Origin of the sequence: Cupriavidus sp. D384, assembly GCF_001652915.1 — a bacterium.
Lineage (GTDB): Bacteria > Pseudomonadota > Gammaproteobacteria > Burkholderiales > Burkholderiaceae > Cupriavidus.
In genome coordinates this window covers 229,843-286,464 of the sequence record NZ_BBQI01000102.1, presented here as the reverse complement: position 1 = coordinate 286,464, position 56,622 = coordinate 229,843, and the positions used below count along the sequence as shown (strand labels likewise).

Below are 56,622 nucleotides of genomic sequence, written 5' to 3'. Positions count from 1 at the left end.
CCAAAGCCGCGCGCCGCACCAAGGCGCACGGCGTCGCTGGCGGACGTCCAGCCATCGCTGTTTGGCTAAAAGGAGATAGGTCGCGGACGCCGTTTGGTGCGGCGGCGCGCATAGACGCGTTGCCAGCCCTCGGCCAAGCAGCTAGCCTCCGACAGGCGGGATTGCACCCGCGAGATGGAGCCGCCATGCCTGCTTCGCCCCGACCTGCCGCCTGCCGCGCCTTGCTGCTGGCTGCCGGCGCCATCATCCTGGCCACCGCGTGCGCCAATATCGAGGCCGGCACCATGCAGCGCATCTTCGATTCGTGGAAAGGCGTACCGATCGACCAGGCCAAGGCACAGTGGGGACCGCCCCAGTCGGTGCAAGCCGTGCCGGGCGGCACGGCCTATGTCTGGACAGACGAAATGCCCGTCGCCCGCCCGCCGGGCAGCGGCCCGCGCGATGCAGGGCTGGAGCCCCCGGCCAGGGTAGCCCAGTGCCAGCGCAAGCTGGTGGCCGGCCCCGACGGCAACGTCAGCCGCGGCGAATGGAGCGGCAGCGCGTGCTGCACCCAGAGCCTGGTCGGCACCTGTGCCGGACTGGCCCGCAAGGCCACCGGCTGATTACCGGCTGCGGTCGGGGCGCCAACCGCCCCGCCATCCTTCGGCCCGGCGGAACGTCTATCACGCAACCCGCCGATCCGTCGCTCGATCCATCAATCGATCTTCGCGCCCGACACCTTGACGGCCTGCCCCCAGCGCTTCTGCTCGCTGACGATCGTTGCCGCAAAGGCCTCCGGCGATTGCCAGGCCGGTTCGGCGCCCTGTGCCTCCAGCTTGGCCTTGGTGTCCGGATCCGCCAGCACGGTGCGCAGCGCGCCAGACAGCTTGTCGACGATTTCCTTCGGCGTGCCTGCCGGCGCCAGCACGCCGTAGAAGCCCACCACCTCGAAGCCCTTGAGGCCCGATTCTTCCATGGTGGGCACATCGGGCAGCGCCGGCGAACGCTTGCCCGACGTCACCGCCAGCGCGCGCACCTTGCCGGCCTTGATATGCTGGGTGAACAGCGGAATCGAGTCGGCCATCATCTGGGCCTGTCCACCCATTACGTCGGTCAGCGCCGGCGCGCTGCCCTTGTAGGGGATGTGGACGATAAACGTGCCCGACGCCTGCTTGAACATCTCGGGCATCAGGTGCGAAATACCGCCATTGCCGCCCGATGCAAAGTTGAGCTTGCCGGGATTCGCCTTGGCATAGGCGATGAATTCCTTCAGGTTTCTGGCCGGCACGTTGTTGTTGACGACCATCACCAGCGGAATCAGCGCGGTACGTGCCACGGGCGCGAAATCCTTGGGCATGCCATACGGCAGCTTGGGATAGAGCGAGCCGTTGATCGCCATCTGGCCAGTATTGGCGATCAGCAGCGTATAGCCGTCGGGCGCGGCCTTGGCCACGTTGTCCGATCCGATATTGCCGGCGGCCCCGGCCTTGTAGTCGAGCACGACGGTCTGGCCCAGGATCGGCTGCAGCTTTTCCGACAGGATGCGTGCATGGGTATCGACCGGCCCGCCAGGCGGAAAGCCCACCACCATGCGAATCGGCTTGTCCGGCCAGGCGGCCTGCGCGGCGCCGGCGGCCAGTGCCAGCGGGGTAAGGACCATGGCGGCCAGGGCAAGCCGGGCGCGGCGGGTACTGAACAACGTCATTTCTCTCTCCGGATGCGGCCCCGCTCTATGCGGCAGGGACCGGTCCGGTATTGTGACGTTTTTATGACATTCTTGTGAAGCGCTTTTACCGCCGACTGAAAGCCCCTGTCCGGGGCGGCCCTATTCCAGCACGATGCCTCGCGCCTTGATCAGGGCGCCCCATTTTCTTACCTCGCCATCGATAAAGCCCGCAAAGTCCGCGCTGCTGCCCGGCGACGGCTGAAGACCCAGCGCCAGCAGCTTCTGGTTGATCTGCGGGTCGGCCAGTGCCTGGCTGGCATCGCGATTGATCTGCTGCACGATGGCCGGTGGCGTGCCGGCTGGCGCCACGATACCGAACCAGCCGTAGCCCACCACGCCGGGCACGCCCTGTTCGGCAAAGGTTGGCGCGTCGGCATGGACCGGCGTGCGCGCGTCGGCGGCCACCGCGATCACGCGCAGCTTGCCGGCCTGGATAAACGGCAGCGCCGTCGTGATTGCCGTCAGGGTGGCATCGACGCGGCCCGCCAGCAGTTCGGTATAGGCCGTGGCATCGCCCCGGTAATGGACGTTGAGCGCCTTGAACCCCGACTGCGCGGCAAACAACTCGGCAGTCAGATGCGGCCCCGAGCCGATGCCCGGCGATGCGAACGTGACGCCGTCGGGCTTCTGCTTCGCCATCTTCACAAAATCCGCCACGGTCCTGACCGGCGAACCGGCATTGACGATCAGGAACACCGGCCCCAGCACGCGCGGCCCCACGGCGACAAAATCCTTGTGGATATCGAACCGCTGCGACAGCCCTGCAGCCGTGTTGATGGCGAACGGCGCGGCGGCCCAGAGCAGCGTATAACCATCGGCCGTAGCGTGCGCCACGTTTTCGCTGGCCACGCGCGTGCCGGCGCCGGGCTTGTTCTCCACCACCACCTGCTGGCCGTACTTGCGGCTCAGCGCCTCGGCCAGCACGCGCGCCGACGTATCGTTCGATCCGCCGGGCCCGTAGGGCGACACCAGCCGCACCGGCTTGCCCGGCCACGTATTGCCGAAGGCGTGCGGCACCACGCCGGCCAGTGCCACCGCGCCCAGCAGGCGGCGGCGCGTCAGTTGCGATGGGGTCATGATGCCTCCCTCACCCGCTCGATGGCGGGATAGCGATAGGTGCGGTCAAGGTGTTCCGGCTGGGGCACGTACAGGCGCAGCGCCACATAGAATGCCCCGGCCGGCGCCGGCAGCCAGTTGCCATGCAGTGCACGATCCTTCGGCGGCTGTGCCGACAGGTACAGCGTCAGGCTGCCGTCAGCGCCACGGGCCAGCGTGGGCGACCGGTCGCCCAGCGAGTAGCGCGCCAGCGCGTTCGGCACCAGCATGCAGTCGCCCTTGTCGTACATGGTCAGCGACCAGAACGCGCCCACGCGCGGCAGGTTGTCGGCCGCAAAGTGCAGCCGGTAGGCATGGCCGCCTTCGAGCGGCGTGCCATCGGCACAGCGGTCGGCCATCACGTACATGGCCTCCTGCACGCCCAGCGCACCAATATAGTTGCGCGCCACCAGCGCGCGTTGCAGGTAGTGGGTGCCGAACGACTCGCGCACGTCCACCGACATCGCCCAGCCGCCGCCCATGTCGGACGCCTGCGGTTCGGCCAGGTCGGCCAGCACGCCCTGCAGCGCCTCGCCAAGCACCTCGAGCTGCAACGGCGTGGGCGCGAGTCCCTTGCCGATCCCGGCGTCGGCAAAGCGGGCCACCATGCCGGCTTCGGCGCGCGGCGGCGGGTTGTCCGCAAGCATCTGGTTGACTATCGCGGCAAAGCGCCGGGGATCGCCCAGATGCTCGCGCGGCTGCATGCCGACATCGAAGGCAAACGCGGCAGGTTCGCCATCGAGCCGCTTCAGTGCGATGGCGTCCTGCAACGCATGGCCGGCGGCCAGGTCGGCATCGCCGTCCACCAGCAGCCGACCGATCATCCACACGGCGTTGGTCGGACATGCGATGGCCTGCATGCCGGCCGGCACCTCGCCACGCCATTCGGGCCCGTGCAGCAGAAAGCGGCCCGCACCGGTGCCGGTGGTGCGGCTGCCCAGGTACCCAAACGGATTGGTATAGAAATCGAGCAGGCCCAGCACGTAGTAGCGGCCGGCAAAATCGGGCACTTCCAGCACCACGGGCTCGCGCGACAGGTCGAGCCAGGCATTGGTGTACAGCGTGTCGTTGTTGGGCGTGACCACCTGGCGATGCTGCGGCCCCAGCAGTTCGCGCGTGTGGATCAGGTGGTTGACCCAGCGCAGCGAGGAATCGGGGCCGTCGCCGGCAAACTGGCCGGCGCGGTTGCGGCGCGGGCAGGTGGCCGCGCGCATGCGGGCCATCTCGTAGAGCGGCAAGGTGTAGATTACGGCTTCGCGCGCCAGCTGCGGCAGGCTGGCGCTATCGGCGGTGCGGGTTTCGGACATGGGCGGGTGTCTCCTTTTCTCTTATATATAGGGATGCGTGTTCCGCGCCGGCCTCAGCCGATCCGGCGGACTGCGGGAATCGTGTACTGGCCGGCGATAAAACCGGCGGACGGGTGGTACAGCCGCAGGATCAGGTAGAACGGGCCGTCAGGCGCGGGCAGCCAGTTGGCATCGTCGGCCGGCCGGGCATGTCCGATGGGGATGACCAGCGTGCCGTCCGCCTCCATGCGCAGGCCGGGGGTGCGGTCGCCAACCGCATAGCGGCCGATCTCGTTGGCCGAAAAATAGCGATCCTGCCCATAGAGCGATACCGACCAGAACGCTTCGGCCGGCGGCAGCATGCCGGGCGGAAAGCGCAGTTCGTATCGGTGCTGGCCTTGCAGCGGCTCGCCATCGGCGTCGAAATCGGCCATTGCGTACACCGCCTCGTCCCCGCGCAGCGCGCCCAGCCCCTTCATGGCCGTGCAGGCGCGCAGCATCCAGTCGTCGCCATAGATTCCCAGTCGCATGCTGTAGCCCCAGGCCTTGTGTCCCTGGCTGCGGGTATGGGCTTCGATCAGCGCCATGCCCTGGGCGTAGGCGCTGCGCAGGCCATTGACGATCGACGGCCGCAGTGCCGCCACTTCCACGTCGTCCTCAAGCCGCATGCCCACCTTGCGCAGCAGCGTGAACAGGCCCTGTTCCTGTGCGCTGGGCGGGAAATCGCGCATCGCCCGGAACAGGTTCTGGAAGAAGTCCACGCCGGCATCGTCGGTGTCCTGCCACTGCGCCACGCTGGCCGGCCGGGCCGGGCCGGCGCTTTGCACAACCTGGAAGCCCTGCTCGAAGGCATTGGCACGTGCCAGGTCGTCGGGGTCGGTCACCAGCACGCGGCCAATCACCCAGACCAGCGCGGTGGGCGCCTGCACCACATGCACACCGCTGCCACGCTGGCCGGGCCCGACGATCTCGACGTTGGCGCCTTCGCGCGGCACGCTGCGCGGGCCCAGGTTGGCGAAGTTGTTGGTGTGGGCATCCAGCAGTTCCACCACGTAGTAGCGGTCGGCATCGGGCAGCGCGGGCACGCGGATCGTGGCCGGGCCGTCCGCCAGGTTGAGCCAGCCGCAGAAGTAGAGCAGGTCGTTGGCGGGCGTGACGATGTCGCGGTCTTCGTGGGTCCACTGGCGCGCGCTGGCGGACAGCATGTTCATCGGCGCACGGCCGTAACGCGTCGGGGCATCCACCGACGTCTGCAGGCGGCAGGTGCGCAAGGTCTCGATCAGCGGGTAGCCGTAGATCACCAGCGGCAGCGCGGCAGCAGCCACCAGGGCCTCCTGCGGGCTGGCGTGGACAGGCGAGGCAATGGCGGGATGAGCGGGAAAGGCAGGATGGTTCATGTCGATGATTCGGATGGATGGGGATATCGGGTTCATTCCAGCGCGGCGCCGCTCGATGTCACGAGCGCGGCCCACGCCCGCGCGTCGTCGCGCATCTGGCTTGTGAACTGCGTGCGCGACACGGGCTGGTAGCGCATGCCCATGGCCGCGATCTGCGCCTGCAGCGCGCTGTCCTGCATGGCAACGTGTACCGCGCCTTCCAGCCGGTCGACGATGGCCGGCGGCGTCCTGGCCGGGGCGAACAGCGCGTACCAGCTGTCGACGCGGAACGCGATGCCCGACTCGGCGAGCGTCGGCACATCGGGCAGCGCGGCCGATCGCTCGGACCCCGACACGGCCAGCGCACGCACCTTGCCACTGCGAATCAGCGGCAAGGTGCCGGCCAGATCGGACATGGCGATGGGCACCGTGCCGCCCATCACGTCGTTCAGCATCGGCGCCACACCCTTGTAGGGCACGTGCCGCAAATGGATGCCCGCGGACACGTTCAGGCTTTCCCCCGCCAGATGGCCGCCGGAGCCCTGGCCCCACGAGCCATAGGCCAGGTCCGCGCCGGGCTGCTTCGCCATCGCGATCAGCGCGCGCACGTCATGGGCCGGGAACGCCGGATTTGCCACCAGTACATTGCCGCCGTAAGCAATGCGGCCGATGGGCACGAAATCGCGCAGCGGGTCGTAGGTCAGCTTCGGGAAGATCGCCGGGGCAATGGCATGCGTGGCCGAGATGCCAAGTACGATCGTGTAGCCGTCGGGCGCGGCGCGAGCCACCTGTGCCGTGCCGATGGTGCCGGTGGCGCCTGCCACGTTTTCGACCACCACCGTGCCCTTGAGCACGGTCGACAGGCGCGCGGCCACCATGCGCCCCACCACATCGGTGCCGCCGCCGGGCGGAAACGGCACCACCAGCCGGATGGGCTTGCCGGGATATGCATCGGCGGCAACTGCCACGGGCAACGTCATTGCGCCTGCCACCCCTGCCGCCAGCCACAACGCCAGCGCGTGCCGCATCCTGCGAATCGTTGATCGCATGATCTGTCTCCGTATTGTCTGGATGGCCGCTGCGTCAGCGCAGCGTGATGACAGCGTCCGCCGCAACGAGCCCGCCGGGGCCAACGATGAACGGGTTGATTTCGAGCGTATCGAGCCGGTCGCCAATCGCTGCAGCGGCACGCGACACATTGACCAGTACGTCGGCCACGGCGTCGAGGTCGATGGCCGGATGACCACGGTGCCCGCTGCACAGCGCAGCGGCCCGGCTCTGCGTCAGCATTGCACGGGCGCGTTGCCGCGACAGCGGCGCCAGGCCAAAGGCCATCTGCCGGAAGATCTCCACGGCGGTGCCGCCGATGCCGGCCAGCGCCACCAGGCCGAACACCGGATCGCGCCGCACGCCCACCATGATCTCGCCCCAGCCGCGTGCCATGCCGGCGACGATGGCCCCTTCGAACGGCACGGCGTGGCCGCCGGCGTCGCAAGCGTGCGCAGCCGCCTGGCGCGCCGTTTCGAACGCGGCACGCACGGCATCGGCGTCGCGCAGGTTCAGCACCACGCCGCCGATATCGCTCTGGTGCAGGATATGGCGCGAGCAGATCTTGACGGCCACCGGGTAGCCGATCGATGCGGCAAGCGCCACGGCGGCATCGGCATCGCAGGCCACACCGTGCGGCACCACTGGTACGCCGGCTTGCGCCAGCAATGCCATGGCTTCGGCCTCCGACAGCGCGGAGGCGTCGGCAGGCATGACCTGCCGCAGGCCCGGCAACGCGGGCGCACCGTCATCGCCATGCGAAGTCGCCTCCAGGGCCGCAGCCTTTGCCAGCGCCGCCACGGCTTCCATCGTGTGTGCGGGTTCGCGGAACACCAGGCAGCCGCGCGCTTCGAGCCACGCGCGCTTGTCGTCGTCCATCACGCCCGAGATCAACAGCGGCGCGGCGTGCCGATCGGCCTCCAGCGCGGACACGGTGTCCTGCAGCACGGGCCACAGGCGCGGCGCATTGACGCCGCCGGCCAGGAATGCCGCCACCGCGCCATACTGGCCGCAGCGCGCCACATTCGCCAGCGCATCGACAAACACCTGCGGCTGCGCCACGACCTGACCGGTGACGTCGATGGGATTGGCAGTGCTGGCAAACGGAATGGCCGTGCGCAGCGCCCGGGCGGCGGCATCGGGCATCGGCGGCAATGGCAGACCCAGCGTCTCGGCGCTGTCCGCCATCATGATGCCCACGCCGCCCGACACCGTGACGATCGCCACCGGCGCCACAGCATCCGCGGCGAGGCCCGACGGCGACTGCCATTGTGCCGGCCGGCGTCCGCGCGCCAGCGTATAGCCCAGGCGGAAAAATGCTTCGAGCGTATGCGCGCGATGCACGCCATATTCGTCGAACACGGCCTGGTACACGGCGTCTTCGCCGGCCAGGCTGGCCGTATGCGATTGCGCGGCACTGGCGCCCGCTGCCGTGGTACCCACTTTGGCGATGACCACGGGCTTGCCGGCAGCGCGCGCGGCAGCCAGCGCGCGGCGCAGACGCACGCCGTCGCGCGCGCCTTCGATATAGGCCAGGATCACATGCGTCTGCGGATCGTTGGCTAGCCACTCGATCACGTCGGCCACCTGCAGCCCGGCCTCGTTACCCGTGGTCACCCAATGGCTCAGGCCCAGGCCTGCCTCGCGCGCCAGCGCAAACGCGTACGCGCCGAATGCACCGCTCTGGCTGACCAGCCCCACATGCCCGACCGGCGGCACGCCACCGAGCGGAATTGGCGAGAACGTGGCGAACATGCGCTCGCGCAGGTTCATCGCGCCCAGGCAGTTGGGGCCCAGCAGTTGCACGCCATGGGCGCGGGCTTGCGTGGCGAGTGCGTGCTGCAGGTCGCCGCCGCCGCTGACTTCGGCAAAGCCCGAGGTGAACACCACGGCGGCCCGCGTGCCGGCCTGGCCCAGTTGCGTCATCACGTCCGGGGCGGCGGGCGCCGGCACGGCCACGATGGCAAGATCCACGGGCTCGCCGATGTCGGCCACCGACGCGTAGGCGCGCAGCCCCTGCACGGTATCGGCGCCGGGATTGACCGGAAACACACGGCCGCCATAACCGAGTTCGCCAAGCAGGCGAAGCGGCACGCCGCCCACCTTTTCGGGCTGCGTCGATGCGCCGATCACCGCGATCGAGCGCGGGCACAACAAGGGCTGCAGGTCCTGCATGGTGTCTCCGTTGATGACGCCCCGGTACGTGCCAAGGCGTTCTGTCGTGCGGGCGATCCGGGCCCGCGCCCGGCGGCTAGCGTCCCACGCCGGCCATGTTCTCGATGGCGCGCACCATCTCGCGCAGCAGCGGCGCCACGCGCTTTTCCATCATCCCGCGCCTGACGCGCAGGCCCGGCAGCGCGCAGTTGAACAGCAGCGGCCGGTTCAGGTAGGTGATGCGCGAATAGACCCCCACGCCATGGATGTCTTCGCCGGCATCGCCTTCGTTGAGCGTGAAGCCGCGCTTGGGGTAGTGCGCCACGTTATGGCAGACGGTCTCGTAGCACACGGCAAATTCCTGCGGACGGTCGGTGCGCGCCAGCATCATCAGCTTCTCGAACTCGCTTTTCGACAGCGTGCAGAGGAACGCCCGCCCCATTGCCGTGGTCAGCACCGACCGCACCGCGCCCACGGCCGGCCGCGCGGACGTGCCCTCCATGTGCGTGCACGACTCCAGGTACGTCACGTCGAGCCGGTGCGCCACGCCCATCGACACGGCACCCTCCACCTGGTTGGCGAGCGTTTGCATCAGCGGTCGCGCCAGATGGCGCACCGGCAGCCCGGCCAGGTACGGATAGCCCAGCGCCAGCACCTGCGCGCCCACAAAGTACTTGTCGAGCTTCGGGTCCCAGTCGAGATAGCCCAGCTCGAACAGCGTGCGGCAGATGCGCGATACCGTGGCGCGCGGCAGTTGCAGCCGCTGCGACAGTTCGCCGTTGCCCAGCGGGCGCGGATCGTCGATGAAGCAGCGCAGCAGCGCAAACCCCTTGGCCAGCAGCCCGCCGAACGAGGGATCTTCGCGGCGGCGTTCGGCAATGAATTGTTCGACCGGGGTGTTCATGGGCATGTCGTCTCCTGGATTCCAGTGTGGGCGTCGATTCGGCATCATGTCAAAAAGCGGAACGAATTTCCATATATTGGAAATCCGGAGCGTAAACCCTGACTTGACGGTGCATCGGGCCGAATCGTAAGGTGCAAAACCGAATCCGAATTCGCATACGGAAAAGCCCATGCAAGCCCCTGCCACACGTACCGAAACCGCCACTCCCGCCACGGCGTTCCCGCGCGTGGACACGTCGTCAATCCTGCAGCCTCCGCGCCAGCGCCGCGCCAAGGAGACCGAGCAGGCCCTGCTGACGGCCGGGCGCCAGCTGCTGGCTGAACGCGATTTCGCGGCCGTGTCGGTGGCGCAGATCGCCGCGGCATGCCAGGTGTCCGTGGGTGCGTTCTACGGCCGGTTTCGCGACAAGATGGCGTTCTTCGATGCGCTGCGTGCGTCGGTGATGGAGGAATCCGATGCGTCGGTGGCGCGCTACATGGCCGAACATCGCTGGCAGGAAGCCCCGGCGGCCCAGATCATCGAGAAGACCATGCGCTTCATGGTCAATGGCTGCCGCACCAATCGCGGCGTGATTCGCGCTTCACTCAAACACGCCACAACCCACCCCGAGCAATGGCTGCCGCACCAGAAGAACGGCCAGGAGCTGATCGACCGGCTCGTGATCCTGCTGGTGCCGCGCCTGTCCGGCCCGGCCGCCGAAGCCGAACTGCGCGTGCGGTTCGCGATGCAGATGGTGTTCGGGATGCTGGTCAACGCCGTGCTGAACAACCCGGGGCCGCTGCATCTGGATGACGAACGCCTGCCCGTGGAAATGGCACGCATGCTCGGCCGCTATCTGGGCATTGACGTGGGCACCGACGCCTGACCACGCCAGGCCAGCCCAACCGCATTCCCTCGCTTCATTTGTCCAACCGCCCGCATCAGCCGCAGTCATAGCGGCATGTCTGGCATGCAGACCGGGCACAAAAAGAGGAGACACACCATGAAGCAAACCATGTTGCCGCGCCGGCGGTGGGCGACACGCGTTGCCTGCGCGGCGCTGGCGCTGCTGCCGCTGGCCGCGTTGGCGCAGGGCGACTATCCGACCAAGCCGATCCGCCTGGTGGTGCCCTATCCGGCCGGCGGGCTGACCGACACGCTGGCACGCCAGGTGGCCGACGGGCTGTCCAAACGGCTGGGCCAGCCGGTGGTGGTGGAAAACAAGAGCGGCGCGGGCGGCATTATCGGCACCGATTTCGTTGCCAAGTCGGCACCTGACGGCTACACGCTGCTGATGACGATCCCGGGTCCGATCACGGCCAACCTGGCGCTGTACAAGAAGCTGCCCTACGATCCGCGCACCGACCTGCGCCCGGTCTCGGACGTGGCGATGGCCCGCACGGTGCTGGCCGTCAACAGCGCCGTGCCGGTCAAGACCGTCAACGAGCTGATCACCTACGCGAAGAAAGAGCCGGGCAAGCTGCGCATGGGATCGTGGGGACCGGGCACGCAGCCGCACACCATCCAGGCCTATATGGACAAGACCTATGGCGTGGACATCCTGCATGTGCCGTATCGCGGCGAAGGGCCGATGGTCACCGATCTGCTGGCCGGGCAGGTCAACGTGACGATCGGTTCGGTCACCACGCTGCGCCAGCACATCGCCACCGGCAAGCTGCGCCCGCTGGCCGTGGCCGGCACCACCCGCGCCAGGGCCCTGCCCGACGTGCCGACGTTCGCCGAGGCTGGCTATGGCGATGCGGCCTACAAGATCGTGGGGCCGACCACGCTGCTGGTGCCGGCGAAGACACCTGACGCCATCGTCGAGCGGCTGGGCCATGAAGTGGCGTCACTGGTCAGGACCCCCGAGCTGCAGGCAAAGATCGACGAAATGGGCGCCGAGCCGATCGGCAACACCCCGCCCGAGGCCGAACGTGCGTACAAGGCCTATCTTCCGGTGGTGCTGAAGCTGACGGCCGATACCGGCGTGACGCTCGACTGACTTCGGTCCTTTGCCAGCGACGTGCCACCCGTGGCACGGCATGCAGCGAAACCATGGCCGTCATGAATTCCTGCGGGCCTTGCTGGGCCCGCAGGCATCGCCCGACTAGAATCGCGCCATATCCTCTTTGCAGATTTCCACATCATGGCCACGCTCTTCCTGGTCCGTCACGGCCAAGCCTCGTTTGGCGCCGCCAACTACGATTGCCTGTCGGATGTCGGCCGCCAGCAGGCCCGCTGGCTTGGCGAGTATTTCAAGGACCGGGGCGTCGAGTTCAAGCGCGTGGTGGCCGGTTCGCTGGTGCGCCAGCAGGACACCGCCACCGAAATCCTGAGCGGCATGGGCACCACGGACTTTGCGGTGGACACGCACAAGGGCCTGAACGAATACGACGGCGAAGCGCTTTACCGCAGCTTCACCAATGGCGCCGATCATCGCGCGCACCAGAACGGCGACTACCAGGATTACTGGCGCACGTTCCGCGCGGCATTCGCGGCGTGGACGCAGGACCAGCTCACCGGCATGCCCGAAAGCTGGGGCGAATTCGGCACGCGCATGCAGGCCGCGCTATCGACGGCCACCGAGGGCGCCGCACGCGAGGACGCCCTGCTCGTGGTCAGCTCTGGCGGCGCCATTGGCCGGGCCATCGCCGACCTGCTCGGTGCGCCCACGCAGACCGCCATCGAGCTGAACCTGCAGTTCCGCAACACCGGCTTCTGCGAACTGATCGTTGGCCGCGGCACGCAGCGCCTGCTGAGCTTCAACAACGTGCCGCACCTGGAACACCCCGAGCGGCGCCGCGCGATCACGTTCGCCTGACCGGCTCCGCCCTAGCGCTGCGACAGCGCCAGCTTGCCGGCCAGCGCCAGGAAAACCGTTCCCGCAAACCAGTTCACGGCGCGCTGCACGCGCGCCGAGCGCATCAGCACGCGGCCGAACAGGCCCGAGAACCACGCGATGGAGCCGAATACCAGCAGCGTGGCCACGATAAAGGCAAAGCCCAGCACCATGATCTGCAGCGCCACGTGACCCTGCTTCGCATTCACGAACTGCGGCAGGAACGCCAGGAAGAAGATCACCACCTTGGGATTGGTCAGGTTCATGACCACGCCGCGCAAGTACATGTTCTTGACTGGGCGCGCAGCGGCTTCATCCTTGCCGATTTCCCCCACCGGCGCGCGAAACGCCTGCCACGCCAGATAAACCAGGTATAGCGCGCCGACGATCTTCAGCACGGTGAACGCCACCGCTGAGGCCGCCAGCAGCGCGGCCAGGCCCACGGCCACCACTGCCGTATGGACTAGCAGGCCCGTACACAGACCCAGCACCACGGTCAGCCCCGCACGCGTGCCGTGCATCGCCGATTGCAGCAGCACGAAGATGTTGTCGGGCCCCGGCGCCAGGCTCAGCAGGACGGCGATTCCCAGGAAAGGCAGCAGTGTTTCAAGCGGCGGCATGTGGGCGCTCCAGGAAAGTGAGACGCCATGGTAGCCGATGGCTCCGCCACCCGCGTGCCGGCGCTTTTCTGCAGGATCGATGAATCCATTCAAACAATCAATTTATCAGCACAATCGCGGCGGCCTATATTCGAGTCGCCTCCCGCGCATGACGGGACGGCCATTCGAAAACAAAGACGAGGAGACATCGATGGAAGCACGTGCACATGGGCGGCACGCGGCGGCGCTCGCCCTTGCGGCAACGGTCACGCTGCTCGCGGCCTGCGGCGGCAGTGACGACAACGGCGGCAGCAGCAATGGTGGCAGTGCCGGCACTGGCGGCAACAATGGCAATGGCTCGACCCGCACGCCGGCCGTGACCCTGAAAATCACGGGCACACAGGATTTCGCGGGCACCTATGGCAGCGTCGGCCAGTACGAGCAGGTGACCGGCACCGTCAGCGGCGAAGTCGATCCGAAGGACCCCAAAAACGCCATCATCCAGGACCTGTCGCTGGCACCGGTCAACGCCAATGGCATGGTCGAATACTCGGCTGACTTCGTCATGCTCAAGCCGAAGGACATGAGCAAGGCCAGCGGCGTGCTGCGCTACGACGCGCCCAACCGCGGCAACATCCTGACGATGCCCAATCCATCCGCCGCGCCCAGCGACGCGGTGTACCTGGAGCGCGGCTACGTGCTGCTGTATTCGGCCTGGCAGGGCGACGTACCCAAGTCCACCGCCGCGCGCCTGACCGTGACGGTGCCCGTGGCGAAGAATGCCGACGGCACGTCCATCACCGGCACCTACCGCTCGGAACTGGTACCCACCGCCGCCTCTCCGATGATGTCGCTGCCCGGCGGCGTGTTCAACGGGACGATGCTGCCCTACGCGCCTGCCAGCCTCGACAACACGCAACCCGGCTATTCGCTGACCCGGCGCATCAACGAGACCGATCCGCGCGTGGCCATCCCCGCCAGCGACTGGAAATTCGCCAAATGCGATGGCGGCAACCCCTTCCCGGGTACCGCCGACCCCGCCAGCATCTGCCTGCGCGGCGGCTTCGATCCGCAGTACCTGTACGAACTGGTCTACGTGGCAAAGGACCCCAAGGTCATGGGCGTGGGGCTGGCCGCCTTGCGCGACACGGTCAGCTTCTTCCGCAACAAGGCTGCGGATAGCGCCGGCACGCCGAATCCGCTGGCGGGCCGCATCCGGTACGCGATTGGTCAGGGCACCTCGCAATCGGGCAATGCCATGAAGACGTTCCTGCACCTGGGCTTCAACCAGGCGCTGGACGGCTCGAAGGTGTTCGATGGCATCTACGCCCATGTGGCCGCGCGGCAGACCAATATCAACACGCGCTTTGCCGTGCCCGGCGGCGGCGGCGGCCTGCGCACCGACCACACGGCCTTCGGCCAGACCGCGCCGCGCGGGCTCGATACGAACTATGTGGACGACATCTCCGGCAAGACCGGCGGCGTGATGGCGCGCTGCTCGGCCAGCAGCACCTGCCCGAAGTTCTTCCTCGGATTGTCGGGCACCGAGTTCTGGCAATTGCAGGGCTCGCCGGTGCTGACCGACGCCAACGGCTTCCGCGACCTGAAGCAGCCCGACAACGTGCGCATCTATTACTACACGGGGACACAGCACGGCGGCGCGGGCGGCGCCAGCAGCATCGCGTTCGCCCCCACGCGCAATGTCTATCCGGCCGGCACGGTGATCCACCACAACGACACGTTCCGCGCGTTGTTCATCGATCTGGAGGACTGGGTGGTGAAGGGTACGACGCCGCCGGCAAGCCAGGTCCCGGCCCTGGCCGACGGCACGCTGGTGCGGCCTGCCAGCCTGACGCTGCCCGCGATGAAAGGCGTGAGCTGGCCGGTGTCTGGCGCGTCGACGCCGATTCCCGACTTCCAGTACCTGGCGCGCTACAACGGCTATCCGCTGCTCGACTTCGGCCCGCAGTACCGGCGCGAGGATGAATCCGGCATCGCCACGATCCTGCCCCCCGCCTATCTGAACCGCGACTACGCGATCCTGGTGCCGCAGACCGACGCATCGACCGGCATCCCGCGTGCGGGGATCCATAGCGTGGAAGCGCGGGCGCCGATCGGCACCAGCCTGGAGTTCAACTACGTGGCGACTGCGGGCATCGTCGACCTGTCCAACCTGACCGGATCGTTCATTCCGTTCCACAAGACCGAGGCCGCGCGGGCGGCTGCGGGCGACGGACGTCCGTCGCTGGAATCGCTCTATACCGACCAGGCCGGCTATGTGGCGGCCGTGACCGCGGCGGCCAACGACCTCGTGACGCAGCGTTTCCTGCTGCAACGCGATGCCGATGCGATCATCGCCCGCGCGGTGGCAAACCCGGTACTGCCCTGACGCGGCCCGGGCGGGGGATCGGGCGTCTACATCAGGCGCGCGATGGCCTCCGCCCGGATCGACTCGGCCTTGACCTTCAGGCGCAGCGCGATGTCGGCGCCGCGTTCGTTAGCGACGCGCTCGATAAAGGCGGAGCGGACCACGTCGTTCAGCGTGGCGACATGCGAGGCTTCGCAGAACATCTTCCATGCCATCGGCTGACCGCTGTATTCGTCGCGGCGGCGCAGCATCGCGGCGTCGATGGCAGCGACGATGGCTGCATCGATCTCGGCATCGCGCACGATCACGGCGTTGGGGTGAGCGGCAAGGGTCTGGAACATGATGGTCTCCTGGTCGGCTAGTCTGGCGCTGCGTTTCAAATCGTGTTCTCCGATCAGGTTCTGCAAACGACATGCCAATATCGGCAGGCCGGGGCCGTCTCCATACCCGCGTTTCAATCAACAGCCCGCCAGGGCGCGCCGCGCGGACATTCCGGGAACCGTTACCCCACTTCAGACGGGCGCCTGCGGGCCCTCGCAACGGCCGACGGCCGACGTTCCACAAACAAAAAAGGCGTTACGGGTTACGTAACGCCTTGCTCGTTTCGGGTAACAGCCATCATGCACGCGCGCCGTCCAGGTACGGGTCGAAGGTGCGGGCCGGGGCAGCGGAGACGCCCACGTTATCGAGCCCGGCGACGAAGCGCGCGCCATCGGTGTAGGGGTCGGCATTACGGGCGCCGTCCAGGTACGGGTCGGCGGTGCGTCCGGGGGCGGCCGAAACGCCAATCTTGTCGAGACCGGCTACCGTGCGGGCGCCGTCCGTGTACGGGTCGGCATTACGGGCGCCGTCCAGGTAAGGGTCGGCGGAGCGTCCCGGGGCGGCCGAAACGCCAATCTTGTCGAGACCGGCTACCGTGCGGGCGCCGTCCGTGAAGGTATCGGGCTTGCCGACGCGGGCGCCGTCGGTAAAGACGTCGTGCGTGCGGAATTCATAACCGTACTTGTCAGCCGCAACCGTGCTGCGGAACGTGTAGCCATACTTGTCTGCCGATACCGTTTCAGCCTGGGCGGCACCGAGGGCGGCCAGCGACAGAACCAGGGTCGAAGCGATCTTGAGGGCGGTGGTCTTGGTCATGATTTCTCTCCGTAAAAGATTTTGCAGATTTATTCAGTTTGTATGAATGGTCCCGGCGCGCTTCGTTGCTGCTGCTTTCTTGTTTGCGCTGTGTTGCGCGCCGTCCATGAACAGAACTATAGGCCTGCCGCCCGGGGCGAAAGTGATCCATTCGCGGACAAGTTGTTCAGTTTTTTTGAATTCAGGAAACTTCCCGCCAAGCGCCGGCAAACCGACGTGTTGGCGGCTGCCTGCTGCAATGCGCTACAGTGACGCGCATGCTGGCTACCTGATGGCGATCAACTCCGTCCGCATTTCCGACATGCACAGCTTGCGCCCCCGTCTTCCGGCCCTGGCATGGCTCCAGGCCATTCTGCTGATGCTGCTCCTGAGTGGCCCCGCCTTTGGCGCCGGTTCGCCGCTGCTGAATGCCATCAAGGCCCCCGCCGCCGACAAGCCCGCGTCGGCATCCGCCGCCAGCGACGCGCTGGCCAGTTCGCTCGACCAGGTCATCGGCACGCTGCAGAGCGACACCGAACGGCAGGCGCTGGTCACCCAACTGCAGACCTTGCGCCGGGGACTGGATGCCTCCGCCCCGGCCGCAGCCGCCAGCACGCCGGCACCCGGGCTGATCGGCGCGGTGGCACAGGCCCTGCAGGACATCGACAACACCTCGCACAGCAGCCGCGGCCCGTGGCAGTACTGGCGCTGGCGCATCCGCTTTGCCGGGGAGGAACTGCGCGAGGCGATCACGATTGGCGACACGCGCGGCGCGCTGGAATCGTGGCGCGAGTTCGGCATCGTGCTGGCCGGCTGGGCGCTCACCGGCTGGCTGCTGTTTGAACTTTCGCGCCGGCTGCACCGCAACCGGCTGCGTCCGGCGCGCTCCACCGAGTTGCCGCTGGTGCCGTCGTGGGTCGATGTCGGCATTTATTTCCTGCGCCGGATCGGGCCGTGGATCGTCGCCTTTGCGCTCACGGTGCTGCTGGCCTTCAAGGTTTTCGGCCGGACGCCGGCCAGCATGGGGGCGGTGCTGGTGGCCTATGCCATCGTGGCCGGCGCGCTGATGTCGGCGGTCTGCCAGGTCATCTTTGCGCTGTTCCAGTCCGGCCACCGCGCCCATGCGGTGCGCGACCTGCTCAGGCATTCGCCGATCCTGCTGTTCGTCACAGGCGCCCTGGCCGCGCTGGGCGAAGCCAATACCGATACCCGCGTGATCGCCGCGCTGGGCGTCAACCTGTCTGCGCTGGTAAGCACCTTCGCCAATATCCTGGCCGCCGTGCTGATTGGTGTCTTCACGGTGCGGTTCCGCCGGGCCATCGGGCAGCTGATCGCGTTCCGCCCGTTTGCGTTCCGGCAGGACCACCCGGCGCTGATGGAACTGCTGCGGATGGCGGGCCAGGCCTGGTATCTGCCCATGCTGGCAGTGGTGGGGGCGTCGGTCGTCGGCACGATCATGGCGACCGGGCGCGCCGACGAATTCCTGCGCCGCGCCGTGGTCACCGTGGCGCTGTTCGTGGGCGCCATGCTGCTCACGCTGGTGGCGGGCCGCTCGCCCAAGGCCGCAGTCCGGGCACCCCGGCTGCGCGACCGCCGGCGCTCGGCCTACCTGCGGCGCTTTGGCCGTTTCGGCGTGGCGCTCATGCGGGTGATCATCTGGCTGGCGTTCCTGGAACTGAACGCGCGCATCTGGGGCACGTCGCTCATGATGCTGGCCGACTCGACCGTGCTGGGGCGGCATATCACGCGCTCCGTGCTCAGCGTGATCGGCGTGGTGTTGCTGGCCTGGCTGGTATGGCTGCTGATCGACACGGCGATCACGCAATCGCTGTCACCCACCAACAACCGTGCGGCGCAGCCCAGCCTGCGCGCCAAGACCATCCTGCCCCTGGTGCGCAACGCATCGTTCGTGGCACTGCTGGTGGTGGCGATGATTGCCGTGCTCGCCAACCTTGGGGTCAATGTCACGCCGCTGCTGGCCGGCGCCGGCGTGGTGGGCCTGGCCATCGGCTTTGGCGCGCAGAGCCTGGTGCAGGATCTGATCACGGGGCTGTTCATCGTGATCGAGGATTCCATCGCGATTGGCGATTCCATCGAACTGCCCGACCACGCCGGCGTGGTCGAGGGCATGACGATCCGCACGCTGCGGTTGCGCGATGGCAAAGGCGCTCTGCATACGCTGCCCTACAGCCAGATCAAGGCGGTCAAGAACCTGTCGCGCGACTACGCCTTTGCGGTGTTCAGCGTTTCCATTGCCTACCAGAGCGACTTCGACCGCGCGCTCGAGATCATCCGCGAGACCGGGGCCGAAGTGGCCCGCGACCACCGCTACGCCCGCAACCTGATGTCCGGACTGGACATCCTGGGCCTGGACCGCTTCGATCCGAACGGCCAGGTGGTGCTTGCCCAGTTCAAGACGCGGCCGCTGACCCAGGCCGAAATCTCGCGTGCGTTCAACGTGCGCCTCAAGCGCAACTTCGATGCCGAAGGCATCCGGATGGCGGCACCTTACGTGACCGTTCAGGTCGACGGCGGCAACAGCGGGGCCGCCGCCGAAGCTGCCTTGACGGCCGCAGCCGGCGCAGGCGCCGAATTAGTCACCTCGGCAAAGGGCAAGGCCTGACGTTCGCCACGCAAATGTGAAGCGCCGGGCGCGCGACCGGGGCGTTGTCGCATTTGCGCCATGGCGCCAACCGAACTTGGCCCCGAATCGTTTGAAATACGGAGGTCACCGCATTACTATCTCGCGAACTCAGGCAATCCGCGGGGGCCATCGGCCGTCTGCCCCGGATGCCGGAAAGGCAGGCGTGGCGCCGGGAAGCGGCGTATCCCCCTCCCTTCGCGGGATATTCCCGTACCCTGTTTTTGCAGGATCATCGCTGTACACATTTTTGAGGCCACGCGCTCCCAGTAACACCGGCCCGACAGTGTGACCATACAAAGAATGACCGCGCCTCGATGCAGCGGTCTTGAGGAAAAGGCGTTTGCCACCGGGGAAAAAAGAAATGGGCGAACACTTGTCTGCCGACGACGTCTTCTATCGTCTGGTCGATAGCATCTATGAATCCGCCATGGACGTGGCGGCCATGCCGGCGGCCCTCGACCTGTTCTCCCGCTACACCTGTTCCGCCAGCCCAAGTTACCTGATCTGGGACAAGCTCGCGGGCCAGACTCGTCTGGGCGTCACGCCACACGGTTGCTTTACCAGCATGAGCACCATGCCCGAAAGCATGCGGGCGCTGCCGTCGCACGCTGCCGTGGCGGCCACCGCCGATGCCGGCATGCTGCCCGTGCCCGACCCGGACGGCCCCACACCCTTTGACTGCAACGGCCTGGCCAATGGCATCCGCCTCTTCGACACGCACGATGTCTGCGTCTGGATGAGTGCGACACCGGGTTGCGATACCTGCCGGCCATTCGATTGCAACCGGCGCGTGGCGCAGGTGATGCCGCACTGGGCGCGCGCTGCGCGCATGCAGCATCGCAATTTCGAGCTGAGCGGCCTGGCATCGATGGGGCTGGCCGGACTCGACACACTCGATTTCGGGGTGATGGTGCTGCAGGCCGACATGCGCGTGCGCTACGCCAACAGCTGGGCCGAGGCGCTGGTGCAGGCCGACTCCAACCTGGCGCTGGACAACGGCGTGCTGTGCGCGCATGCCGAATCAATGCAATCGGTACTGACCAGGCTGCTGGACAATGCCGTACACGGCGGGCGCCCTGGCGGCGCCGCGGCGGGCTCGTGGATGCACATCACCTCGGGCGGCCAGCCCGTGCCGATCATCGTCATGCCGCTGGTATCGCGCCAGCCGGTGGAAGGGCCGTGGCAGTTGCCGATGGCCATGATGCTGCTGGGCAATTCCGAATCCCGTTCGGTGCTTGACGCCGCCGTGCTGACTTCGCTGTTCGGGCTGTCGCGCAAGGAGAGCATCATCGCCATCCGCCTGGCGGCCGGCGAAACGCTCAACGAGATCGCCGAGCGCGAATTCCTGTCGCCGCACACGGTGCGCGTGCATATCCGCGACACGCTGCGCAAGACTGGCACGCACCGCCAGTCGGAACTGGTGCGCCTGCTGCACCTGCTGCCCGGCGTGGACCTGGAACGCGTGGGCGCGTGCTCGACGGCCCGGCCGCGCGGGCAGGGGCGTCCCCGGTAACATCACCTCCCGGATGCACCCCCGCCGGGCGGCGGGGGGCGCGCCAATGAAGCGCTAGGCTGCCTTGCGATGCAGATTGTGGCGGCGCTCCGGCTTGCACTCGTATTTGAGTTCGCGCCGGCCGTCCTCGTAGACCACTTCCAGACGCACCGTAAAACCCCACAACCGCGTGACGTGGCGGATCACCTCGTCGAAATTCTGCGCCAGCGGACGGCGGTCCTGCTGCAGATGGCGCAATGTGAGAGAACGGTCGCCGCCGATATCGACATTGGTCACCTGGATATTGGGCTCCATGTTCGACAGATCGTACTGGGTTGCCAGCAGGCGGCGGATCTCGCGATAGCCTTCGTCGTCGTGGATGGCCGTCACGCGCAGCTTGCCCTCGCGATCATCGTCCAGCACCGAGAACAGCTTCAGCTCGCGAATCACGCGCGGCGACAGGAATTGCAGCAGGAAGCTCTCGTCCTTGAAGTTGCGCATCGCAAAGTCGAGCGTCTGACGCCAGTCGCTGCCGGCAATCTCGGGCGCCCAGCGCCTGTCTTCCTCGGTCGGGTTCTCGCACATGCGGCGCAGGTCCTGGAACATCAGGAACCCCACCGTGTACGGATTCAGGCCACTGTAGTACGGGCTGTGGTAGGGCGGCTGGTAGATGACGTTGGTATGCGCCTGCAGCAGTTCCAGCATGAACGCATCGTTGACCAGCTTTTCCTCGTACAGCTGGTTGATGATGGTGTAGTGCCAGAACGTGGCCCAGCCCTCGTTCATGACCTTGGTCTGCCGCTGCGGATAGAAGTACTGGGCGATCTTGCGCACGATGCGCACGATCTCGCGCTGCCACGGCTGCAACTTCGGCGCGTTCTTCTCGATGAAGTACAGCAGGTTTTCCTGCGGCTCCGGCGGGAAGGTCACCTCGTACTCGGCGGTTTCCTCCTCCTCGCGCAGGGCATGGGGCCGGTGCTTCGGCAGCGTGCGCCACAGGTCGTTGACCTGCATCTGCAGGTAGTTCTCGCGTTCAGCCTGGCGCGCCTGCTCCTCGGTGATCGACAGCTTCTTGGGCCGCTTGTAGCGGTCCACCCCGTAGTTCTGCAGCGCGTGGCAGGAATCCAGCAGCATTTCGACTTCCTGCTCGCCATAGCGCTGTTCGCACTCGGCCACATAGTTCTTGGCGAACAGCAGGTAGTCGATGATCGCGTCCGCGTTGGTCCAGGTTCGGAACAGGTAGTTGCCCTTGAAGAACGAGTTATGGCCGTAGCAGGCATGCGCGATGGTCAGCGCCTGCATCGGCATCGTGTTCTCCTCCATCAGGTACGCGATGCAGGGATTGGAGTTGATCACGATCTCGTAGGCCAGCCCCATGTAGCCGCGCTGGTAGCCGCGTTCCGAAGCCAGGAAGTGCTTGCCGTACGACCAGTGGCTGTAGCCGACCGGCAGGCCCGCCGACGCATAAGCGTCGAGCATCTGCTCGGCCGTGATGATCTCGATCTGGTTCGGATAGGTGTCCAGCCCGAATTCGCCGGCAATGCGGGCAATTTCGCGGTCATAGCGCTGGATCAGCTCGAAGGTCCACTCCGAGCCCGTCGAAAGATAGGCCATAGACTTCCCCAGTGACATGCCGGCCCGCGCCACGCGCAGTACCGGTTTGCTGCCGAATGCCTTGCTACCTGTTGGCCGGCCAGGCCGCGCGCTTCTGGAACAGGTCGTGCAACACGGGATAGATCTCGTCCGCACCAATGATGCGCTGCATCGCAAAGTGCTCGAACTGGCTCTTTACCGTGAGGTACTCTTCCCACAGATTCTGCGGCTCTTCCGAGGCCACCTCCACATACGCGTAGTACTGCACCAGCGGCAGGATCGACTCGCGCAGCAGCCGGCCGCACAGCTCGGAATCACCGGCCCAGTTATCGCCATCCGACGCCTGGGCGCAATAGATGTTCCACTGGCTGGGCGGATAGCGGTCATGAATCACTTCCACCATCAGCTTCAGCGCGCTTGAAACCACGGTACCACCGGATTCCCGGGAATGGAAGAAATCCTCCTCTTCCACCTCCTTGGCAACCGTGTGATGCCGGATGAATACCACGTCGATGCGCTCGTAGTTGCGCTTCAGGAACAGGTACAGCAGCATGAAGAAGCGCTTTGCCAGGTCCTTGCGGCTTTCGTCCATCGAACCCGACACGTCCATCAGGCAGAACATCACGGCCTGCGCCTGCGGCCGCTTCTTCAGCACGCGGTTGTTGTAGCGCAGGTCCAGCTTCTCGATGAACGGCACGCGGTCCACCTGGGCGCGCAGATGGCGCATCTTTTCCATCAGCGCCTCGGCCTGTTCGGAGTACGGGCCTTCCTTCTCGAGCACCTCGTTGTACTCGATCTCCAGTTCGTGCAACCGCTTCATGTAGGGACTGGACAGCGCGATGCGCCGTCCGAGCGAACTGCGCATGGTGCGCAGGATCGACAGGTTCGATGGCGTGCCGTCGATCGAGAATCCGGCGCGCACCTTGCGCACCTCGGCTATCTTGGCAAGGTGGCGCTTCGCCAGGTCCGGCAGCGCCATGTCCTCGAAGAAGAAATTGAGAAAGTCCTCGCGCGACAGCGTGAAGACGAAATCGTCCTCGCCTTCGCCGCTGTCGCTGGCACGAGACCCGGTGCCACCGCTGCCCTGCTGCTGGCGGTCGAAGCTGTCACCCCTGACGAACTTCTTGTTGCCTGGGTGAATCCACTCCCGCTTGCCGCCCTGGCCGTGATGGAAGATCGGCTCGGAGATGTCCTTGACCGGAATGGACACCTGCCCGCTCTGCTCGATGTCCATGATCTTCCGGCCGGACACCGCCTTCGCCACCGCCTGCCGGATCTGCTCGCGGTAGCGCTTGATGAAGCGTTGCTTGTTGACGGCGCTCTTGTTGCCGCCGTTCTCGCGCCGATCGATGACCGTGCCCATATGCCGTCCGTCCGCCCTGGTAAGAGACGCCAAGAAAAGCGCGCCGTGGAAAAAGACCGCGTCCGGAACCGGTTACGAAGATTTCCTGACGCGCAGATACCACTCCACCAAAAGTCGAACCTGCTTGGGGGTATAGCCTTTCTCAACCATCCGGTTGACGAAGTTCTCGTGCTTTTCCTGATCCTCGCGCGACGACTTGGCATTGAACGAGATCACCGGCAGCAGATCTTCCGTGGTGGAGAACATGCGCTTTTCGATCACCATCCGCAGCTTCTCGTAGCTGGTCCAGACCGGATTCTTGCCCCCGTTGTTGGCACGGGCCCGCAGCACGAAGTTGACGATCTCGTTGCGGAAATCCTTCGGGTTCGAGATACCGGCCGGCTTTTCCACCTTCTCCAGTTCGTCGTTCAACGCATTGCGGTCCAGGATCTCGCCGGTATTCGGATCGCGATATTCCTGATCCTGGATCCACAGGTCGGCAAACACGACGTAGCGGTCGAAGATGTTCTGGCCATACTCGGAATACGACTCCAGATACGCGGTCTGGATCTCCTTGCCGATGAACTCCACATACGGCGTGGTCAAGTACTCCTTGATATACGACATCAACTTGGCTTCCTGCTCCGGCGGGAACTGCTCGCGCTCGATCTGCTGTTCGAGCACATAGAGCAGGTGCACCGGATTGGCCGCCACCTCGGTATTGTCGAAATTGAACACCTTCGACAGCACCTTGAACGCGAAACGTGTGGACAGGCCGTTCATGCCTTCGTCGATGCCGGCGTAGTCGCGGTACTCCTGGTACGACTTCGCCTTCGGGTCCACGTCCTTGAGGCTTTCGCCGTCGTAGACGCGCATCTTCGAGAAGATGTTCGAATTCTCGGGCTCCTTGATCCGCGTGAGCACCGCGAACTGCGCCATCATCTTCAGCGTGTTGGGCGCGTTGGGCGCCGCCGACAGCGAACTGCTGCGCAGCAGCTTGTCGTAGATCTTCACCTCGTCGGACACGCGCAGGCAGTAAGGCACCTTGACGATATAGATCCGGTCAAGGAATGCCTCGTTGTTCTTGTCGGCCTTGAACGTCTGCCACTCGGCCTCGTTCGAGTGCGCCAGGATGACGCCATCGAACGGAATCGCGCCAAAGCCCTCCGTGCCCTTGTAGTTGCCTTCCTGCGTGGCAGTCAGCAGCGGATGCAGCACCTTGATCGGCGCCTTGAACATTTCCACGAACTCGAGCAGGCCGCGGTTGGCCAGGCAGAGGCCGCCGGAATAGGAGTAGGCATCCGGATCGTCCTGCGGGAAATCTTCCAGCTTGCGGATGTCGACCTTGCCGACCAGCGACGAAATGTCCTGGTTGTTCTCGTCGCCGGGCTCCGTCTTGGAGATGGCAATCTGCGCCAGCACCGACGGGCGCAGCTTCACCACGCGGAACTTCGTGATGTCCCCATTGAACTCGTGCAGCCGCTTGACGGCCCAGGGCGAAGGAATGGTATTCAGGTAGCGCACCGGAATGCCATAGTCCTCCTCCATGATCTTGCCGTCCTCTTCCGGAGAGAAAAGGCCCAGCGGCGATTCATGGATGGGCGAACCCTTGAGCGCATAGATTGGAATCTCTTCCATCAGCGCCTTGAGCTTCTCGGCCAGCGACGACTTGCCGCCACCGGGAGGCCCAAGCAGATACAGGATCTGTTTGCGTTCTTCCAAGCCCTGCGCCGCGTGCTTGAAGAAGGAGACGATCTGCTCGATCGTGTCTTCCATCCCATAGAAGTCGCGGAACGCCGGATAGACCCGGATAACCTTGTTGAAGAACAGTCGGGACAGGCGCGGATCGTGGTGGGTATCCACCAGTTCAGGCTGTCCGATAGCGGCGAGCATGCGTTCGGCGGCGGTCGCGTAGGCAGCAGGATCCTTCTTGCAGATCTCCAGATACTCCTGGATGCTGTATTCCTCTTCCTTGCGAGCTTCGAAGCGCGTGGCGTAGTGGCCAAAAATGTCCATACCTCACTCCCGTCAGAGTCCCACGTCCGAGGCGAAGGTAGTTCTACTCCCCTAAGACTTCGCGGCAACTTTGCTGTTCCGCCACCCCGGCTTGGTGGAGTTGCCAAGTTGCGAAGTCTTTACTTCATCATAGTCAAATAACGGCGAAGGTGAATCCGGAGTTGACCGTGTGTTGCTGTCATTTCAGTCGCTGCAATGCACGCTCATGACATGCACAAACTGCGACTGGACACTCGTTTCATCACCCCGCTGCGACGGGCCATTGACCATGCTTGTGACACACATTACACCTTTCACGTGCGTCCTGCACAGCGTGTTGTGTAACGACCGATCAAATCCAGAAACATCTGACACGCACTGTCGGCCATGGTCCTACACCCATGTTTCCACTGTGAATGGACAACGTTGCGGCCGACATCGTGCAAATGCATGATTTGCACCGCTTTTCGCATATCGACCTGCGCAATTTCCGCCTGCCGATGCCGTGCGTTGCCCCACGCATCGATTCAGTCCGTTCCGTACAGACACCATGCGATGCCCCTGCGCCCGCCGTGGCGACATCGTCGCTGCGACCACTCGTCGCAGTTGGCACGCGTCAGCACTGTCAGGCCGAGAGTGCCAGCCGCTTGATGGAAGACCGCCTCCGGCACGTGCGTGCACCGCTTTAGCGTTGGAAGCCGCCCGTATCGCACAGTCCGGGTGCGTGAAGCCACCGCGAATGGGGGACGAGCAGAATGCGTGCCACGCGCGCATGAATTGCTGCAGTGCAGCGCGTGGCACAGGGTGAGGCGAGGGGCGAAGCGAGGAGAGACGCGCGGATAATACGGAAGGGGCGAACGCCCCTTGCCTCTGTCAGATCGGGTCCCAGTTGATCACGTCCGGCGAGCGATCCAGCTTGAAGAAGCTCGAACGCATGGCCGGCATGGCGATCTCGGCCACCGTCTCGGGGGTCCAGCCCTCGCTGGTATGCACCGAGCGCACCGGACGCGGCTGGCTCATCAGCATGATTTCATTGGCGCGCACGGCAAAGATCTGGCCGTTCACTTCGCTGGCGGCATCGCTTGCCAGGAACACCGCCACCGGCGCGATCTTGCCGGCCTCCATCTTCTGCAGGCGCTGCACGCGGGCCTTCTCCTCGGGTGTCTCGGCCGGGATCGAGCTGGTCATGCGGCTCCATGCGAACGGTGCGATGCAGTTCGACCGCACGTTGAAGCGCGCCATGTCCAGCGCAATGGATTTGGACAGCGCGGCGATGCCCAGCTTGGCGGCCGAGTAGTTGGCCTGGCCCAGGTTGCCGATCAGCCCCGACGTCGACGTCATGTGGACGAAGGCGCCGCTTTCCTGGTCCTTGAAATAGTTGGCCGCCGCACGGCTGACGAAGAACGTGCCATGCAGGTGCACGTCGATCACCGACCGCCATTCTTCCTCGTTCATCTTGAAGAACATGCGGTCACGCAGGTTGCCTGCGTTGTTGACCACGGCGTCGATGCGGCCGAAATTGTCGAGCGCGCACTGGACGATGGCGTTGGCGCCCGCCCAGCTGGACACGCTGTCGGTATTGGCCACGGCCTCGCCGCCAGCCGCCCGGATTTCCTCCACCACGCGTTGCGCCGGGCCGGCGTCGCCGCCTTCCCCGCTCATCGATACGCCCAGGTCGTTCGCCACCACGCGCGCACCGGCCGCAGCCATGCCAAGCGCGATCCCGCGCCCAATGCCACCGCCCGCGCCCGTTACCACCACGACCTTGCCTGCCATCATTCCACTCATCTTCGCCTCCTTGGGTGCGAGATTGCCGGGTTCCGGAACGTCACCCGTTCTATTGCCAAGGCGGATACGATAAATTGTCGGCGGAGTTTCTGGAATTCACGAATGACAAAAGTGGGCTTCACGCTCGCTGAACCCATGCACTACGACCTGACCGACCTGCGCCTCTTCCTTAACGTGGGCGAGACCGAAAACCTGACCCGCGCTGCAGAACGCAGCTTCCTGTCCCTGCCAGCCGCCAGTTCGCGCATCAAGCAGCTGGAAGAGTCCTTCCAGACCCAGTTGCTGATCCGCCAGGTCAAGGGCGTGCGGCTGACGCCCGCCGGCGACGAATTGCTGCGCCATGCCCGCGAGGTGTTCCGCCAGCTGGAATGCCTGCATGCGGACCTGCGCCCCTATGCCAAGGGTGTCAAGGGCCGCGTGCGGCTGCTGGCGAACACCACGGCCACCAACTCGTTCCTGGCAAATGGGCTGTCGCGCTTCCTGTCGGAAAACCCCGATGTCGACGTGGAACTGGAAGAACATCTGTCCGCTGATATCGTTTCGGCGGTTGGTACCGGTGCCGCCGACCTGGGCATCGTGGCGGGGGAAGTCGCCACGGCCGACCTGGACACCATGCAGCTCTGCAGTGACGAACTGATCGTGATCGCGCCGGTCAACCATCCGCTGCCAGCCTTCAAGGCGCTGCATTTTGCCGACCTGCTCGACACCTGCCGCTTCGTGGGCCTGAACCAGTCGTCAGCCATCCAGTCGTTCCTGGACCGCATTGCCAGCGGGATGGGCAAGCGCATCAGCCTGCGCATCCAGGTGGGCAGCTTCGACGCCGTGTGCCGCATGGTCGAGGCCGGCGCAGGCATCGCCATCGTGCCCAACAGCTGCGCGCGGCGCTACGCCAGCCGCAAGGTGCTGCGCTTCATCCGGCTTGAAGACGACTGGGCGCGGCGCGAACTGCGCCTGGTGCGCCGGCCCGGCCGCGAACTGCCGCAGTTCGCGGAAACCCTGATCCGCTACCTGGCCGACGCGGCGAGAGAGCCGGTCTGACCGCAAAAGGATAAGGGGGCCGGCGGCCCCCTCCCCTTGCCGCTCCGGCGTCAGACGCTGGATCGGCATTCAATCCCAGTCCGCACTCAGTCCGCACTCACCCCGGCGGCCTTGATGATCGGCGACCATTTGTCGATCTCCGATGCCAGCCAGCTGTGCAGCGCTTCCGGCGTCTGCTTGTCCGCCGGCACGATCACCGCGCCCAGATCCTTCATCCGCGCCACCACGGCCGGGTCCTTCAGCGCCGTGCGCAGCGCGCCATTGAGCTTGTCGATCACGGCCGGCGGCGTGTTCTTCGGCGCGTAGATGCCGTGCCATACCTTGACCTCGAAGCCCTTCAGACCGCCCTCGCGCAGGGTGGGCGCGTCCGGCAGCGCCGGGATGCGTTCGGCCGTGGTCACGCCGTACAGCTTGACCTTGCCAGACTTGATATGGGGCAGCGTCTGCGTGGTCTGGTCGCAGAGGACATCCACCTGGCCGCCCAGCAGTGCGGTCAGCGCCGGTGCCGTGCCCTGGTAGGGAATCGTCTGCAGGTCCACGCCGATCGCCTTCTGGAACAGCATGCCGCACAGCTGCGACACGGCGCCCAGGCCGGCGTTGGCCAGGTTCACCTTGGTCTGGTTCTGCTTGATATAGCTGACCAGTTCCGGCAGCGTGTTGGCCGGCAGGTCATGGCGGCCCAGCAGCGTCATCGGCACGTCGGCCACCTGCCCCACGAACGAGAAGTCGGTCAGCGGCTTGTATGGCAGCTTCGAATACAGCGCCGGGGCCGTTGCCATGCCATTATGGTGGATCAGGATCGTGTAGCCGTCGGGCGCGGACTTCGCCACGTAGGCGGCCGATACGGTGCCGCCGGCGCCGAGCCGGTTTTCCACCACCACGCTCTGGCCCAGCGATTTCGACATGGCCGCCGCCACCGAGCGCGCCACCACGTCGGTAGGTCCGCCAGCGGCAAACGGCACGACCATGGTGATGGGCCGCGAAGGATAGACGTCCGCCGCCCGCGCGACGCCAGGCGCCACAGCCACCAAAGCGGCCGCCGCCAGTGCGGCCCAGGTCACGGTTGCTGAAAGTTGCCGGTAGCACATCATTGACTGTCTCCTGTCTGCGCGTATGGCACGCGTCTGGTTGTCCTGGAATCGTGACCCGCAGGGTGCAAGCATTGGACGCTGCACACAATTCCGATTTGCCGAAGGGAGGACACGGCCCGGGAAAAGCCACGGGAATACCCTAAGCCGATCCCCGGGCCCATCCCTAAGCCGGACAGAAGCCGCGCTTCAGCAAATGCGAATGTTGCTGCCGCGGCGGCTCGGGAATAATGGCCTCACCCCCGACATAGACGGACATTGCCATGCACGCAGCACAGGACCAAGACCAGATTTACCCCGAAATCCGCGAGGCCGTACGCGACCTCTGCCTGCAGTTCGACTCCGCGTACTGGCAGCGCATCGAGGAACACAACGGTTTTCCTGAAGAATTCGTCCAGGCGCTGACCCAGGCCGGGTGGCTGTCGGCGCTGATTCCCGAGGCCTACGGCGGGTCGGGCCTGCCGCTGACCGCCGCGTCGGTCATCATGGAAGAGATCAACCGCAACGGTGGCAATTCCGGCGCCTGCCACGGCCAGATGTATGTGATGGGCTGCCTGCTGCGCCACGGTTCCGACGCGCAGAAGCAACGCTGGCTGCCCGGCATCGCCTCGGGCGAACTGCGCATGCAGTCGATGGCCGTGACCGAGCCCACCACCGGCACGGACACCACCAAGCTCAAGACCACGGCCGTACGCAAGGGCGACAAGTACGTGATAAACGGTCAGAAGGTGTGGATCTCGCGCGTACAGCACTCCGACCTGATGCTGCTGCTGGCGCGCACCACGCCGCTGGACCAGGTAAAGAAGAAGTCCGAAGGCCTGTCCGTGTTCGTGGTGGACCTGCGCGAAGCCATCGGCAACGGCCTGACGGTCCAGCCGATCCGCAATATGGTCAACCACGAGACCAACGAGCTGTTCTTCGACAACCTGGAAATCCCGGCCGAGAACCTGATCGGCGAGGAAGGTCGCGGCCTGAAGTACATCCTCGACGGACTGAACGCCGAACGCATCCTGATTGCCGCCGAATGCATCGGCGACGGCTACTGGTTCGTGGAGCGCGCCAGCGGGTATGCCCGCGAACGCATCGTGTTCGACCGCCCCATCGGCCAGAACCAGGGCGTGCAGTTCCCGATCGCGCGCTCCTACGTCAACGTGGAAGCCGCCAGCCTGATGCGCTACAAGGCCGCGCAACTGTTCGACGCCGGCAAGCCGTGCGGCAAGGAAGCCAACATGGCCAAGCTCCTGGCGGCCGATGCCTCGTGGGAAGCCGCCAACGTCTGCCTGCAGACGCATGGGGGCTTCGGCTTTGCCGCCGAATACGACATCGAGCGCAAGTTCCGCGAAACGCGCCTGTACCAGGTGGCGCCGATTTCCACGAACCTGATCCTGTCCTACGTGGCCGAGCACGTGCTCGAACTGCCGCGTTCGTTCTGACCGCCCGACGCCAACGCCGAACATGCCCAACGAAACCTACCCGACGCGCCAGCTCTGCGAGTTCCTGGCGCAACTGAAGCTCTCCGACGTCCCCGCGCCCGTGATCGAGCGCACCAAGGACCTGTTCCTCGACTGGATCGCCTCGGCCATTGCCGGCAAGGACGCACCGGCAATCCGCCGCATCCAGGAATTCGCTGCCGCCATGGGGCCGCAGTCCGGCGATGCCGAGGTCTTCGTCGACCGCCGCCGCACGTCGCCCTACTTTGCCGCGCTGATCAACGGCGCGTCGTCGCACGTGGTGGAACAGGACGACGTCCACAACGGATCGGTGCTGCATCCCGCTGCCGTGGTGTTCCCGGCCGTGGTGGCCGCCGCGCAGGCCGAAGGCAAGACCGGCGCCGAGGTGCTGCTGGCCTCCATCGCCGGCTACGAGGCCGGCATCCGCATCGGCGAATTCATGGGCCGCTCGCACTACCGCGTGTTCCATACCACCGGCACGGTCGGCACCCTGGCCGCCGCCGCCGCCGTTGCCAAGCTGTACGGGCTCGATGCCGACGGCATCAACCAGGCGCTGGGCTCCGCGGGCACGCAGGCAGCCGGCCTGTGGGAATTCCTGCGCGATGCGGCGGACTCCAAGCAACTGCATACCGCCAAGGCGGCCGCCGATGGCCTGCAGTCGGCCTGGCTGGCCCGCGCGGGCTTTACCGGCGCGAAGCAGATCCTGGAAGGCGCGCAAGGCATGGCGGCCGGCATGTCCAGCGACGCCAACCCCGCCGCCCTGACCGACGGGCTGGGCACACGCTGGGCCACCGCGGAAACGTCATTCAAGTTCTTTGCATCGTGCCGCCACACGCACCCGGCGGCCGATGCGCTGAAGGCGCTGATGCAGCGCGAAGGCCTGCAGGCCCAACAGGTCGACGCCGTGACCGCGCACGTGCACCAGGGCGCCATCGACGTGCTGGGTCCGGTGGTGAACCCGGTCACGATCCATCAGGCCAAGTTCTCGATGGGCACCGTGCTGGGCCTGGTGGCCGTGCATACGCATGCCGGCCTGGGCGAGTTCGAGCAGCATGCGTTGCAGGACCCGCGCATCGCGGCGTTCTGCAACAAGGTGACGATGGCGCTGGACGACGAGATCAACGCCGCCTATCCGCGCCAGTGGATCGGCCGCGTGACGGTACGCACCACCGACGGCCGCTCGCTGGAAGCGCGCGTCGACGTGCCCAAGGGCGATCCCGGCAACACGCTGTCGCGGCCGGAACTGGAAGCCAAGGCGATCCAGCTGGGCGCGTTCCGCCATGGCGCCACCGAAGCCGAGATGCGCACCATCATCGACCGCGTATGGCGCCTGGACCAGCAGGCCAACGTCAACGACTGGCTGCCCGCACCGCGCCAGACTGCCCGCTAACCGCCCACTGGTAACCGACCATCATCGCCATGACCACCCCTACGCTAGAACAACTGCGCGAATGGATCGGCCGTTCGGAATCGCGCACCGAAACGCTCGCCGCCGAGCCGGTCCAGGCGCTCGCGGCCACCTTCGATCTCGATGGCGCGGCCATCGCCAGCCAGCCGCTGCCGCCGCTGTGGCACTGGCTGTACTTCCTGCCGCGCGCCCCGCAGCACACGCTGGGACAGGACGGCCATCCCACGCTGGGTGGATTCCTGCCGCCCGTGCCGTTGCCGCGCCGCATGTGGGCGGGCAGCGAGCTGTCTTTTCACCGGGGGTTGCGCGTCGGTGAAACCGTCACGCGGACATCGACCATCACCGACGTCCAGCACAAGGCCGGCCGCACCGGCGAGCTGTATTTCGTGTCCGTGGACCACGTGTATACGGCTGGCGGCGAAACCGCGCTGACCGAACGTCACGACATCGTCTACCGCGCCATGCCGCCGAAGGGGCAGGCCCAGCCGCCGCGCCCGGCACTTGAGCAGGCCGCGCAGTTCGGCCGCACGCTGCAGGCCGACCCCGCGCTGCTGTTCCGCTTCTCTGCACTGACGTTCAACGCCCACCGCATCCACTATGACCTGGACTACGTGCGCGATGTGGAAGGTTATCCCGGCCTGATCGTGCATGGCCCGCTGCAGGCCATGCTGATGCTGGAACTGCTGCGCCACGAGCGGCCCGCCACCCGCGTGAAGCGCTTCGGCTTTCGCGGGCTGGCGCCGTTGTTCCACCAGGACACCGTGGCCGTGGGCGGCGCCGACGACGTCGGCACGCCGGGCCGGGTGCTGCTGTGGACCGGCGACAACGCCGGGGGCCAGGCCATGTCCGGCTGGGCGGAAACCGAAGACCGAGTCTAGTAGCTGAGCGGGTTCAGGGTCATCATCAGCTGAAGCGGCGGGTTGTCGCTGTCACGGCTGCCGAAGGTGTAGACACGGTCGCCGTTGCCGCGCAGGCAGAACGCGATGGTGTCCTTGCCTTCAGCGATAGCTTCGTTGATGGCCTTGCTGACCTTGAACGTGCGGTACTGAATCACGTTGTCCAGGTACATGTCCGCCATGGTGCCCTCGCAGGGCGGCGCATTGCTGGCCGTGATGGTGTCCTCCGTCCAGTCCGTCGACACGCGGTACACGCGGATGATGGCCGCCGTCTTGTCGGTGGTGTTGCCGCCGTAGACCCGCAACTGGTAGTCGGGCGTGAAGCGCGACGGCACGTTGATCGCGCCTTGCGGGATGCGGAACTTCATGTAGATCATCGACTCCGGCGAGGTGCCCCCGGGCCGCTGGGCGTACAGCGACAGGTCATTGCCGAAGTTCTTGTCCGCGGTGTCGCCGCCGCGCACGGTGGCGTCGCCAAGCGGCTCGCTGTACGCGTAGGGTATCTGCCTGTTGCAGAGCCGGCCGGCGTTCAGGCAATAGTCGGCCATGTAGCGCAGCGCCTCGTCACGCCATCCGTTGAAGAAGTCGGCATGCGCGGTATAGAGCGTGCCCCAGTTCTGCGCCACCACGCGGCCCTGCGCGTCGAGCGTGGGGTCCATCGACAGCCTGGCCTCGGTCAGGTCGGTCACCTGGCCGATCATGTAGGCCAGATTGAAGTTCACCTCCGGAATGTGAACCGGGTGGGTGGCCGGGCAGACGCCCTGCTTGTCCGGATACACGACGTTTTCGGTCACGCCCTTGACCGGCGCCAGGTTCCTGCCGTCCCAGCACGTCGGGAAGTAGATGCCGATATTCAACTGCGTGCCCTTCTCCGGATCGGGCACGCAGTTCGTGGGAATCGTGTTCGTATAGCCGCGCCCGGTGCAGAGGAACGAAATCTTCGGATTGGGCAGCGAGCCGTTGTGGTCGCCGGCCAGCATCCGCAGCCCTGCCGGCAGCGGCTCCACGCGCACGCGCCGCGACGCCGGGATGGCTTCGTTCGTGTAGTAGGTCTTCTGGTATTTCGGCGGCACGATCGTGCCATCGGGCAGCTTCAGCGCGGGCGCCCAGTACGCCGTGGTATCGGCCGCGTTCTCGCATGTCGTGCCATGTTCGGCACGCAGCGTCTCGGATGTGGACAAGGCGTTGGCCGTCGTGTTGCCGAGAAAGTCGTGGATCATGGCAATCCCGGGCTTGCCCGGATACACGATCGGATCGTCCGCCAGCGTGTGAGAGTACTCGCAGATGACGGTGGCGTCGGCGTTGGCCACCGTTTGCGCGGCCACGCCGCCCGTCATCGCCAGGCCGCAGCACAGTGCGGCCCAATGCATTCCCGAGTTCTTCATGATGTGCCCCCTTGGACGAAGTACGCAGGGTCATGCTGCTGCGCGTCCGTCACGGGGGCAATGGAACACCATGGAGCATCATGGGTCAGCTCCGGCCCATGCCGGGCCGGGCTGCGGTCGGGCGGGAAACCCGCTCAGATCACCAGTTCGATCAGGAACGGCCCCTTGCGCTGGTTGGCCGACTGGAACAGGTCATTGAACGCGTCCATGTTGTCGGCGCGTGCCGCTTCGACGCCCATGCCGTTAGCCATCTTGACCCAGTCGAGGTCCGGGTTGCCGATGTCCAGCATGTCCATGGCCGTCTTGCCCGGATTGGCACCCACACCGGCCAGTTCGCCCAGCAGGATGGCGTACTTGCGGTTGGCAAGCAGCACGATGGTGACGTCGAGCTTCTCGCGCGCCATGGTCCACAGCGATTGCAGCGTGTACATGCCCGATCCGTCGGCCTGCAGCGCCACCACGCGGCGATCCGGCGCGGCAATGGCGGCACCGGTTGCCAGCGGCAGCCCGGCACCGATCGCGCCGCCGGTCAGCTGCAGCCAGTCGTGCGGTGCGGCGTGGACGGTGCCCGGATAGAATGCGCGGCCAAAGCTCACGCTTTCCTCCACCACCACCGCATGCTCGGGCAGCAGCGCGGTCAGCGACTGGGCCACGGCTTCGGACGTGATGGCACCCTTGGCCGCTTCCACCGGCATGGCCGCAGCGGCAGGCAGCTGGGCATTGCGGGCGCCAAGTTCATCGGCCAGGCGCGCCAGCGCTTCGCCCAGGTCTTCCTCGGCGCGGGCCAGCACATGGATCGCCGCATCTTCCGGATACGGCCGCGGCGACTTGCCGGGATAGGCAAAGAACGTGACCGGGGTCGGCGCGCCCACCAGAATCACGTTGCGGATGCCGGCAAGCTTCTGACGGGCAGCGTCGCCCGAGTACGGAATCCGGTCGATTGCCAGCCGGCCGCGGCCGCGCGTCACGCGCGAGTTCGACATCGGCGTGATCAGGCGGGCATCGGTAGCTGCCGCGATGCGATGGGCATCGGCCAGCGCGCCTTCGCGCAGCGCACTGCCTGCCAGCACGATCAGCGTGGGCTGGCCGCTGCGCAGGATGCGCGCGGCGTTCTGCACGGCATCCGGCGACACCTTCGGCACGGCCAGCGGCGGCAGCGGCGCCGCCACCCGGCCGCCGTCATCCCAGCATACGTCGGACGGCAGGATCAGGCTGGCCACGCCACCGGGCGCGCCGCGCGCCGCCTGCACGGCCACCGCTGCATCGGCACCCACCGATGCGGCATGCGTGGCGGTGCGCGTCCACACCGAAACGGGCCGCGCCCAGCCTTCGGTATCGGCCGTCAGCGGCGCGTCGAGCGGGCGATGGTACGTGGCCTGGTCGCCAATGATGTTGACGATCGGCGTCTGCGCGCGGCGAGCGTTGTGCAGGTTCGCCAGGCCGTTCGCCAGGCCGGGCCCGCAATGCAGCAGCGTGGCGGCGGGCTTGTCGGCCATCCGCGCATAGCCATCGGCGGCGCCCGTCACCACGCCTTCGAACAGGCCCAGCACGCAGCGCATGCCGGGAATGCGGTCGAGGGCGGCCACGAAGTGCATCTCGCTCGTGCCGGGATTGGCAAAGCAGGTGTCCACGCCACAGGCCAGCAGCGTCTTCACCAGGCTTTCTGCGCCGTTCATCTTGTCTTGTGTCTCCATCTTGGGGTTCCGTGCGGGTTGGCGGTTGTCAGCAACGATTGGCGAGCAGGTCGAAATCCAGGCAGACGTACTCGGTGGGAAATTCGATACGGGCGTAATAGACGATCACATCGTCCACGCAGGCAAAGCGGCGCAGTTCGGCCACGGGCGCGCCCACGGCCAGTTCCAGCGCACCGGCGCACTCGGCACCGGCCGGCACGATGGACAGGCGCTGCCGGGCGGCATTGACCTTGAGTTCGGGAAAACGGTCGAGCACCGGGACCGAGGCGCCCTGGCGGAACGCCTCGGGCTCGCGCGCAAACACATCGGCGGCGATATAGACCTCTCCCACGGCAAAGGGGCGGCCTTCGAGCCGGTGCGCGCGGCGCAGGAAATGGTAGGCGTCGGCCCGCCGGCCGTCGCAAGGCATGCCCAGATCGTCGGGCAGGGCGACGTCGGCGGTGGATTCCACCATGGCTTCGGTGGATAGCTGATCGCCCACGGCCACGGCCTGGTCCCAGCTGATGGGCAACGCCAGCGGCCGGCGCGCACGGCCGGCGGCCTTGACGAAGGTGCCGCGGCCGCGCGAGCGCGCCACGAGCCCTTCGGCATCGAGCTGGGAAATGGCGTGATGCATCGTCATGCGCGCCACGCCGTACTGGCGGCACAGGGCATCGAGCGATGGCAGCTGCTCGCCCTGGCGCCACGCGCCGCTTTCGATCTGTCGGCGGAAAATCGTGGCGAGCTGCAGGTAGACGGGCTCGCGGCTGCGGGAAAGAAGGTCGGTGGCGTCCGGCATCGGGTGCGACATGGCGCGGCCGATGCCGGCGCATGACTGCACCGGCGCATCAGGCCGATACCGGACTCTATTAAAAGTCTAGCTGGCTAGACTACTAGGGTTTACGCCCCACCCGTTCCACCCTGCGGGCCGGGGGCGCCCCAGCCGCGGCAAGGACGCGACTCAGGCCGCCGGCACGGCAGCCAGCGCAAACCCGTCGTTGCTCGCCGCGTCGGCCTGCGGACGCAGGCCCAGGCCCACCGCCTGGCGGATCGATGCAGCCAGCGCCTGCTTGCGTCGCCAGGCCGAACGCTTTTTCGACGCCACTTCGGCAATGTCGCGCTCGGGCTGCTGCACCGGCACCTCGAAGTCGCCGTTGGGCAGTGCCGTGCCGTGGTATTCCATCCAGAAGCTTTCGTAGTCGGCCTGGATCTCGCGGGGCCGGTGCCGCTGGCGCCCCACGTGATTGGCGCGCGATACCGCCACGATCCGGCCTGCTCCAACCTGACCGGCCAGCGCCAGCAGCGCCTGCATGAGCGCGTCCTTGGGCCGAAGTCCTTCGCACGCCTTGGTGGCAGCGCGGATCCAGTCCAGGCTGGCGTGATTCATCGGCCCCTGCAACCCGCCTATATAGAGTTCCACGCCCTCGGCGGCGCGTCGCAGGTAAAAGCTGAGTTGCGCCAGGCTGGCTCCGGTTTCGTTATCGATCCAGTACAGCCCGAGTTCGCCTTCCTTGGGATTGGGCCCGGAGTCGGTCAACCGCAGCGTGTAGCGGCCGTCACCGAAGGTCCAGTCCAGCCCGCCGCTCAGGTAGATGCGGTCGCACACACACACCGGCAATGTCTCGTGCATGACGGCAAAGTGCTCCAGCACCAGCCGGGCACGCTCGCCGAAGCACAACCCATAGGCGCCAAGCGGCCGGAACGGCTTTTCAAGCACCAGCGGGCGCTCGGCGATCACGCGCTGCAGCAACGCGCACGACGACGCGGCGCGCAGCCACGGCTGGGTGGCGCTGCGGCTGACGGCCGAAAGCGCCACAAGCTTGATCCGGCGCGACAGCCATTTGCGGCTGCCGGTGGGATAGCAAAATGCTGAAATCGAAGCGACCGTGCCCAGATAGCGCACATAATCGCCCGGCAACAGGTAAAGGATTCCCCCTGCGTGGCTCTGAAGGCCCTGCAGATATGAGACTGGTCCATGCACGACTGACTGCTCCCCTGGTTGGCGTGCCGGCGATTCTATGAGACCTGGATCCAGCAGACCTTGATCTACGATACCTTTGGCACGCAATGACGACCCTCGCCGTCGCTGGCGAAATCCGGCGCGACGCGCGCCGACCTGCCCTTTATTGGAAGAATTCGTGGGGTGGCGGCCGGCTAGTAATAATCCGTAACGCGTTGAAATATTATGCGTTGACGCTGTTACAAATCTTCGACAATCGCGTCACAGTCTCAGTGGGTCGCGTGCAGGCATAAAAAAGGCGGAGCCCTGAGGCTCCGCCTTGTCTTCGTCACGCGTGTCCGCGCATGACGCGTGCCTGCGCCCTGAGGGCCGGGGCACGCCGGGTTACCAGCGTGCGTCCCGTTCCCAGGCCTTCATTTCTTCTTCCGCCCGTTCCTTGGTATAGCCGTAGCGTTCCTGGATCCGGCCGGCCAGCTGGTCACGCTTGCCGTTGATGACGGTGATGTCGTCGTCGGTCAGCTTGCCCCACTTTTCCTTGATCTTGCCCTTGGCCTGATCCCATTTACCTTCGATCTGGTCCCAGTTCATATCTGGCTCCTTCGTGTCAGTGGACTGTGGATCATCTGCGTTTCGGCGTCACGTACGTGCCGGTTCGCGCGTTGCCCGTGTCATGCGAGCAGTCTTACTTGGCGTACTTGGCCTTTACGTTGGCCTGGCACTTGTCCTTGGCATCGCCGGACATCGCATCGCACTTTTCCTTGTCAGCCTTGTAGGCGGCGTCGGTAGTGTCCTTGCGGGCATCGGCGCGAGCCTCGGCCACATCGGTGCTGGTGCCGGTGGCGGCGGCCTTGTCGACCTTGGCCTCGCCCAGGGCGCGTTCGTGCGATGCCTTGGCTTCCTTCACGCACACGTCCTTGTCGTTGCCCTTCTTGTCGTCGCACATTTCCTTGGCCACGTCATAGTCGCGGTCGGCCTTGGTCTTCATGGCCTTGGCGTGGGCCTTCTCCGTACCGTCGCGCTTGGCTTCGGCATTGGCCTTGGCAACGTCATGGTCGCGCTTGGCTTCGGCCTTGCAGACGTCCTTGGCATTGCCGGACATCCCGTCACATTTGGTCTTGGCCGTCTTGTAATCGGCATCGGCCTGCTTCACGGCGGCGTCATAGTCCGCTTTCGAGCCAGCCTGCGCATAGGCCATGCCCATCGGCGCGGCCACCATCAACGAACATACTGCTGCACTCAGCCACTTCTTTGCGATCATGTCGTGCTCCTTTCTCGAGGTGGATACCTGTCAGGCCCGGCAATCTCCGCGATGAAACCGCTGGATTGCGTTGTGGCCCTGCTGTAGTTGCAGGTTATGTTTTGCCACCCCGGCAAAGCAGAAGTCCGCTGCTGAAACATTCGTAAGACAATTCCCACAACATCACATTTGCTTAATGCAAGTGGCACCGCGTGCGTCGCGGTTCGAGACAGCCGGGCAATGAAAAAGGGCCGGCATGGACCGGCCCCGGGCAATGACTGAGGCGCATGCGCCTGGCCCTTAAAAGCGGTGTCGATGTCAGTGCGGCACGGAGTCGAGACCGGTTTCCTTCACCACGGGCTGTGCGGCAGGCGCCGCCAGGTATTCCAGCAGGGCCCTGGCCTCGGCCGGGTGGTCTGCCCTGACCGGCACGCCGCCGGCAAAACGCGTGACGGACTGCACCTCCTCGGGAATGCGGCCGGCAAACGTCACACCCGGCACGGGTAGCAGTTCGGCCACCTGCTGGAAGCCGATTTCGTACTGACCATTTGCCACCGTCGACGCCACGGGGATCTTTTCCACCTTCTTCGCCTTGGCCGCCAGCGACGGCTCGCCAAGCTTCGCGAACAGTTCACGCTCCACGTAGACACCGCTGGCGCTGTCCGAATACGCGATCGACCTGGCCTGCACCAGCGTCTGGCGCAGGGCTTCGACCGTGCGGATATCGGGCACTGTCGCGCCCTGGCGCACCACCATGCCGATGCGCGAATCCGCCAGTTCCACCCGCGACTGCGGATCGACCACACCCTTCTTGATCAGGTCGTCCAGCGCATAGCCAACCATGATGACCACGTCGGCATGTTCGCCACGCGCCAGCCGGTTCGGGATGGCTTCGGGAGACTTGCCCATCGACGGCCCGTGTTCGGTGTGGAGCCGGGCGCCGCGCTGCGCCGCGTAGTCTGGCGCCAGCTTCTGATAGGCAGCCGTAAATCCGCCAGAAATCATCACGCGCAGATCGGTCGACTGCGTGGTTGCCTGCGCATGGGCACCCGGCGCCAGCAGCATTGCCGAAGCGGCGCCCGCCGCCATCCAGATCTTGATCATGTTCTTGTGTCTCCCTGTGGGCCAAGCCGTGCATGGAACCGCAGGAATATAGAGACGGCAGGCCATCGCAGCCAAGTCACATTTCAAGAAGACCACTTCACGAATAGTGAAGACCTGCCCTGCCGCAACCGTGCAATGCGCCGCTTGCGTTTTGTAGCGATCGATCTATAATCGCTTCCACGGTTTCATACAGATCGATACAAAACGAGATCCACCATGGCACGACCCCGACAATTCGATGCGGACGCGGCGCTGTCCGCCGCCCAGGCGACGTTCTGGGCCAAGGGCTATCACGCCACGTCCACGCGTGAACTGACCCAGGCAATGGGCCTGACGCAGCCGAGCCTGTACAACGCGTTTGGCGACAAGCGGCAGTTGTTCATGCAGGCACTGGACGACTACCTGAACCGCACGCTGCGCGAGCGCATTGCCCGCATCGAAGCCAGCTATCCGCCCGCACAGGCGCTGGTGAAGTTCTTTGCCGAAAGCGTCGAGCGCGGTGCCACCGAACTGCCGCACCGTGGCTGCATGCTGATCAACACGGCGCTGGAAGCCTCGAACGAAGACCCCGAACTGAAGGCTGCAGTAGCGCTGGAACTGGCACTGCTGCGGGCCTTCTTCGAACGGGCCATTCGCGCCGCGCAGGCCGAAGGCACCATCGCAGCCAGCCATGCTCCCGGCGATGCGGCCGCCATGCTGCTGTCGCTGCAGGTGGGCATGCGCGTGCTGTCGCGCGTGATGCCGGATCGTGCCCTGCTGGAGGCTTCGGTGCGCCCCGCGCTGGCGTCACTGGGCCTGCAGGCAGCAGACAGCCCGCCGGCCTAGCACCCCAGCCCCGGCCCTCCCATTGATTCGCACGTACCCCGCGCGGCCTTCCGCCGCGTGGCGGAGACGTTCGCCCTCGACATTCGCGAAGGAAGATCCATGTCACAAGACGCCCCCGCCGCCCCGGTTCCGCGCCCCCTGCCCGACGCCCGGACGCTCGACACGCGCGCCCTCCATGCCGCGTTTGCCGGTTTGTCCGCCAGCCTGGTGGCGATCGGCCTGGCCCGCTTTGCCTATACGCCGCTGATCCCGTCGCTGATCCAGGCCCATTGGTTCAGCGCGGCAGATACGGTCACGCTGGGCGCCGCCAACTTTGCCGGCTACCTGGCTGGCGCACTGCTGGGGCGCCCGCTGGCCGCGCGCCTGTCCAACCGCCATGCATTGCGCTGGCTGATGGTGGCCGTCACGGCGGCATTCTTTGCCTGCGCGTTTCCGTTGTCGGTGGGCTGGTTCTTCGTCTGGCGCTTTCTCTCGGGCCTGTCGGGCGGCGCGATCATGGTGCTGGTTGCCACGGCCATCCTGCCGCATATCGCGCCGGCACGACGCGCCTTTGTCAGCGGCATGATCTTCCTCGGCCTGGGTCTCGGCATCGCCGCATCGGGCACGCTGGTGCCAGAGCTGCTCAGACTCGGGCTGCGCACCACGTGGTTCGGCCTCGGCGCCGTGGCGCTGTTGCTCACCGCACTGAGCTGGGCGGGCTGGCCCGCCACCGACGTGCCATCAGGCATGCCGGCAGCCACCCCGGCGGGCCACCATGCGGCCGACGGCGCGCTGGCCTCGCATCGGCGCACGTTGCGCGTGATCTACGTCCAGTACGCGGCCAATGCGCTGGGGCTGGTGCCGGCCATGATGTTGCTGGTCGATTACGTGGCACGCGGCCTGGGCCAGGGTGCGTCGGTGGGCGCCGGATACTGGGTGCTGTATGGCATCGCCGCGATTGCCGGCCCGGTGGTCAGCAGCTGGCTGGGCGGCCGGATCGGCTTCGGCCGTGGCTACCGGATCGCCATGGTGCTGCAGGGGCTGGCGGTGGGGCTGCTGGCGCTGTCGCACCAAACGGTGGCGCTGTGTGCGGCAACGATCGTGCTTGGCGCCTTCACCCCGGGCATCGTGCCGATGGTGCTGGGCCGCGTGCAGGAACTGCTGCCGCACGATCCCACGGCGCAACGCGCCGCCTGGAGCCGCGCGACGGCATCGTTTGCACTGTTCCAGGCCTTGGGCGGCTATGGCTACGCCTGGCTGTTCTCGCACACTCACGAGAACTACGCGTTGATCTTCGCGTGCGGCGCGGTAGCCATGGCCGTGGCATTCGTCGCGGACTTCACCGTCCGCCAGGCGGCTCCGGCGCGCGCCCAGGCATGAACCCGGACGGCGGCCTCAGCTGCCGTCCGCGAATTTCTGCAGCAGCCGCATGAACTCGTTCAACTCGCCCTCGGAGAAATTGCGCAGGCGATGATTCAGCACTTCCGGCGCAATATGGGGCAGCTGCGCCGCCACGTCCCTGCCCTTGTCGGTCAGGATCAGATGGATCACGCGCCGGTCCTCGTCGCTGCGCTGCCGTTGCAGCAGGCCCTTGTTTTCGAGCTTGTCCAGCATGCGCGTCATCAGGCCGGTGTCGATGCCCAGCAGCCGGCTCACCTCCAGCGGCGTGCTGGCCGCCCCGCGCATCAGCGACAGCAGGATGCCCATCTGCTGGGCGGTGATATCCAGCGGGCGCAGCGCGGCGTCCATCTCCATGAGCAGGCTGTTACGTGCCCGGTTCAGGTGAAAGCCGACACTTTGCGTTAGCTGGAAGTTTTCGCGTGTGTAGTGTTTCACGGCATTTCAGGCAAATCAGGAAATGCCAATGTATCTGAGGCGTCAGAAAAAGAAAAGGACGCAACAGGGCCTCTGCCCGGCTTCTGCCGCTGCCGATCGTTTCCAACCGTTTCAGATCGGACGATTCAGATACGTGCCGACGCGCCGCCCGCGCCATCAGCCCCGAGTCATTCGATATCACGCCGGCAGCGACACCACCACCTCCAGCCCGCCCCCTTCGCGTTCGCGGAATGACAGCGCACCGCCGTGCAGCCGCGCAATGCGGTCGACGATGGCAAGCCCCAGGCCCGTGCCACCCTCGCCATGCGTATTGCGGCCCCGGCTGAAGGGTGCGCGAAGCTGCTCCAGTTCGGCCGCTCCCAGCCCCGTGCCGCGGTCGCAGATCGCCACATGGGCCTGCCGGCCGTCCTGCCAGGTGCGCACGAAAAGGCCCGTCTTGCCGTACTTGATCGCGTTCTGCATCAGGTTCATCAGCATGCGCAACATGCTGGTTGGCCGATACACCACCGGGTGCAGCGGCCCCAGGTCAAGCTCGAATTCGTGCCCCAGCCCGGCGAAATCGGCCGCCAGCTGGCTAACCAGCGCATTGAGGTCGCCCGGCTGCGGCGCCTCTTTCTCGCCGCTGCCGGCGTAGTCCATGAACTGCTGCAGGATCATGTCGATGTGGTCCAGATACCCTTCCACCGATGCCACGAACGCATCGTCGGTGCCTCGCGGCAATGTCATCGCCATGGCCAGGCGCAGCTTGGTCAGAGGCGTGCGGATGTCGTGCGAGACACCCGCCAGCATCAGCGCGCGCGTCTTCTCGGCCTGGCGCAGCGCCTCGGTCATGTCGTTGAAGGCGCGACTGACCTCGGCGATTTCGGTGGGCCCATGGGTCGGCAGGTCATCGGGCATATCCCCCGCATGGATGTGGTTGGCCGCCTGCGCCAGATCCTGCAACGGCCGGTTGATATGGCGCTGGAGCAGGTAGCCGGTCAGCGCCGCCAGCAGCGCCAGCGCCGCCGACAGCGCAATGGCGGCCGTGATGCCGCTGGCCTGCGCATCGGCCGTCATCGGCAGCGCGATCCATGTGGGCGATCCGGCGGCGTGCACCTGGATCCAGAGCTTTTCGTCCTCGTCGCTGCCTTGCCAGCGCACATCGGTATCCCGTGACAGATCGCGCCGCAGCGCCCGCATGAACACATCGCGCTGCCAGGTGCGGAACAGGTGGGCGGCATCGGCGCCGGGCGTTTCGCCGGGCGGCGGCTCGCTCTGGCCGCCCATGCGTGCCACGGCCGCCTGGGCCTCGCCGGCCGGCATGGAGCCGAGCGCGCGGTCCATCAGCGTGACGTAGTGCGAGAACACGGCGGCGGCGCGCTCCACACGCGGACGCTGCACGTAGTGCAGCAGCACAAACAGCGAACAGGCCTGTGTCAGGAACACCAGGATCACCAGCAGGACGATATTGCGCGCCAGCAGCGAGCGCGGCAGCACGTGGCGCATCATGCGTCCACGCCAGCCACCAGCATGTAGCCGACGCCCCAGACGGTCTTGATGAAGCGTGGCTTGGACGGATCTTCCTCGACGATCTGGCGCAGCCGCAGGATCTGCACGTCGATGCTGCGGTCCAGCGCGTCATGGTCACGGCCGCGGGCCCGGGCCAGCAGGTTCTCGCGGCTGACCGCGCGATTGGGCGACGACCCCAGCGCATGCAGCAACAGCATCTGGGCCGAGTGCACCTCGACGGGTGCCCCGCCGCGTGTCAGCGTCTGCTTGCCGACATCGAAGCGGAATTCCCCGAAACTCAGGGTCTGGCTGGTCACCGTCGGGTCGCCCGCGGCAATCTTCTGGCGCCGCAACAGTGCGCGGATGCGGGCCACCAGTTCGTCGGGCAGGAACGGCTTGGCAAGGTAGTCGTCGGCGCCCGTATCCAGGCCCACCACGCGGTCGGCCGGGTCGCCCTTGGCCGTCAGCATCAGGATGGGCAGGGTCTGGCCTTCGGCCCTCAGCCGGCGGCAGATCGTGAGCCCGTCCTCGGGCTCCATCATCAGGTCGAGCACCAGCAGGTCGTAGGGCTCGCGCTGCAGGTAGCGGTTGAGTTGCTTGCCGTCGGCCACGGCCCGCACCTGGAAGCCATGGCCGGTCAGAAAGCGCTGCAGCATGTTGCGCAGCTCGGCCTCGTCGTCGAGCACGATGATGCGGTGTCCCTGCTCCATGGCGTCCCTCCGGTTCTTATGGTTCTGATGCTGGACTGACCCGCCGCCTGGCGTTGCCCCTTCACGGTTGCGCCATCAATGCGACCGCATGCGCTGGGCCATGAACGCCTCGATCTGCGGCAGCGTCAGGTAGCCCGCGTGGTGCGTATCCATCTCGTCGAAGTGCCGCGCCACCATCGGCATCCCCGCTTGCGCCTGTTCGCGCGTCAGCTTGCCGTCACGCGTGGTATTGGCGTGGACAAAGCGCGTCTGCAACTGCGACAGCACCTGCTCGGTACGTTCCATGCGGCTTTCTCCGCCACCGCCCGCCAGGCCCTGCGCGCTGGCCCCTGCAGAAACAATACACAAGATCATTACCGTGATCATCTTCTTCATGATGCGACTCCGTTGGTTTGCCGGCGCCTGGCGTTCTGCCCCTGGCCGGTGAGTAAAAAAATCGTGGGTGCGACCATGGCCCGGTCAGGCGTAGTGCGCCGGCACCCAGACGCGGCCCACCCAGTGGCCCGGTACCAGGACGGCCACCCGAACCGGCGCCACATAAACCGGCGGGGCCACCACGACGGGTGCCACGCGCACCGGCGGGGGCGGCGTCACCACCACAGGTGCGGGCACCACGACCGGCGGCGGAGGCGGCGGCAGCACGGCCGGTCCCGGGGCGACCACCGCCACGGGTACGGGCGGCGGCACCACCACCGGGGCCGGTGCCACCACGGTGACAGGCGGAAGCGGCGCCACATGGACCGGCGTCGCGCCCACCACCACGGTGCTGCCAGTGCTGACAGTCGATCCGTGGTAGACGGTGCTGCCGCCGCCCGTGGTCACCACGCCCGGGGCCACGCGGGTGGCGCTCCCGGCATGGGTGACGCTGCCGCCATCGCTGTTGCTGACGGTGCCGGACCGGTCGCATGTGTTGCCGGCGCAGTTCGTCGCCGCCGCGTGGTTCCAGCTGTTGCCATTGCCGCCCGTCACGGTGCCCGACGAGTTGTACTGTCCCGGGCCGTCGCGCGTCACGCTGCCATTGGTACTGGCCGTGCGGCCGTTCGAGCCGGTCATGTCGCCGCTATGGCTGCAGGTGCCGCCCGTGCAGCTGGTGCTGCCGTCGTGCTGCACCGAACGACCGTTCGGTCCTGCCGCCGTACCGGTGTTCGAGAACTGGCCCGGTGCAGTGCGCGTCACGGTGCCGGTGTTGGTGGCCGTCCTGCCCCACGGGCCAACGGCCCCGCCTGCATGCGAGCAGCTGCCGCCGCCGCAGGACATGGCATGGCCGCCGCTGAACTCGCCGCGCGGCGTATAGGCGTTGAAATGACCTCCGTTCCAGGCGAAGGCCGAGGCATTGGCAAGCAGCATCAGCGATCCGGCTGCGGCGATCAGGAGGCGGTTGGCCATGGTGTGTGTCCTCTCGGTTCGATTCGTTTGACGCGCGGTGCCGCGTCGACGGGGTGAACTCTAGGATGCCGACCGGCGGCTGTCGCCCTGCCATTCATGTCGGGATATGTCATGCCGGGCTGGTGACATCGGGCGAAATAATTGGCCGGCGCAAGCGTTCCGCCACGTGCCCCATGCACATCGCAGGGCCCCGGTGTGCGATCATCGTGGCCTGTCCTGACTTCCGTCCCGCCGCCCCCACGCCATGCCCGAACGCATCAGCGAAGACATCACGTTCCGCAAGCTCGAAGCGCTGCTCGCGTTCATGGACACGGGCAACCTTGCCAAGGCCGCCGAGATGCTGGAAGTCAGCACCGTCAGCGTGCACCGGGCCCTGCATTCGCTGGAGGAAGGGCTGCGCTGCGCCCTGTTCCGCCACGAGGGCCGCAATCTGCTGCCCACCGAGGCGGCCCACGTGCTGGCCGATGTGGCGCGCGACGTGCTCAAGACCATGGCCGACGGCGTGCGCGTGACGCGCGAGGCCGCCGGCTATTCGGCCGACCAGCTCAAGATCGGCTCGCTTTATTCGCTGACGATCCGTACCGTGCCGCAGGTGGTGATCGGTATCAAGATGCGCCGCCCCGAACTGCAGACCGAACTGGTGCTGGGCTCCAACGCGGATCTGCTCAACAAGCTGCGCCAGGGCACCATCGACGCCACGCTGATGGGGCTGCCCGAGCCCAGCGCCGAAATCGAGTCGATTCCGATGTTCGAGGACGACATCTTCTTTGCCACGCCGGCCGATTCGCACTACGCCAGGCTGGCCGCGGTGGACCTGCGCCAGTGCCGCGACGAGCCGTTCGTGTCGCTGGGCGACGGATTCGTGACATCGAGCGGCTTTGCCGAGGCGTTCCGCATTGCCGACTTCACGCCCAACGTGGTGATGAAGGTGGGCGACATCTTCTCGCTGATGAACCTTGTGGGCGGCGGCATCGGCTACTCGCTGCTGCCCGGCCGCGTGCGCGACGTGTTCGCGCGCAACGTGGCCTTCGTGCCGCTGACCGCCGACTACGGCATGAAGCAGACCATCGGGCTCAGTTTCCTGCGCCGCCGCGAGCGCGACCCCAACCTGCTGGCGCTGGCGGCGGTCTGCCGCATGCTGACGCAGGCCGGCGGCCGCGCGCCCTGCTGATCAGCCGGATCAACCGCCCACAATCGCCTTGGTCGCCAGGAACAGCACCGACGGCCCCAGCAGGCAGCCCAGTCCGGTGTGGAACGTGGCAACCAGCGCGCCATAGGGCACCAGCCTGCGATCCGTGGCGGCCAGTCCGGCCGATACGCCGCTGACCGTGCCCGCCAGCCCGCCGAACACCATGGCGGCGCGCGGATTGTTCAGGCCCAGGAAGCCCGCCGCGAACGGCGTGCCCACCATCACGATGATGGCCTTGATCAGCCCGGTGGCAATCGACAGCGCAATCACATCCGAACTGGCACCAAGCGCCGCGCCGGTCACAGGGCCGACGATATAGGTCACCGCGCCGGCGCCGATGGTCGTCATGCTGACCGCGTCGCTGTAGCCGAACGCCCGCGCCACCACCGCGCCGACGATGAACGGCACCACGGTACCCAGCAGCAGCGACACGGCCCCCACCATGCCCGCCTTGCGGGCCTCGCGCACCTGCACCTCGAAGGCCGTGGCAACGATCGCGAAGTCGCGCAGCATGGCGCCGCCCATCAGGCCGATGCCCGAGAACAGCGCGAAATCGGCCAGGCCCTTTTCCTTGCCGGTGACCACGCCCCCGTAATAGGCCAGCGCCAGGCCGATCATGATGGCGATGGCCGACGCGTGCAGGCGCCCCTTCGTCAGCCTTTTCGAAATCTGGGAAGACACCCACATCACAATGCCGACGGTGGCAAAGGCCGTCACCAGGCCGTTGTGGAGCAGGACGTTGTCGAACATCATGGCCGGAGCAGCAATCGTCATGGCGGTCTCCTGGCTTATTGCGAAACGGCTTCGGCCGGCAGCGGCGGCAGCGGCTCGTGGTCGCCGGTGCGGCTGAGCAGCGCAATCAGGCAGGCACAGGCCGCCACGGCCAGGATGGCCGCCAGCACGGCCACCGGGCCACCGCGCAGCGCAGCCACCACGTTCTGCTGGGCAGCCATCGCCACCACCACGGGGATATACATCGCACCCCAGAAGCCCACGCCTGCCTCGGTCTCCTTCGGCATCAGGCCACGGTCGTGCAGGTAGAGCCGGATGAATATCAGCAGCAGCATGGCGATGCCCACCCCGCCCACATTCGACTTGACGCCGATGGCGGCGCCGAGCAGGTCGCCCAGGTACAGGCCCACCAGGTGGCAGATGGCCAGTAGCGCGGTTCCGTAGATGATCATGGTTGTCTCCAGTTGGTGTTGTCGTCGCCGCTTCCCCGGTGGGGCGGACATTTGCAGACAACTCTAGGAACGGTGGCGCGCCGCATCAATCAACCAGTGGCGCAGGATCGTTACGGTCCGGTTAATCGTTTGGTTACCCTCCGCTCAAGCGTTTAGTTACGCCCGCCGTAACGGTCCGTCGCCGACGTTGATTGTTCGCCCGCCGCCTCGTGGCCTATCGTTGCCGTAACGACCGCAGCACACCGGAGACGTCATGCTGAATCCGATACCGGAACGACAATGGGACACGCGCCGCACCGAAAAACGGCGCCGCCAGGACCTGGGCGCGAAGATCGCCACGGGCAAGGTGGTGCCCACCGGCGACATCGTGCGCTTTCTGGAGACCATCACCGCCCCCGGCGACCGCGTGGTACTGGAGGGCAACAACCAGAAACAGGCCGATTTCCTGTCGCGCGCGCTGGCCGAGGCCGATCCGTCGCGCGTGCATGACCTGCACATGATCATCCCGAGCGTGAGCCGGGTGGAACACCTGGACCTGTTCGAGCGCGGCATCGCCCGCAAGCTGGACTTCGCCTACGCGGGCGCCCAGAGCGTGCGGATCTCGCAGTTCCTGGAAGACGGCCTGCTCGAAGTGGGCGCCATCCATACCTATATCGAGCTGTACTCGCGGCTCTATGTCGACCTGACGCCTCAGATCGTGCTGACGGCCGGCTACAAGGCCGACCGCGACGGCAACCTGTACACGGGCCCCAGCACCGAGGATTCGCCGGCGCTGGTGGAAGCCGCCGCGTTCCGCGACGGTATCGTGATCGCCCAGGTCAACGAGATCGTCGACGACCCCGCCGACCTGCCGCGCGTGGATATTCCGGGCTCCTGGATCGACTACGTGGTGCAGTCCGACAAGCCGTTCTTCTGCGAACCGCTGTTCACGCGCGACCCGCGCCTGATCAAGCCGGTACACATCCTGATGGCGATGATGGCAATCCGCGGCATCTACGAGCGCCACAACGTGCAGTCGCTGAACCATGGCATCGGCTTCAACACCGCCGCCATCGAACTGATCCTGCCCACCTACGGCGAGCAGCTGGGCCTGAAGGGCAAGATCTGCAAGTACTGGACGCTCAATCCGCACCCGACGCTGATTCCGGCCATCGAATCGGGCTGGGTGGAAAGCGTGCACAGCTTTGGCAGCGAACTGGGCATGGAAGACTACGTGGCCGCCCGGCCCGACGTGTTCTTCACGGGCCGCGACGGCAGCATGCGTTCGAACCGCGCGCTGTGCCAGCTGGCCGGCCAGTACGCAGTGGACCTGTTTATCGGCTCCACGCTGCAGATCGATGGCGACGGGCATTCGTCCACGGTCACGCGCGGCCGGCTGTCCGGCTTCGGCGGCGCACCGAACATGGGCCACAACCCCGGCGGCCGCCGCCACGCCACGCCTGCCTGGCTGGACCTGATCGAGACCGACGATCCGCTGGCGCGTGGCCGCAAGCTCGTGGTGCAGATGGTGGAAACGTTCCAGGCCGGCGGCAAGCCGACCTTCGTGGAATCGATGGATGCCGTGCAGGTTGCCAGGGACAGCGGCATGCCGCTGGCGCCGGTCATGATCTACGGCGACGACGTCACGCATGTGCTGACCGAGGAAGGCATCGCCTACCTCTACAAGGCGCGCTCGCTGGAAGAGCGGCGCCGCATGATTGCCGCCGTGGCCGGCGTCACGCCGATCGGCATGCGGCACGATCCGGCCACCACGCGCCAGATGCGCAGCGACGGCCTGATCGCGCTGCCCGAAGACCTTGGCGTGCATCGCGCGCAGGCCACGCGCTCGCTGCTGGCCGCGCGCAGCATGGCCGACCTGGTGGAATGGTCGGGCGGCCTCTACAACCCGCCCGCCCGCTTCAGGAGCTGGTGATGGCGGCGCTGGCACCCCTCCCATCGGCCTCTTGTCGCAACTTCGCGCCGTCCGTCCTGGCCGCCGCCATCGGTGACCTGGCCGTCACGGTCCTGGTGGACGAAGCCACGCTGGCGCCCAAGCCCGGGCTGGTGGACGCGCGCGGCAACGGCGCCCATGCCGACATGTCGCTGTCGCTGATGATCGCTTCGGCGCACAGCCTGGCCGACAGCTTCACGGCCATGGCGCAGGCCGGACAGCAGGCGCGCCGCATCGACGTGGCGCTGCGCGAACGCCTTGGTGCGCTGGGCCGCGACGCCGAAGCCGCCATGCTGCGCGCCACGGGCGGCGTCAACACACATCGCGGCGCGATCTGGGCCCTGGGCCTGCTGGCCGGTGCGGCTGGCTGGCTGGGCAAGACGCGCGGCACCGTGCCCAACGCCAAGGCCATCGCGCAGATGGGCGCCGTGATCGCCCGCCTGCCCGACCGGCATCGCCCCGCCCACACCGGCAACAAGGGCGAACTGGCACGCGCCGCCTACGGCGTGGGCGGCGCGCGCGAACAGGCCGAAGCGGGCTTTCCGCACGTGATGGGCATCGGCCTGCCGATGCTGCGCGAGGCCCGCGCTCGCGGCGATGCCGAACCCACGGCACAGGTCAACACACTGCTGGCCATCATGGCGCGGCTTGACGATACCTGCGTGCTGGCACGCGCCGGCCGTGCCGGGCTGGCCGATGTGCAGGCCGGCGCCGAGGCGGTGCTTGACGCTGGCGGCATCGGCACGCTGGCCGGGCGCCGCCGCCTGCATGAACTCGAAGCGACGATGCAGGCGCGCCATGCATCGCCGGGCGGCAGCGCCGACCTGCTGGCCGCCACCCTCTTTCTTGATCGGCTTGGCGGGCTTCCGGCCGCGCCATCTGGAGAACACTGATGGAACAGCTCCGTTTCGAATACGCCGCCGGCGCCCCGGCCGCGCGCCGCGTGCTGGTGGGCGTGGTCGGGTCTGGCGACCTGGAAGTGATCATCGAGCCGGGCGAAGCCGGCAAGACGTCGATCGACGTCACCACATCGATCAACGGATACGGCCGTGTCTGGGATGCCCAGCTCAACCGCGTGTTCAGTGCCGAGCCGCGCGCCGCAATGAAGATCCGCATCCACGACTTCGGCGCCACACCCGGCGTGGTCGGCATGCGCCTGGCCGAAGCCTTCGAAGCGCTCGACAGCAAGGAGCCGACATGACCCGCGCCGTAATGCTCTCGCGCGAGAGCTTTGTCGAACTTGGCGCACGCGAACGTGCGCGCGCCCTGCTGGACCCCGGCACCTTCCGCGAGCTGGCCGGGCCTTTCGACGGCCTGACGTCGCCGTGGCTGGAACGCCAGGGCGTGGTGCCGCAAGGCGACGACGGCGTGATCGTTGCCAAGGGCCGGATCGACGGGCAGCCCGCCGTGGTGCTGGCCATCGAAGGCGCGTTCCAGGGTGGCAGCCTGGGCGAAGTGGGTGGTGCCAAGATTGCCGGTGCGCTGGAACTGGCCGCCGACGATAACCGCCGCGGCGTGCCCACGCGTGCCGTCATCCTGTTCGAAACCGGCGGCGTGCGCCTGCAGGAAGCCAACCTGGGCCTGGCCGCGATTGCCGAGATCCACGCCGGCATCGTCGACCTGCGCCGCTACCAGCCCGTGATCGGCGTGATTGCCGGCCAGGTGGGCTGCTTTGGCGGCATGTCGATTGCCGCCGGCCTGTGCAGCGCACTGGTGGTCACACGCGAGGCGCGCCTGGGCCTGAACGGCCCGGCCGTGATCGAACAGGAGGCCGGCGTGGGCGAATACGATTCGCGCGACCGCCCGTTCATCTGGGGCCTGACCGGCGGCGAGCAACGCCATGCCACAGGCCTGGCCGACCGCTATGTCGACGACGACGCGGCCGAGATCCGCGACGTGGTGGCCGAACTGGCAACCGCGCCCGTACAGGACACCGCGCGCAGCGAGCGTTACGCCGACTACCTGCAGCGCATCGCCACCTATACCGCCGGCGATGCCGTCCATCAACCGGACCCGGCCACCGTGCGCCGCCTCTATGGAGAACGTCAATGAGCGCCACGCCCGCACAAGCAGCACAAAGCGCCACCAGCCGCGGCGAAACCTGGCTGGCCGCCCTGGGCGGCAACGCCGCGCGGCTGCCCGGCTATCCCGCATCGGTCCAGGTGGCCGACGTGGAAACCGCTGGCCGTGCCGCGCGCCTGATTGCCGTGGTTCCCGACGCCGCCAGCCCGTTCCCGCGCGCCCGGCAGGGCGAAGTGGGACTGCTCGAAGGCTGGTCGCTGGCGCGCGCCGTGCATGAGGCCGTGGCCGCCGACCGCGACCGTCCGGTCAAGCGCGCCATCGTCGCCATCGTCGACACGCCCAGCCAGGCCTATGGCCGCCGCGAGGAGGCCTTCGGCATTCATCAGGCGCTTGCCAGTGCCGCCGCTGCGTATGCCACGGCGCGGCTGCAGGGTCATCCCGTGATCGCGCTGCTGGTGGGCAAGGCGATGTCGGGCGCCTTCCTGGCGCACGGCTATCAGGCCAACCGCATCCTGGCGCTGCGCGATCCGGGCGTACAGGTCCACGCGATGGGCAAGGAAGCCGCCGCCCGCATCACGCTGCGCAGTGTCGAAGACCTGGAGGCATTTGCCGCCACCGTGCCGCCAATGGCCTACGACCTCGACAACTACGCCACGCTGGGCCTGCTGTGGCGCACGATTGCCGTGCACGATGCCGCCGCGCCCAACGCGCAGGACCTGGCCGCCGTACAGGGCCAGCTTGCCGAGGCGCTGGCCGATATCGACGCCGACCCGCAACGCGACCTGCGCAGCCGCCTGCAGGGCGAAAACCGCGGCGCCACGCGCCAGGCCCGCGCGCTGCTGGCCAGCCAATGGCAGGACAAGGATTGACATGCGCCTTCGGCCGCACGACCTCATCTGGCTACGCGATCCCGCGGCGTTTATCGCCACGGGCCATGTGCCGGACTGGGCCGATGCGGACTGGCTCGCGCAGGCACCGCTGGTGGTGCGGCGCGACCGCGATATGGCCGGGCCTACCCCTGCGCGCATGCCGCGCATCCCGGTCGGCGTCCGGGGACGCAACCGCGCGCAGCGGCACGCCGGCTGGATCGATGCCGACCAGTGCGCCACCGTGGTCTCGCCATTCGATATCGCACGTGAGGGCTTCTGGCGCCTGCATCCGCGCCGCGACGAGATTCCCGCGCTGCACGCGCTGGACCCGCTTTCGCGCCAGCTTGGCGCATTGCCGCACCCGTGGGGTGTGACCGGCGCGGTGGGCTTTACGCTGGCCTCCGGCATCGACGTACTGCATCCCGGCAGCGATATCGACCTGCTGCTGGACGCCCCCGAACCGCTCTCGACCGCCACGCTGGCGGCGCTGCAATCACTGATCGATACCGATGGGGTGCGGCTCGATATCCAGGTGGCTACCCCGTACGGCGCCTTTGCGCTGCGCGAGCGGCTGCGCACGCAGGGCCGCGTGCTGCTGAAGACCGACACCGGCCCGGTGCTCTGCGAAGACCCCTGGCGCGCCCCATGCCAACCCTGCTGACCTTTCCCGGCCAGGGCGCGCAACGCCCCGGCATGCTCCACGCGCTGCCCGATCACCCGGCGGTGGCACGCACGCTGGCCGAAGCCAGCGAGGTGCTGGGCGCCAGCATCCTGCTGCACGACGATGCCGCGCATCTGGCTTCCACCGTCTCCGTGCAGATCTGCCTGCTCGTGGCCGGCGTCGCCAGCGCCCGCGCCCTGCTGGACGACGGCGCTGCCGCCGATGCCGTGGCCGGACTGTCGATCGGGGCCTACGCGGCGGCGGTCACGGCCGGCGTGTTGCCATTCGCCGATGCCGTGCGGCTGGTCGCGCAGCGCGGCGGGCTGATGGAGGCCGCCTATCCATCCGGTTATGGCATGACCGCGATCCTGGGGCTGGAGCAAGGGCCGCTGGAAGCCGTGGTCGCCACCGTGCACCGGTCCGGCATGCCGGTCCATATCGCCAACTACAACGCCGACACCCAGCTTGTGATTGCCGGATCGGACGCCGCGATGGCCCGCGTGGCCGAACTGGCACTGGCGGCAGGTGCCCGCACGGCGCAGCGGGTGGCAATTGCGGTGCCGTCGCACTGCACGCTGCTGGACGATGCCGCCGCGGCGCTGCAACGTGCGTTTGCCGACGTCCAGTGCCGGCGCCCGGCGCTGCGCTACTTCAGCGCCAGCGCCGCGCGCGAATTGCGCGACCCGGCCCGGATCGCCGAAGACCTCGCACGCAATATGGCACTGCCGGTGCGCTGGCATGAAACGATGCTGCTGGCACGCGCCTGCGACATGCGGCTCGCGGTGGAGATGCCGCCGGGCAACGTGCTGACGCGCCTGTGCCAGCCGCTGTTTCCACAGGCGGTGGCGCTGGCGGAAACGCGCGCGGACAGCGTGCGGCTGCTGATGGCGCGCGAGGCGGCGGATTGATCGCCCCTCCCTGCTGGCGGGAGAGGGGCGAAAACCAGCGCATCTACGTACGCGGCGTCTTCAGCGTGGCCTCCACCGCCTCCCTGAGCGCCTGCAGCAGCCGGCTGTCCTCGTCGGCCTTGCGCAGTACCAGCGACATCTGCAGCACCGGGGCGTCCGGCCCCAGGCGGATGCGGCGCACCGGATAGCGGTCGACCACGGTGGGGTCCATCAACTGCACCACCGACACCCCCAGGCCCGCACTGACCATCGCCACGATCGCCGTCACGCTGTCGAATTCCATCGCACTGCGCTTGTCCGGCAACAGCCCGCGGACATGGCGCGCGGCCATCGCACCCGACACGGTGGCCCGGTCATAGCGAATCCAGTCATAGCGCGCCAGCAGATCGGCCGGCGACTCGTTGCGTCCGCCAGCGTCGGGCGGGGCGATCAGCATCAGTTCGCGCGTCGCCACCGGATACCAGCGCAGGCTGGCTACGCGGCCCGACTCGGGGCGCGCCACGACGGCCGCGTCGAGCTGGCCGGCCTTGACCATCTCCATCAGCCCGGTGCTGCGGCCGCGCAGCGGCTTGACCGTCAGGCGCGGATAGCGCTCGCGCAGGTAGCGCAGCGTGCCCGGCAGCAGCACCGGCTGCATCGACTCGATCACCCCGAGCCGCACCACGCCCTCCACCGCCACGCTGGCCCGCCGGCGCAGCGTGTTCAGGTGCCGCAGCCCGCCTTCCATCGACGCGGCCACCTCGCGCGCCAGCGCATTGGGCCGCACCTGCAGGCCGGAACGGTCGAACAACGGCTGTCCCAGGTACTGCTCCAGCTGCTTCATCTGCATGCTGACCGCGCTTGGCGTCAGGTGCATGGTGGCCGCCGCCGCCGCGAACGACCCTTCCTCGATCACGGCCGCCAGCGTGGCGAAGGTTTCCAGCTTCATCAAGAATCCTTATGAAAGACGTCAAACAACGTCACTTTTTCTTGGTGCCGGGCAAGCATAGACTGGCTTCACGACGTCGCGCAAGGCTGCACAGCCCCCGCTCAAACCCAAGCCTGAACCGATAAAGAAGACGATTCCGATGCCT

At 66.7% G+C, this 56,622-nt stretch carries 53 protein-coding genes (2 of these 53 cut by a window edge); 23 read left to right on the top strand and 30 right to left on the bottom strand.

Features of this window, described 5'->3' with window-relative positions; all coding sequences use genetic code 11:
- Together A9J21_RS27330 and A9J21_RS27325 are read left to right on the top strand one after the other, a co-directional pair.
- Positions 1-69 carry the final stretch of a 3'-5' exonuclease family protein gene (locus tag A9J21_RS27330; RefSeq protein ID WP_066741269.1) on the top strand. 1,557 nt of this gene lie to the left of the window's left edge, so only the last 69 of its 1,626 coding nucleotides appear in the window; the start codon falls outside the window, past its left edge; the stop codon is at positions 67-69.
- A gap of 116 nt (positions 70-185) precedes the next feature.
- A complete protein-coding gene (locus A9J21_RS27325) occupies positions 186-602 on the top strand; it encodes a hypothetical protein (RefSeq protein WP_066741193.1) in 417 nt (138 codons plus the stop codon).
- 92 nt (positions 603-694) lie between these two features.
- On the opposite strand, the gene A9J21_RS27320 is transcribed toward A9J21_RS27325, so the two are convergent.
- The 7 genes from A9J21_RS27320 to A9J21_RS27290 form a co-directional block, all read right to left on the bottom strand.
- Complete coding sequence (locus A9J21_RS27320; RefSeq protein ID WP_066741191.1) at positions 695-1,684, bottom strand: tripartite tricarboxylate transporter substrate binding protein; 990 nt, start codon at positions 1,682-1,684, stop codon at positions 695-697.
- A gap of 120 nt (positions 1,685-1,804) precedes the next feature.
- Positions 1,805-2,782 carry a tripartite tricarboxylate transporter substrate binding protein gene (locus A9J21_RS27315; RefSeq protein WP_066741189.1) on the bottom strand — a complete coding sequence of 326 codons (978 nt, stop codon included), beginning with the start codon at positions 2,780-2,782 and terminating at the stop codon, positions 1,805-1,807.
- A complete protein-coding gene (locus tag A9J21_RS27310) occupies positions 2,779-4,107 on the bottom strand; it encodes a DUF1254 domain-containing protein (protein ID WP_066741187.1) in 1,329 nt (442 codons plus the stop codon). The genes A9J21_RS27315 and A9J21_RS27310 overlap by 4 nt, the downstream gene beginning before the upstream one ends.
- 53 nt (positions 4,108-4,160) lie before the next feature.
- Positions 4,161-5,483 (bottom strand): DUF1254 domain-containing protein, encoded by a 1,323-nt coding sequence (locus A9J21_RS27305; RefSeq protein WP_066741185.1) that lies wholly within the window; start codon positions 5,481-5,483, stop codon positions 4,161-4,163.
- 32 nt (positions 5,484-5,515) lie between these two features.
- A complete protein-coding gene (locus tag A9J21_RS27300) occupies positions 5,516-6,511 on the bottom strand; it encodes a tripartite tricarboxylate transporter substrate binding protein (protein WP_066741183.1) in 996 nt (331 codons plus the stop codon).
- A gap of 34 nt (positions 6,512-6,545) precedes the next feature.
- A complete protein-coding gene (locus A9J21_RS27295; protein ID WP_066741182.1) occupies positions 6,546-8,684 on the bottom strand; it encodes an acetate--CoA ligase family protein in 2,139 nt (712 codons plus the stop codon).
- Positions 8,685-8,760: 76 nt separating this feature from the next.
- Positions 8,761-9,567, bottom strand: a complete 807-nt coding sequence (locus tag A9J21_RS27290; RefSeq protein ID WP_066741181.1) for an IclR family transcriptional regulator — start codon at positions 9,565-9,567, stop codon at positions 8,761-8,763.
- Positions 9,568-9,736: 169 nt separating this feature from the next.
- Here A9J21_RS27290 and A9J21_RS27285 point away from each other — a divergent pair, with 169 nt between their 5' ends.
- The 3 genes from A9J21_RS27285 to A9J21_RS27275 all read left to right on the top strand — a co-directional run bounded on the left by A9J21_RS27285 (position 9,737) and on the right by A9J21_RS27275 (position 12,367).
- Complete coding sequence (locus A9J21_RS27285; protein WP_066741179.1) at positions 9,737-10,432, top strand: TetR/AcrR family transcriptional regulator; 696 nt, start codon at positions 9,737-9,739, stop codon at positions 10,430-10,432.
- Between the two features lie 117 nt (positions 10,433-10,549).
- The gene (locus A9J21_RS27280; protein WP_066741177.1) at positions 10,550-11,548 is read left to right on the top strand and encodes a tripartite tricarboxylate transporter substrate binding protein; all 999 of its coding nucleotides are present in this window, start codon (positions 10,550-10,552) and stop codon (positions 11,546-11,548) included.
- A gap of 144 nt (positions 11,549-11,692) precedes the next feature.
- Positions 11,693-12,367 (top strand): histidine phosphatase family protein, encoded by a 675-nt coding sequence (locus A9J21_RS27275; RefSeq protein ID WP_066741175.1) that lies wholly within the window; start codon positions 11,693-11,695, stop codon positions 12,365-12,367.
- A gap of 11 nt (positions 12,368-12,378) precedes the next feature.
- On the opposite strand, the gene A9J21_RS27270 is transcribed toward A9J21_RS27275, so the two are convergent.
- Positions 12,379-13,005, bottom strand: a complete 627-nt coding sequence (locus A9J21_RS27270; protein ID WP_066741173.1) for a LysE family translocator — start codon at positions 13,003-13,005, stop codon at positions 12,379-12,381.
- A 190-nt stretch (positions 13,006-13,195) separates the two neighbouring features.
- Between A9J21_RS27270 and A9J21_RS27265 the strand changes: the two genes are divergently transcribed.
- Positions 13,196-15,373 carry an alpha/beta hydrolase domain-containing protein gene (locus A9J21_RS27265; RefSeq protein WP_066741171.1) on the top strand — a complete coding sequence of 726 codons (2,178 nt, stop codon included), beginning with the start codon at positions 13,196-13,198 and terminating at the stop codon, positions 15,371-15,373.
- Between the two features lie 26 nt (positions 15,374-15,399).
- Here the strand turns inward: A9J21_RS27265 and A9J21_RS27260 are convergent, their stop codons facing one another.
- Together A9J21_RS27260 and A9J21_RS27255 are read right to left on the bottom strand one after the other, a co-directional pair.
- Positions 15,400-15,693: a hypothetical protein gene (locus tag A9J21_RS27260; protein ID WP_231907059.1), complete on the bottom strand. Its 294-nt coding sequence runs from the start codon at positions 15,691-15,693 to the stop codon at positions 15,400-15,402.
- 277 nt (positions 15,694-15,970) lie between these two features.
- The gene (locus A9J21_RS27255; protein WP_066741170.1) at positions 15,971-16,489 is read right to left on the bottom strand and encodes a copper resistance protein CopQ; all 519 of its coding nucleotides are present in this window, start codon (positions 16,487-16,489) and stop codon (positions 15,971-15,973) included.
- A 271-nt stretch (positions 16,490-16,760) separates the two neighbouring features.
- Between A9J21_RS27255 and A9J21_RS27250 the strand changes: the two genes are divergently transcribed.
- A complete protein-coding gene (locus tag A9J21_RS27250) occupies positions 16,761-19,091 on the top strand; it encodes a mechanosensitive ion channel family protein (RefSeq protein WP_231907058.1) in 2,331 nt (776 codons plus the stop codon).
- A 382-nt stretch (positions 19,092-19,473) separates the two neighbouring features.
- On the top strand, positions 19,474-20,625 hold the full coding sequence (locus A9J21_RS27245) for a helix-turn-helix transcriptional regulator (RefSeq protein ID WP_066741169.1): 1,152 nt from the start codon (positions 19,474-19,476) through the stop codon (positions 20,623-20,625).
- Positions 20,626-20,679: 54 nt separating this feature from the next.
- Here A9J21_RS27245 and A9J21_RS27240 read toward each other — a convergent pair whose 3' ends face one another.
- The 4 genes from A9J21_RS27240 to A9J21_RS27220 form a co-directional block, all read right to left on the bottom strand.
- Complete coding sequence (locus A9J21_RS27240; RefSeq protein ID WP_066741168.1) at positions 20,680-22,218, bottom strand: SpoVR family protein; 1,539 nt, start codon at positions 22,216-22,218, stop codon at positions 20,680-20,682.
- A 64-nt stretch (positions 22,219-22,282) separates the two neighbouring features.
- Positions 22,283-23,560 (bottom strand): YeaH/YhbH family protein, encoded by a 1,278-nt coding sequence (locus tag A9J21_RS27235; protein ID WP_066741166.1) that lies wholly within the window; start codon positions 23,558-23,560, stop codon positions 22,283-22,285.
- Between the two features lie 72 nt (positions 23,561-23,632).
- On the bottom strand, positions 23,633-25,555 hold the full coding sequence (locus A9J21_RS27230; RefSeq protein ID WP_066741164.1) for a PrkA family serine protein kinase: 1,923 nt from the start codon (positions 25,553-25,555) through the stop codon (positions 23,633-23,635).
- 852 nt (positions 25,556-26,407) lie between these two features.
- Positions 26,408-27,322, bottom strand: coding sequence for an SDR family NAD(P)-dependent oxidoreductase (locus A9J21_RS27220; protein WP_066741160.1), 915 nt, complete (start codon positions 27,320-27,322; stop codon positions 26,408-26,410).
- Between the two features lie 135 nt (positions 27,323-27,457).
- Here A9J21_RS27220 and A9J21_RS27215 point away from each other — a divergent pair, with 135 nt between their 5' ends.
- Positions 27,458-28,360, top strand: a complete 903-nt coding sequence (locus A9J21_RS27215) for a LysR substrate-binding domain-containing protein (RefSeq protein ID WP_066741263.1) — start codon at positions 27,458-27,460, stop codon at positions 28,358-28,360.
- An 86-nt stretch (positions 28,361-28,446) separates the two neighbouring features.
- Here A9J21_RS27215 and A9J21_RS27210 read toward each other — a convergent pair whose 3' ends face one another.
- Entirely contained in the window at positions 28,447-29,451 is a 1,005-nt protein-coding gene (locus tag A9J21_RS27210) for a tripartite tricarboxylate transporter substrate binding protein BugD (protein WP_082926635.1), read from the bottom strand.
- A gap of 260 nt (positions 29,452-29,711) precedes the next feature.
- Between A9J21_RS27210 and A9J21_RS27205 the strand changes: the two genes are divergently transcribed.
- Genes A9J21_RS27205 through A9J21_RS27195 form a run of 3 tightly spaced genes read left to right on the top strand, consistent with a single transcriptional unit; the run spans position 29,712 to position 33,185 of the window.
- Positions 29,712-30,881, top strand: a complete 1,170-nt coding sequence (locus A9J21_RS27205; RefSeq protein WP_066741158.1) for an acyl-CoA dehydrogenase family protein — start codon at positions 29,712-29,714, stop codon at positions 30,879-30,881.
- Positions 30,882-30,903: 22 nt separating this feature from the next.
- Entirely contained in the window at positions 30,904-32,289 is a 1,386-nt protein-coding gene (locus tag A9J21_RS27200; protein ID WP_066741157.1) for an MmgE/PrpD family protein, read from the top strand.
- A gap of 29 nt (positions 32,290-32,318) precedes the next feature.
- Positions 32,319-33,185: a MaoC family dehydratase N-terminal domain-containing protein gene (locus A9J21_RS27195; RefSeq protein ID WP_066741155.1), complete on the top strand. Its 867-nt coding sequence runs from the start codon at positions 32,319-32,321 to the stop codon at positions 33,183-33,185.
- On the opposite strand, the gene A9J21_RS27190 is transcribed toward A9J21_RS27195, so the two are convergent.
- From A9J21_RS27190 to A9J21_RS27160, 7 genes are all read right to left on the bottom strand, one after another.
- Positions 33,182-34,588: a DUF1996 domain-containing protein gene (locus tag A9J21_RS27190; RefSeq protein WP_082926634.1), complete on the bottom strand. Its 1,407-nt coding sequence runs from the start codon at positions 34,586-34,588 to the stop codon at positions 33,182-33,184. The genes A9J21_RS27195 and A9J21_RS27190 overlap by 4 nt on opposite strands.
- Before the next feature lie 134 nt (positions 34,589-34,722).
- Entirely contained in the window at positions 34,723-36,264 is a 1,542-nt protein-coding gene (locus A9J21_RS27185) for an acetolactate synthase large subunit (RefSeq protein WP_066741259.1), read from the bottom strand.
- Positions 36,265-36,310: 46 nt separating this feature from the next.
- Positions 36,311-37,060, bottom strand: coding sequence for a GntR family transcriptional regulator (locus A9J21_RS27180; RefSeq protein WP_066741257.1), 750 nt, complete (start codon positions 37,058-37,060; stop codon positions 36,311-36,313).
- A 162-nt stretch (positions 37,061-37,222) separates the two neighbouring features.
- On the bottom strand, positions 37,223-38,242 hold the full coding sequence (locus A9J21_RS27175; RefSeq protein WP_066741151.1) for a DUF535 family protein: 1,020 nt from the start codon (positions 38,240-38,242) through the stop codon (positions 37,223-37,225).
- Positions 38,243-38,605: 363 nt separating this feature from the next.
- Entirely contained in the window at positions 38,606-38,809 is a 204-nt protein-coding gene (locus A9J21_RS27170; protein ID WP_066741149.1) for a CsbD family protein, read from the bottom strand.
- A gap of 94 nt (positions 38,810-38,903) precedes the next feature.
- Complete coding sequence (locus tag A9J21_RS27165; protein WP_066741255.1) at positions 38,904-39,476, bottom strand: hypothetical protein; 573 nt, start codon at positions 39,474-39,476, stop codon at positions 38,904-38,906.
- Between the two features lie 300 nt (positions 39,477-39,776).
- Positions 39,777-40,523, bottom strand: coding sequence for a substrate-binding domain-containing protein (locus A9J21_RS27160; RefSeq protein WP_066741253.1), 747 nt, complete (start codon positions 40,521-40,523; stop codon positions 39,777-39,779).
- Positions 40,524-40,778: 255 nt separating this feature from the next.
- Between A9J21_RS27160 and A9J21_RS27155 the strand changes: the two genes are divergently transcribed.
- Both A9J21_RS27155 and A9J21_RS27150 read left to right on the top strand, forming a co-directional pair.
- Positions 40,779-41,387 (top strand): TetR/AcrR family transcriptional regulator, encoded by a 609-nt coding sequence (locus tag A9J21_RS27155; protein ID WP_066741147.1) that lies wholly within the window; start codon positions 40,779-40,781, stop codon positions 41,385-41,387.
- A gap of 99 nt (positions 41,388-41,486) precedes the next feature.
- A complete protein-coding gene (locus A9J21_RS27150; RefSeq protein ID WP_066741146.1) occupies positions 41,487-42,746 on the top strand; it encodes a YbfB/YjiJ family MFS transporter in 1,260 nt (419 codons plus the stop codon).
- 15 nt (positions 42,747-42,761) lie between these two features.
- Here the strand turns inward: A9J21_RS27150 and A9J21_RS27145 are convergent, their stop codons facing one another.
- The 5 genes from A9J21_RS27145 to A9J21_RS27125 all read right to left on the bottom strand — a co-directional run bounded on the left by A9J21_RS27145 (position 42,762) and on the right by A9J21_RS27125 (position 46,786).
- The gene (locus A9J21_RS27145; RefSeq protein ID WP_066741141.1) at positions 42,762-43,202 is read right to left on the bottom strand and encodes a MarR family winged helix-turn-helix transcriptional regulator; all 441 of its coding nucleotides are present in this window, start codon (positions 43,200-43,202) and stop codon (positions 42,762-42,764) included.
- Between the two features lie 177 nt (positions 43,203-43,379).
- Positions 43,380-44,687: an ATP-binding protein gene (locus tag A9J21_RS27140; protein ID WP_066741252.1), complete on the bottom strand. Its 1,308-nt coding sequence runs from the start codon at positions 44,685-44,687 to the stop codon at positions 43,380-43,382.
- Positions 44,687-45,400 carry a response regulator gene (locus A9J21_RS27135; RefSeq protein WP_066741139.1) on the bottom strand — a complete coding sequence of 238 codons (714 nt, stop codon included), beginning with the start codon at positions 45,398-45,400 and terminating at the stop codon, positions 44,687-44,689. The genes A9J21_RS27140 and A9J21_RS27135 overlap by 1 nt, the downstream gene beginning before the upstream one ends.
- Before the next feature lie 75 nt (positions 45,401-45,475).
- Positions 45,476-45,775, bottom strand: a complete 300-nt coding sequence (locus A9J21_RS27130) for a hypothetical protein (protein ID WP_066741137.1) — start codon at positions 45,773-45,775, stop codon at positions 45,476-45,478.
- An 84-nt stretch (positions 45,776-45,859) separates the two neighbouring features.
- Positions 45,860-46,786: a hypothetical protein gene (locus A9J21_RS27125; protein WP_066741136.1), complete on the bottom strand. Its 927-nt coding sequence runs from the start codon at positions 46,784-46,786 to the stop codon at positions 45,860-45,862.
- Positions 46,787-47,030: 244 nt separating this feature from the next.
- On the opposite strand from A9J21_RS27125, the gene A9J21_RS27120 reads away from it, so the two are divergent.
- Entirely contained in the window at positions 47,031-47,957 is a 927-nt protein-coding gene (locus A9J21_RS27120; protein ID WP_066741135.1) for a LysR family transcriptional regulator, read from the top strand.
- A gap of 9 nt (positions 47,958-47,966) precedes the next feature.
- Here the strand turns inward: A9J21_RS27120 and madM are convergent, their stop codons facing one another.
- Together madM and madL are read right to left on the bottom strand one after the other, a co-directional pair.
- Positions 47,967-48,749, bottom strand: coding sequence for a malonate transporter subunit MadM (gene madM, locus A9J21_RS27115; RefSeq protein WP_197497577.1), 783 nt, complete (start codon positions 48,747-48,749; stop codon positions 47,967-47,969).
- 14 nt (positions 48,750-48,763) lie between these two features.
- A complete protein-coding gene (madL, locus tag A9J21_RS27110) occupies positions 48,764-49,159 on the bottom strand; it encodes a malonate transporter subunit MadL (RefSeq protein ID WP_066741134.1) in 396 nt (131 codons plus the stop codon).
- Between the two features lie 253 nt (positions 49,160-49,412).
- On the opposite strand from madL, the gene mdcA reads away from it, so the two are divergent.
- The 7 genes from mdcA to mdcH are packed head-to-tail and all read left to right on the top strand — an operon-like array spanning position 49,413 to position 55,549.
- A complete protein-coding gene (gene mdcA / locus A9J21_RS27105; RefSeq protein WP_066741133.1) occupies positions 49,413-51,071 on the top strand; it encodes a malonate decarboxylase subunit alpha in 1,659 nt (552 codons plus the stop codon).
- Positions 51,071-51,982 carry a triphosphoribosyl-dephospho-CoA synthase gene (locus tag A9J21_RS27100; protein WP_066741132.1) on the top strand — a complete coding sequence of 304 codons (912 nt, stop codon included), beginning with the start codon at positions 51,071-51,073 and terminating at the stop codon, positions 51,980-51,982. Before mdcA ends, A9J21_RS27100 begins: the two co-directional genes overlap by 1 nt.
- A complete protein-coding gene (locus A9J21_RS27095) occupies positions 51,982-52,290 on the top strand; it encodes a malonate decarboxylase subunit delta (RefSeq protein ID WP_066741130.1) in 309 nt (102 codons plus the stop codon). The genes A9J21_RS27100 and A9J21_RS27095 overlap by 1 nt, the downstream gene beginning before the upstream one ends.
- Positions 52,287-53,141, top strand: a complete 855-nt coding sequence (locus tag A9J21_RS27090; protein WP_066741128.1) for a biotin-independent malonate decarboxylase subunit beta — start codon at positions 52,287-52,289, stop codon at positions 53,139-53,141. Before A9J21_RS27095 ends, A9J21_RS27090 begins: the two co-directional genes overlap by 4 nt.
- Positions 53,138-53,980: a biotin-independent malonate decarboxylase subunit gamma gene (gene mdcE, locus A9J21_RS27085; protein WP_066741126.1), complete on the top strand. Its 843-nt coding sequence runs from the start codon at positions 53,138-53,140 to the stop codon at positions 53,978-53,980. The genes A9J21_RS27090 and mdcE overlap by 4 nt, the downstream gene beginning before the upstream one ends.
- 1 nt (position 53,981) lies before the next feature.
- Entirely contained in the window at positions 53,982-54,641 is a 660-nt protein-coding gene (locus A9J21_RS27080) for a malonate decarboxylase holo-ACP synthase (protein WP_066741124.1), read from the top strand.
- Entirely contained in the window at positions 54,626-55,549 is a 924-nt protein-coding gene (mdcH, locus tag A9J21_RS27075; RefSeq protein WP_066741122.1) for a malonate decarboxylase subunit epsilon, read from the top strand. Before A9J21_RS27080 ends, mdcH begins: the two co-directional genes overlap by 16 nt.
- Before the next feature lie 43 nt (positions 55,550-55,592).
- On the opposite strand, the gene A9J21_RS27070 is transcribed toward mdcH, so the two are convergent.
- Positions 55,593-56,477: a LysR family transcriptional regulator gene (locus A9J21_RS27070; RefSeq protein WP_066741121.1), complete on the bottom strand. Its 885-nt coding sequence runs from the start codon at positions 56,475-56,477 to the stop codon at positions 55,593-55,595.
- Positions 56,478-56,616: 139 nt separating this feature from the next.
- Here A9J21_RS27070 and A9J21_RS27065 point away from each other — a divergent pair, with 139 nt between their 5' ends.
- Positions 56,617-56,622, top strand: the start of a protein-coding gene (locus tag A9J21_RS27065) for a TauD/TfdA family dioxygenase (RefSeq protein WP_066741119.1). Its footprint extends 1,128 nt past the window's final position; the window shows 6 of its 1,134 coding nt (coding positions 1-6); it begins with the start codon at positions 56,617-56,619; its stop codon lies off the right edge, out of view.

Coding starts and splice junctions, on each gene's coding strand:
- A9J21_RS27325 (WP_066741193.1), top strand. CDS start 186: ATGCCTGCTTCGCCCCGACCTGCCGCCTGCCGCGCCTTGCTGCTGGCT.
- A9J21_RS27320 (WP_066741191.1), bottom strand. CDS start 1,684: ATGACGTTGTTCAGTACCCGCCGCGCCCGGCTTGCCCTGGCCGCCATG.
- A9J21_RS27315 (WP_066741189.1), bottom strand. CDS start 2,782: ATGACCCCATCGCAACTGACGCGCCGCCGCCTGCTGGGCGCGGTGGCA.
- A9J21_RS27310 (WP_066741187.1), bottom strand. CDS start 4,107: ATGTCCGAAACCCGCACCGCCGATAGCGCCAGCCTGCCGCAGCTGGCG.
- A9J21_RS27305 (WP_066741185.1), bottom strand. CDS start 5,483: ATGAACCATCCTGCCTTTCCCGCTCATCCCGCCATTGCCTCGCCTGTC.
- A9J21_RS27300 (WP_066741183.1), bottom strand. CDS start 6,511: ATGCGATCAACGATTCGCAGGATGCGGCACGCGCTGGCGTTGTGGCTG.
- A9J21_RS27295 (WP_066741182.1), bottom strand. CDS start 8,684: ATGCAGGACCTGCAGCCCTTGTTGTGCCCGCGCTCGATCGCGGTGATC.
- A9J21_RS27290 (WP_066741181.1), bottom strand. CDS start 9,567: ATGAACACCCCGGTCGAACAATTCATTGCCGAACGCCGCCGCGAAGAT.
- A9J21_RS27285 (WP_066741179.1), top strand. CDS start 9,737: ATGCAAGCCCCTGCCACACGTACCGAAACCGCCACTCCCGCCACGGCG.
- A9J21_RS27280 (WP_066741177.1), top strand. CDS start 10,550: ATGAAGCAAACCATGTTGCCGCGCCGGCGGTGGGCGACACGCGTTGCC.
- A9J21_RS27275 (WP_066741175.1), top strand. CDS start 11,693: ATGGCCACGCTCTTCCTGGTCCGTCACGGCCAAGCCTCGTTTGGCGCC.
- A9J21_RS27270 (WP_066741173.1), bottom strand. CDS start 13,005: ATGCCGCCGCTTGAAACACTGCTGCCTTTCCTGGGAATCGCCGTCCTG.
- A9J21_RS27265 (WP_066741171.1), top strand. CDS start 13,196: ATGGAAGCACGTGCACATGGGCGGCACGCGGCGGCGCTCGCCCTTGCG.
- A9J21_RS27260 (WP_231907059.1), bottom strand. CDS start 15,693: ATGTTCCAGACCCTTGCCGCTCACCCCAACGCCGTGATCGTGCGCGAT.
- A9J21_RS27255 (WP_066741170.1), bottom strand. CDS start 16,489: ATGACCAAGACCACCGCCCTCAAGATCGCTTCGACCCTGGTTCTGTCG.
- A9J21_RS27250 (WP_231907058.1), top strand. CDS start 16,761: ATGGCGATCAACTCCGTCCGCATTTCCGACATGCACAGCTTGCGCCCC.
- A9J21_RS27245 (WP_066741169.1), top strand. CDS start 19,474: ATGGGCGAACACTTGTCTGCCGACGACGTCTTCTATCGTCTGGTCGAT.
- A9J21_RS27240 (WP_066741168.1), bottom strand. CDS start 22,218: ATGGCCTATCTTTCGACGGGCTCGGAGTGGACCTTCGAGCTGATCCAG.
- A9J21_RS27235 (WP_066741166.1), bottom strand. CDS start 23,560: ATGGGCACGGTCATCGATCGGCGCGAGAACGGCGGCAACAAGAGCGCC.
- A9J21_RS27230 (WP_066741164.1), bottom strand. CDS start 25,555: ATGGACATTTTTGGCCACTACGCCACGCGCTTCGAAGCTCGCAAGGAA.
- A9J21_RS27220 (WP_066741160.1), bottom strand. CDS start 27,322: ATGAGTGGAATGATGGCAGGCAAGGTCGTGGTGGTAACGGGCGCGGGC.
- A9J21_RS27215 (WP_066741263.1), top strand. CDS start 27,458: ATGCACTACGACCTGACCGACCTGCGCCTCTTCCTTAACGTGGGCGAG.
- A9J21_RS27210 (WP_082926635.1), bottom strand. CDS start 29,451: ATGATGTGCTACCGGCAACTTTCAGCAACCGTGACCTGGGCCGCACTG.
- A9J21_RS27205 (WP_066741158.1), top strand. CDS start 29,712: ATGCACGCAGCACAGGACCAAGACCAGATTTACCCCGAAATCCGCGAG.
- A9J21_RS27200 (WP_066741157.1), top strand. CDS start 30,904: ATGCCCAACGAAACCTACCCGACGCGCCAGCTCTGCGAGTTCCTGGCG.
- A9J21_RS27195 (WP_066741155.1), top strand. CDS start 32,319: ATGACCACCCCTACGCTAGAACAACTGCGCGAATGGATCGGCCGTTCG.
- A9J21_RS27190 (WP_082926634.1), bottom strand. CDS start 34,588: ATGAAGAACTCGGGAATGCATTGGGCCGCACTGTGCTGCGGCCTGGCG.
- A9J21_RS27185 (WP_066741259.1), bottom strand. CDS start 36,264: ATGAACGGCGCAGAAAGCCTGGTGAAGACGCTGCTGGCCTGTGGCGTG.
- A9J21_RS27180 (WP_066741257.1), bottom strand. CDS start 37,060: ATGCCGGACGCCACCGACCTTCTTTCCCGCAGCCGCGAGCCCGTCTAC.
- A9J21_RS27170 (WP_066741149.1), bottom strand. CDS start 38,809: ATGAACTGGGACCAGATCGAAGGTAAATGGGATCAGGCCAAGGGCAAG.
- A9J21_RS27160 (WP_066741253.1), bottom strand. CDS start 40,523: ATGCTGCTGGCGCCGGGTGCCCATGCGCAGGCAACCACGCAGTCGACC.
- A9J21_RS27155 (WP_066741147.1), top strand. CDS start 40,779: ATGGCACGACCCCGACAATTCGATGCGGACGCGGCGCTGTCCGCCGCC.
- A9J21_RS27150 (WP_066741146.1), top strand. CDS start 41,487: ATGTCACAAGACGCCCCCGCCGCCCCGGTTCCGCGCCCCCTGCCCGAC.
- A9J21_RS27140 (WP_066741252.1), bottom strand. CDS start 44,687: ATGCGCCACGTGCTGCCGCGCTCGCTGCTGGCGCGCAATATCGTCCTG.
- A9J21_RS27135 (WP_066741139.1), bottom strand. CDS start 45,400: ATGGAGCAGGGACACCGCATCATCGTGCTCGACGACGAGGCCGAGCTG.
- A9J21_RS27130 (WP_066741137.1), bottom strand. CDS start 45,775: ATGAAGAAGATGATCACGGTAATGATCTTGTGTATTGTTTCTGCAGGG.
- A9J21_RS27125 (WP_066741136.1), bottom strand. CDS start 46,786: ATGGCCAACCGCCTCCTGATCGCCGCAGCCGGATCGCTGATGCTGCTT.
- A9J21_RS27120 (WP_066741135.1), top strand. CDS start 47,031: ATGCCCGAACGCATCAGCGAAGACATCACGTTCCGCAAGCTCGAAGCG.
- madM (WP_197497577.1), bottom strand. CDS start 48,749: ATGACGATTGCTGCTCCGGCCATGATGTTCGACAACGTCCTGCTCCAC.
- madL (WP_066741134.1), bottom strand. CDS start 49,159: ATGATCATCTACGGAACCGCGCTACTGGCCATCTGCCACCTGGTGGGC.
- mdcA (WP_066741133.1), top strand. CDS start 49,413: ATGCTGAATCCGATACCGGAACGACAATGGGACACGCGCCGCACCGAA.
- A9J21_RS27100 (WP_066741132.1), top strand. CDS start 51,071: ATGGCGGCGCTGGCACCCCTCCCATCGGCCTCTTGTCGCAACTTCGCG.
- A9J21_RS27095 (WP_066741130.1), top strand. CDS start 51,982: ATGGAACAGCTCCGTTTCGAATACGCCGCCGGCGCCCCGGCCGCGCGC.
- A9J21_RS27090 (WP_066741128.1), top strand. CDS start 52,287: ATGACCCGCGCCGTAATGCTCTCGCGCGAGAGCTTTGTCGAACTTGGC.
- mdcE (WP_066741126.1), top strand. CDS start 53,138: ATGAGCGCCACGCCCGCACAAGCAGCACAAAGCGCCACCAGCCGCGGC.
- A9J21_RS27080 (WP_066741124.1), top strand. CDS start 53,982: ATGCGCCTTCGGCCGCACGACCTCATCTGGCTACGCGATCCCGCGGCG.
- mdcH (WP_066741122.1), top strand. CDS start 54,626: ATGCCAACCCTGCTGACCTTTCCCGGCCAGGGCGCGCAACGCCCCGGC.
- A9J21_RS27070 (WP_066741121.1), bottom strand. CDS start 56,477: ATGAAGCTGGAAACCTTCGCCACGCTGGCGGCCGTGATCGAGGAAGGG.